Genomic DNA, 57,671 nt, shown 5'->3' with positions numbered 1-57,671 from the left:
TTGGCCTCCGACTCTTCGCGATGGGATTGCTATTCGGCATCGGTGGTTTATTCAGCACGATGTTCAACGCCATCTACTTGGGGGCCGCCTTCGGTCACATGACCACCATTCCGCAAGGGGATAACTTCTACGAGTTTGTCACCGCCCACGGACCCTTTGAACTAACGGCGATTGTGCTCTCAGCAGCGGCAGGGATGCGGCTCGGGTTTTCCATCGTGCATACCAAAGGCCTGGCACGCTTCGATTCACTTGCCCAAGCCGCACGCCACAGCCTTCCCTCCATGCTCGCGGCGGTAGTCTTGTTCTTCTTTGCAGCCGTGATCGAAGGCTTCCTTTCGCACTCTGCCGCCCCCTACGAGTTCAAAGCCGGCGTGGCGATGATCTCCATGCTGCTGATCATGACGTACTTGATCGTCCTGGGTTATTCCGACGATCCGCTCGACGATAAAGATGCCGATATCCTGTTCTAACACTCGACCCACCGTGCGTTTCACTCCCAACTCCTAACGTTATGCAGCTTGATCAAACCCGCATTGCGATTCGCGAACGCAGCTTCGGCGAAATCCTGGGGCTTGCGCTGCAGGTCACGCGCGCGGGGGCGGGTTGGATTGTGCTGCTGTGGCTGTTGGGGGTAACCGGCTTCGCGGTACTCAATTGGCTGCTGCTCGATGGCGTGCTCGTTGAAGAGATCGATACCGAAGAGCCCCCCGTGGGTTACTGGATGCTGATGATCTTGCTGGTAGCGATCGAAACCCCTTTCGCCACGGCTCCGATTACAATGTATTTGGGCAAGATGATGTTCAACGCCCCGTTTCACTTCCGGACCATGACGGTCGAATTTGTGCGCAGCCTGCCACAGCTTTTACTTTTCCAGGGCATCCTGCGGACGATCATGATGGCGATCCTGTTTCTGCCGTACTGGTTAATGCCCTACGTTGGCGAGTTGATTCTGCTGGAACGCAATCCGCTATTCAGCGGTAAGCACCGGCGACTCACGACGAATCGTCGTAGCCGGAACCTTCATTCCAATAGCGGGGGCGAGTTGTTCGGACGCTGGCTACTGGCAACCGGCGTGGGAGCGGTGCTGACTGTGGCCATCGGTTATGGCATCGAAGAGCTGTTGATGCAGATTGGGGGTGTCGAGATCACCGAGTTACTTCGCCACCGATTCATCTATCCATTCGCTTTATGGCTGGTCGTCGGGTGGATGGCCGTGGTACGCTTTCTGGCGTATCTCGACCTTCGCATCCGCCGCGAAGGTTGGGAAGTCGAACTCCTGATGCGTGCCGAGGCCGCGCGGCTGCGGCGTGGTTCATCCCTAGTAAATGCATGAGCTTAGACACCGCACAACACGAAGCTTCGAAGCTCGCCCGCGCGATCGCGGCGATGGCGTGGCTCGTGGTGTTCGCGTGCGGATCTGCACTGGCGGCAAGCGACCTATCGAACCCCGAGGCGGCTGTCGAATCGGCCAAGAAACCACTCGCCGGCTCCCCCGAGATCCCTTGGTACGACCCCAAGACCGACGACTTCCGCGCCGCAAAGGTCGAACCGCCGCCGCCTCCTCGCAACACGAGCACCAGCTCGGGCAACATGTCTTGGTTGGTGTGGCTGGGATGGGGGCTGCTCGCGCTATTGCTCGGGTACATGATCTTCCTTCTGGTGCGCACGTTTCTCAATCGCGAGGTCCAGTTCCGCACCGAGGTCGTCCATGCGAACGTCGGAGGCGATATCATCTCGCGCGTCGAAGAGCTGCCGGTGGCGCTCAAGAAATCTCCGGCCGACTATCTCGATGAAGCGCAGCGACTTTATCGCAATGGCGACTACGCGCAGGCCATCATCTACTTGTTCAGCCATCAGCTCTTGCAGCTCGATCGCCGACATTGGCTACGGCTGGTGAAGGGCAAAACGAATCGGCAGTACCTACGCGAAGTCCGCCGCAGTGCCTCGCCTCATGCCGGTGTGCTCGCCGACATGTTCGAGGGGACGGTATTGCTGTTCGAAGAGGTATTCTTCGGCAAGCGGTTGCCGCCTAAAGAGAATATCGACGCGGTGTGGCAGAAGATCGGGCAGTTCGAATCGCTCGTCATCGCGGTGGAGGAGCGCGCCGCATGACCATTCGCCACCCTCGCATCGCATGGACGCTCGCCGCGTGCACCCTGCTTTTCCTAGCGGGCTGTTCCGAGGACGTGCATTCCATTTACGGCCACCGGCAGAGCTACGCCGGTACCAGCCTCAACGGCACGCGGGTGCTTGGCGGCATGTTCGAGGCCGCGGGGCACAAGGTGCGAAGCTGGTCGTACCTGTCGCCCGCACTCGACAAGGCCGACGTGATCGTGTGGTTTCCCAACGACTTCGAGGCCCCCACCGCCGAGGTGGAAGACTGGCTAACGCAGTGGTTGGTGGAGGGCAACTCCGCAAATCCACGCGTGCTGGTCTACGTCGGTCGCGACTTCGATGCGGCTCCCGACTACTGGCAATCGATGCAGGGGAAAGCCCCACCCAATTTGACCAAGGAATACGCGCGCCGGTTGAGCGAGGCAAAGCTCGACGAGCAGCTGCACCGCCCCTCGACGCTGACGCACCCCGAAACCCAAGAATGGTTCGACCTCGACAACGCACCACCACGCGGAGTCGAGGTGAAGAAGCTCAAAGGCTCCTGGGCGAAGGGCATTGATGTGGCGAAGACCGACATCGTTCGCAATACCCACCTCATTCCCGACGACTACTCGCTCAATCCGCTTCTGATGGACGAGAACGACCAGCCCCTTGTGAGCGAGTATGAGTACTCAGGCTACTACGACTCCGCGACCGCCGGCCGGTTGGTGATGATCGAGAATGGCTCGTGGCTGCTAAACGCCCGACTCGTGAATCACGAACACCGCAAATTGGCAGGCAAGTTGGTCGAAAGTATCGGCTCCGGGCCGCGGACGGTTTACTTTCTCGAATCGGGACCGGATGGCCCGTCGATTAGTGACGAGGATCCCACCGTTCAGAATCCGACAGGCCTTGCACTGTTTCGCGTCTGGCCCATCGGAGCGGTGCTTACGCAGCTTGCCGCGCTTGGTATCGTCTTCGCCTTCATCAAATGGCCCATCTTTGGCATCCCGAAACGGATTGCGCGGGCGTCGACTACCGACTTCAACAGCCACGTCGCCGCGCTCGGTCGACTGCTCGCTGGTGGAAGAAATCGCGCCTACGCTATCGGGCTCCTGATGCTGTACCGACAATCGCTCCGCCGCGAGCCGACTACCAAAATCATCGCAACCAACATACCGCTACCACCGCCTAACCCCACTGACTCGGCATGAACGATCCGCTCACGGGCAAGCCCGATTTTCCTACCGGCTCCGCGCCACTTGAATTTGACAACGAGGCTACCTTCGCTGGCGACGCCGAGCCCGCGCCCGCGGCCACCTCGCCGACGGTCCGCCCACCATCGAGCCGCATGGCCGGTGTCGAGCGGCTCTACAAGCGGCTGTCCGAAGAAGTGGGCAAAGTGTACGTCGGCCAGGAAGAACTGGTGCTGTCGACGCTGGTCGCCCTGTTCTCCGGCGGGCACGTGCTGATCGAGAGCGTGCCAGGGCTGGGCAAAACGCTGTTCGTGCGAACGCTCGCCAAGGCGCTCGGTGCGAAGTTCGGCCGCATCCAGTTCACCGCCGACCTGATGCCCTCGGACATCACCGGCGCGCCGATCTTCAACATGAAGACGCAGGAATTCACGTTCCGTCCCGGTCCTGTCTTTACGCAACTGCTGCTGGCGGACGAAATCAATCGCTCGCCCGCCAAGACGCACGCCGCGCTCCTCGAAATCATGCAAGAAAAACGGGTGACCGTCGAGCGAACCACCCACCAGCTCGAACCACCGTTCCTCGTGATGGCAACGCAGAACCCCATCGAGAGCGAGGGAACTTACAACCTGCCCGAGGCGCAGCTCGACCGCTTCATGTTCAAAGTGATGGTCGAGTACCCAACGGCGGCCGAGGAAGCCCGCGTGCTTAAGGAGCACAGCCGCCAGGTAACTGTGGAGAAGAGGCTGGAAGAAGACGTTGCCACGATAAGCAGCCCCGCGCAAATCATGGAGGCGACCCAGCGGTGCAGCGAGGTGCTGGTGGCCGACGAGCTGTTCCACTACATCAACAACATCGTCCGCCAGACGCGAGCTTGGCCGCAGTTCCACCTGGGTGCGTCGCCTCGTGCTGGTATTTCGCTGGTGCAGGGTGCGCGGACGCTCGCGGCGTTCAATGGCCGTGATTTCGCGATCCCCGACGACGTGAACGAGATCGTCCTCCCCGCGCTCCGTCACCGCGTGGTGCTCACGGCCGAGGCCGAAGTCGAGGGGCATCAAGTCGACCAGGCGCTACGAGAGATGATCCGCACGGTCGAAGTGCCGCGAATGTAACCAACGTCCCTTCCACCTCTCACCTTCCAACTCCCCACACCTTCCTAATGTCCTTCGTCGTCTACCTCCTGATTGTGCTGCTGGCCCTCTTGGTAGGGCTCGCGTATTGGGGTGGGACCTTTCCGCATCGGCCCCTGTTGGTGCTGATGCTGGCGCCGACGTTCATGGCGGCTTGGATCGTGTTCCTGCCCGACATTTGGCCGATGGTCGCCATCGTCGACGTGGTAATCGCGATCGTGGCGATTACGGATCTGTTTAGCCTTCGAGCTGCAAGCAAATTAACCGTCGAACGGAACGTCGGCCTCATCGCTTCGCTCGGCCAGCCTCAGAAGGTGACGCTCACCATCACCAATCGCTCGAAGCAGGATTGGCCCGTCTGGATTCGCGATGGGGTCGAGGAATACCTCCACGCCGAACCGGCCGAGTTCAACGTCGTGCTGCCGGGCGAACGACGCGCGTCGCTTGAATACCAACTGCACCCCAAGCGACGGGGTGCGTTTGAGCTCGCGGAAACGTACCTGCGAGTTCGCAGCCGGTGGGGCTTTTGGAATCGCTACCTCACGGTCCCCTGCCACTCGACGCTCAAAGTCTATCCCGACATGAAGCAGCTCGGCGAATACGCGCTGCTCGCGCGCACCAACCGCCTGAGTTTGATGGGACTTCGCCGCACCCGTCGCGTCGGCCAGGACAACGAATTCGAGCGGCTTCGCGACTACACGATCGACGATAACTATCGCCACATCGAGTGGCGGAGCACCGCCCGACGGAACAAGCTGACGGTCAAGGACTTCCAGGCCAACCAAAGCCAGCGCGTGGTGTTCATGGTTGACTGCGGCCGGATGATGACCGGCACCAGCGGCGGCGTCAGCCTGCTCGACCACGCCCTGAACGCGATGCTGATGCTCAGCTACGTCGCACTGGGTCGCAAGGACCAAGTGGGACTGATGTGCTTTTCGAACGAGGTGCATACGTTCGTCCCGCCCAAGGGTGGCGGCGGGCAGATGAACCGCTTGCTCCACGCCGCCTACGACCGTTTTCCGCAAATGGTCGAGTCGCGGTACGACGACGCGTTCTTGCACCTCGCCAAGCACGTTCGCAAGCGTACGCTCGTGGTGTTGATCACCAACGTGATCGACGACGTCAACGCCCACCAGATCGAAAAGCACCTAACCACCTTCAGCGGCCGGCACCTGCCGATGGCGGTGCTGCTTCGCGACCACTCGGTGTACGACGCCGTGGATGCCGTGGATAACGAACTGCAACTCGTCGAGAAGCTACAAACTTCGCCCGGTGCAAAGCCCGATACCACACCGTTCGATAACGTCTCGGACCAAAAACTCTACGAAGCCGCCGGTGCTGCCGACATCCTCACGTGGCGTCGTCACGTTCTCGCGGATTTGGAGATGAAGGGCGTGCTGCTGGTCGATGCATTTCCCGAGAACTTAACGGGGCAGCTCGTGAATCGGTATCTGGAAGTGAAGGCAAGGCACCTGTTGTAAGCAACAGGTCACCCCCTAGCCGACGACCTACGCGTCGTCGGAAAAAGCATCGGAACTTCACAGCTTCCGACTCATCGCAATCTCAGAAAGTCCGACGACACGTAGGTCGTCGGCTATGGTCGGATGAGTTTGCGAACGGCGCATGGTTACGCCAGCGGATCTTCCAGCGACTCGATACCCAGCTCTTCAAGGCTGCGATTCAAGAGGTCGTCGGGCTTGGTCGTCCCGGGACGAAGGCCTTCGGGGGCGAGGCGAACCACCACGCGGTTCGCGCGGACTTCGATCACTTGCACGTTCTGGCCTGGGTCGATGGCTTGGCCTTTCGACACGGCGTCGAGCATCTGGCCATCGATCTCTACCGAGCCACTGGGTAGCATCTTCGACCGTGCGACGCCGACCTTGCCGATCAACTGGCGGCGCGGATCTTCCAGCAGCACGTCCTCGTCCTTGGGAGCTTCACCCAACAGCGCGCGGCCGACCGGCGTGTAAGGCAAGTAGCGAAACGCCGCGGTGAGCACCGCCGGTGCGAGCACGACCACGATCGTGATGAACGTAAAACCGGTGGTCGGACCGCCGGCACTAAACGCCAGGATGATCGCCCCCACCAGCGAAGCGGCGGAAACCACGCCCAGCACACCCCCCGTGGGGAGCAGGACTTCCATCACCAGAATTGCGAAGCCAGCCACCACCAACAGGCTGGCCCAGACCAGAGGATCCACGTTGTTCATAGCTGTTGTTTACTCCCATTCCGCACGTAACACCTCCGCCTTGTGTCCACATTATAGCGAGCGTTTCCGCAATGGCTTGGTTCGCTCCGCAAATCTCCGCCGGCGGGGCGGGGAGAACGCACCGGTTTTTCGCAACTTGCGTGCTGCCCCCGCGTTACTTCGTATTGGACAGTCCGATTCTTGCCATCGGGAGAGGACGGGCAGCACCCAGTGCAAGCACTGACGGCTCCATACTCTACCCCAATTGTCTCCCCTTCGAGGCGAGACCTAGAATGCGGGAGAATCGAACCACGGGGTCCCCTCTGGGTCGGCGGGACTCGCTTGCGGCACACGCTCCTTGATCGGAGCCCCTTCTAAGGAGAGAGCCATGCAATCGTCCATCACTGGCATTCAGTTCCAAGTCTCGGACGTGACGCCTGCGACCACACCGATGGCTACGGTGCCCTACAGCCAAGCGGTTGCCGAGTTCCTCGGCGGTCCGATCGAGAGCTGCAGCCGCTACGCGGGACAACTTACGACCGCCCCGCGGACGCACCCGCTGCTGTCGGCGGTGCATCGCGCTTTCACCGACCATTATCCATTGGTTCTTACGCCGGATGCCATTTGGTTGACCTTAGTACAAGGTTTCGCGATTCATGTGAACGAACACGCCGAGACGCTGCGTTATCGTTTCGTCGAACACGCCGATAAGAAACTAATCCAGATACGCCGGGACGATTTCGTCAAAGGGACACCAGAGAATCCGTGGACTGAAGTGTTCGATGAGTTCTCACAACAAATACGGCCTCTAATCTCCGGTGCCTACGAACTCGTCGTCGCTGACTTTTCGACCACCGGCCTTGTTGAACGAGCCGCGTTCGAGATCGCGCTATTGGACGCCATGCAACGATATTTTTCGTACAGTCTCGTTACGCTGTGCGGTATCCCCAGCATTCGACTTGAGGGAACCGCAGACGACTGGAAGCAACTGCGTCAGCGTGCCGAGGCGCTCGGGCAGTATCAACTTCGCTGGTGGACCGATGCGTTAGATCCTGTCCTCGCGCAATTCGAGGCGGCATCCTTGGGCGACGTGGACCAGCCCTTCTGGGATTCCATCTATAAGCTGCGTGGTCCGCGTGGCAGTGGCAATCCTTACACAACGGGCTGGATTCAGAAGCTCTACCCCTACTTGCAAGAATCTCCGGACAAGTTCGAGATCAATCCTTGGCTAAGCGACGAGGTCCCCGGTGGCCCTGAACCGGCCATGTATCCGGTGCTGGCGCCCAAGGCTCCCTTCGAATGGGACTACATCGGGACCAAGTTTGAGATGGAGATGATCGGCGGGTTGTTGGGGGTTGCTCAAGACCCAACGACTTTGGAGATTCGTCCCGAGATGGGTTGGGCCGTGCGCGACGTAGCGCGAGCAAAATAGGAGGCTAGCGTCTCGCTCGCGGCTACCCCTGCACTTCCCGTACTTCGACGCGGCTGCCGCGGGCGCTGACTACTTCGACCGTGGCACCCCGTTCGATCACTTGGCCCGCTGCAATCACATCGACCAGTTCGCCATCGAAGTCTGCCCGGCCTGACGGCATGAGCAGCGTGGTGGTCACGCCGCGCTGGCCAACCAAGTGCGAGTACTCGGCGAGGCTTTCGCGGTAGCTCAGCGCCGCTAGCTCTTCGCCTTCGGGGCCCGCGAGCATCATCTCCTTGAGAATGGGAATGTGCGGAAGGTACCGGCGCAGGATGAGCGCGACCCCCACCATGAGCCCTCCCGCCGTCGCCACCACGGCCAGCGACGACTGCAGTTCGGCGAAATCCTCGGCGCTGCGGGGAATCCAGTTACGCTGGCCTGCGAGCACGAGCGATGCCATGACCATCAGCGAGCCACCCAGGCCGAAGATGCCGACACCAGGTAGTACGAAGATCTCCACGAGGATGGCGACCACGCCACCGACAAACAAGAGCACTTCGAGCCAAGCCACGGTGCCATGCAATGCCTTGCTCCAAAAGAACAGCAGCATCGCAAGCGCCGCGACGAATCCACCGATGCCAAGACCAGGCGTGTGCAGTTCGAAGTAAATGCCCGCGAACGCAATGACGAGCAGCAGCACCGTGATGCCGGGCGACGACAGGGCGTCGGCGACTTCGAGCGTCCAGTTCGAGGTCACCTCGTGCGGCGAGTCTTTGAAGCCGTAAATTTGCTTGATCTCCTCGACGTTGTCGACCACGTGCGTCGCCAGACCGAGCGCGGCGGCTTTGTCGCTGGTCAGCTCCAAAACTTCGCCCGGCACCGTTATCGCCTCGCCCTGACGCCAATCACCCGCGTTGGGCTGCGCGGCGGCTTCCTCTTCGCTGAAGAGCCGCTCGGCACCGGTTTGGCGGTTGGTGTAGCGGAACACTTCGAGTTCGGGATCCACTGTCGCCACGAGCAGCGACCAAGTGTGCGGCGACTCGGGGGCGAGCGATAGTTTGATCGACTCGCGTAACGAGAGGAGCGTCCCTTCATCGAAGGCCACGTCGTTGGGTCCACCCAGCGTGGCGTTTCGATTCATGATCAATTGGTCGGCCGCCAGCGCCGTGAGCGCCGCCATGCCGCCAGCACGTTCGGGAACGTACGCCACGGTTCGCGTATCCGCGTCGCCAATCGATGCGATGTATGCCGCGAGGTCTTGGCCAAAGGCCGGATTGCCGCCGGTGCTGTCGAGTCGAATACCAATCCAATTGGCGCGCCCGCTTCCAATCTCGGGATCGAGGAGCCCCGTCGCTCGATCGACCGTCTTGGCGGTGATGGGACCTTCGATGGTGTAGAAAATGGGCCGCCAGTCGGCGACGAGGCCCGAGTCTTCGGCCAGCGAGTCGGGGTTGATGCGCAGCCAGCCCGCGAGTTCGTCGAGGTTCTCGACGACGTACTTCACCGCGCCGTACTCGCGTCCCTCGCGCGCCGTGAAGATACCCATCGTCCCCGCCGGGAAGAGGGGCGAGGTGCGGACCACGGTTTGATTCTGTTCGAGCGCTTCGAGATCGCCGCGCTCGACGTACTCGATGCTGGCCTCGGTTTCGACTTCGAGCACTTCCAGCGCGGGGTCCACCAGCCCAATCGCAATCGCCTCGGGGGCGGTCCGCCTGGCCCGGGCGATCTGGCGGTAGCCTTCGAGCACGGCCGGCTCGATGGGCCGCGCGGGGTCTTCGTCGATGCCCGCCTCGCCAATCTCCGCAGTCGGCGCCATCGCGAGTTCTTCGCACGCCAGCGCCACCAGCACGCCATGGCCTTTGATCGTCTGCGGCACGTAAGCCACGGTCTTCACGCCGGCCATGTTGTCGCTCGTGAGATAGCGAGCCAGCGACAGCGCGCGGGCAAAGTCGGTCCCTTGGCCAAAGCCTTCGCCCTCGGCCAGCGGCACGAACTCGATCACCAGCACGGGGCGATCGTCGCCTTTGGATTCGGCGAGCAGGCTGTTCTTGGTCCGCTCGACGATGCTCCGGAAGGCCGCATCGGCGTTGCCGGTGATGGGAAGTCGCAACCGCAGCAGCCGCCCTGGCTTGAGGGCTTCCCGCTGATCCGGGTCGCCGACGACATCGGGATCCTGAGCCGCTTCGTTCGCTTCGTTGGCAGCCTCGGCAGCTGGCTCGGCCCCTTGGTCCTGGGCTTGCGATGTGGGTGCTCCGCTGATGGCGAGCAGCCCGATGAACAGGCTCCATGCGATTGCCGTAAACCAAAGGAAGGTCGGCGGGCGGGAGCCCGACGGAGCGGCGACGAGCTGAGGCATGGATGGCGTCCTTGAGATCAACGGAAGAACCTGCGGCCGAATTATAGTTTTCCACCGGGCCGGGGGCAAAGCGTGCGGGTTGCGGCGAGGTGCCCACCCGGAGCGATCGTCCGGACGGATGCTTAGTTTTCGGTAAGGGAGGGCAAATATCGCCTGCCCGAAAGGTGGCTATTTGCCGCCCATTTTGGTACCATAGAGAGGATGGACGCCTGCCCGCCCAAGGCCTAGGGTGCGTGCAGGCCCGCTCCACACGACTTCTTCAGCGAGCCACCGGAACATGGCTAAAGCCCCCAGTTCGTCGGACCTACCAAACATCGACACGAGTGTCGCCGTGGTCGATACGCCCACGAACGGCAAGCCTGCGGCGAAGGTTGCAGCAAAAGCCAAAGCCGACCGCAAAGACAAACGTGGGGCGAAAGCAGCGAAGCCTGCTCCTGCCGCGGACGAGGAAGACGACTTCCTCGACGATCGCGGTAACTTCATCACCCGCTTTCTGAACAACAGCGCGGGCTGGATGCTGAGCCTAATCGTTCACATGGTGCTGATCATCGTCCTCGCGCTGTGGGTGTTTCCGATCCCCAAGTCCTTCGACACATTGCTGGCTGCCGTGAAAGGCGAGGACATCTCGGACGAGATCGTCGATGTGCCCGAGGTCGATTTCAGCGATGTCCAGGTGGAAGTCGATCCCGAGCAACTCGACATCCAGCCCGATACCGAAGTGATCGAAGAAGAGGTCAGCTTCTCACCGTTCAACGAAGAGATGGCCGCGGCCGCTCCGGTTGAACTATCCGACTTTGGCCTTTCCGCCGCGCCCGATGCGTTAACCGCAAACATCAACGCGTTTGATGGTAATCAATTTGAAGGGCGCGGTCACGCGTCGCGCGCAGCGCTTGTGCGGGCCAAGGGTGGTAGTGGCGAAAGCGAAGAGGCGGTGGAAGCCGCGCTCGCGTGGCTTGCCGCGCATCAGAATCGCGATGGCACTTGGCACATCGACCACACCGGGGGCGAATGCCAGGGCCAGTGCGGCAATCCAGGCGACATCGAAAACAGCCTGAAGAGCGCCACAGCGCTCGCGCTGCTACCGTTCCTTGGCGCGGGGCAAACTCGCTACGACGGCAAGTACAAGGACGTGGTCGGCCGTGGGCTCGATGCCCTTGTGCGACTCGGCGAGAAGCCGCGTCAGGGTGCGGGCGCTTCTTGGGCCGATGGTGGTACGATGTACGCTCACGGCCTTGCGTCGATTGCACTCTGCGAGGCGTACGGCATGACAGGCGAAAGTCAGTTAGCCCTACCCGCGCAGGCGGCGATCGATTACATCGTGTCGTCTCAAAATCCCAACGATGGTGGCTGGCGTTATAGTTTCCAACAGGCCGGCGACACATCGGTAGTGGGCTGGCAGATCATGGCTCTCAAGAGCGCGCACCTCGCGAAGCTCAATGTGCCGTTCTCGACCGTCGAAGGCTCGTCGCGATTCCTCGACTTCGCCCAAATCGACGACTACGGCACCGGCTACGCCTACACGCCCGACGCCAAGGCCAACTACCGCCCTAGCACCAGCGCGGTCGGGCTCTTATGCCGAATGTACCTAGGTTGGAAGAAGGATAACCAAGGCCTGATCGATGGCACCGCAAGGATCGCCGAGCGAGGCCCCTCGGCCAACGACTTCTACTACAACTACTACGCCGCCCAACTCATCTTCCAGATGACCAACGGCACCGGCCCGATGTGGCGGGAGTGGAACACAAAGCTACGCGACTACTTGGTACAAAAGCAGGATAAGCAGGGACACCAAAAAGGTAGTTGGTACGTCGACCACGGCCACGACACCGATAAAGGAGGCCGCCTGTACTGCACGGCGCTCGCCTGCATGACGCTCGAGGTCTACTACCGCCACATGCCGCTCTACCAGACCGACGCGGTGGACATGGAGTTTCCGGAGTAGCGACCGGCCATCCCTAGTCCTGATAGTTGGCCGTCATTTCCATCTTCAGCTTGCCACGCACGAACGTCGTTTCGGCCGAACTGTAGCTCCCCACGGTGCTCGCCATGCCCATCGGCCCGCTGAACGAAAGCCGCCGAGTGCGACACGTGTCGGCCTCGACATCTAGCACGCCATGGACCATCAGTCGCATCTGAGTTGTCTGCGCGCCAATCGATTCGAGTTCGATGTCGAACGAAGCCACTCGTGTTGTTAAGTCGTACGCGCGGAGCGTGATAGTGAACTTCGACACTTGGCCAAAGGCGCCGTCGCTCGATAGCAGTGTCGCACCTATTTCGAGCGGCACTTCGAGCTTGTCGCCCACCCGGACTTGCTTCCCCGCAAGGAACTCAGCCAGCGGTTTATCGTGCCCCAGCGAGTGCATGCTCTCGGTGACGATAGCGAACTCGTCGGGCGAGACGAACGTTCCGTCGGCCGCCACGATGTTCAGAGCATCGTCAGGTAGCCGCTGGCAATCGTAGGTCTTGCCTACGACCGGACCCTCGCTGGTCTCGCCTTCGGCCGTGCGGGTGTACTTGGTGAATCGGACCTGTGCCCCGGTGGCGCGGCCGTCGGTGATCTGGCTCACGACGAGTGTCCGCTCTTGCTCGCGGGCAATAGAGGTGCTGGATTTCTCAATCTCGCCATTCGCGTGGCGGATGGTCGAGTCCAGCTCCAAAGAAACTTGAATTGTCTGGTCGGCGCGATCTCCTTTTGCCGCGGCGCGGCGCTCGAAAATGATGGGCTGGGCGTTCGTGGGCACGCCGAGCGTCTGGTAAGCCGCGAGTCGTGTTTCGTCGTCGGCACTCGCAACGCACGCAAATGACAGGAGCACCAGCGTGCAAAGTGAGCGAACCATCATCGCAAGAGCCTTATGGCTTGAGGTATTGAGAAAGCGGAAGCAATCGCGGCGGATGATGCTGGCTTCGCCGGGCGGGGTCAATAGCGATGACCGATGGCTACCCGCCCAACATCGCTTCGAGCGCGGCCACCGCGGCGGGCCACGTGATGTCGGTGTCGAGGTAAGTCTCCCACCAGTTGGCAAGCTGCTCGGCGAGCGAATTGGCCTCCGCATCGCTGCTAGCAACGCGCCACATAACGAGTGCTTGTGCGAGCAGTTCGGGGGAGTACTGCGTCACTTCGACCGCATCCCCCGCGGCAAGCACCGGGGGCAACATCGCAAGCTGGGCGATGCGGGCCACGTTCCCTGGTTTCACCGCTTCGGCGATAACGGGCAGGTCGAACTGCAACTGCGCGACGAGCCACACCAGTCGCGACACTTCGGGCAAGCGGTCGTCGGCGTTGGTGAGTACTGCTTCGAACGTCACGAGGTTGCGGGCAAGGTGCGCCGAGCCATCGCCCCCGACGGCTGGCAGCACCATCACCATCTGAGCCTCGGGCGCGATAAGCCATGGCTCGGTAAGCCTCGCGAGTTCGACGATTAGCCCTGGACCTCGCGTCTGCCACTGATCCTTGATGGGCCCGGTTCGCGTAACGATCTCGTCCACGAGCGCGGTCTTCGAACGCCCACGGTGCCAGTCGTAATACTGGCGCTCGAGGCTACTTACCCACGCGGCGAGCCCCGAGACTTCCACTTCACGTACGCCACCTGCACCCCACCGCCGTGCGAGCGTCCGCTCGGCGAGCTCACGATTGTGCTCGATTCCCGCCGCCGCGTGCTCGACGAGCCCCGCCAGCAGTGCCGGCAAATCTCCCCGAGCCGCGATAGGCGGCTCGGCCACCAGGGGGCCGATCGCCTCGGTTAGCCCGGGAGGTACCATCGCGAATCCTCGCGACAACGCATGGGCCGCGTGTAACGCGCTTGCCGATTCGGAGGCTTTCCAGGTGAGTTGCATGCGATGAACCGACAATTCGGATTAGGAAAAAGATGCCGAGGGTCGATAGAAAGGGAGGAGTGCTAGCTTACTTCAGCGAGCGGGGCCCGTCAGGGCCGTCGTGATTTAGCGAGACAGCGTTCTCTACTTCAATTTCACCACGGCCCTAACGGGCCCCGCTCGCCTTAGGATGTTCGTCCACAATCGCTCTAGGAGGGGTTGGTAGTGGTTGCTACACTCCCGGCCCGCTACTACGCCCCCCGCCCAACTTACGCCACTTCGTGTCCGAGAGAAACGGTCCATGCCTCGCACGCTTGTTGCTTTAATCGTTCTTGGTTTCTCGTCGGTCGCCGCTGCGCAGCAACCCGCCGCTCAGCCGCAGGCTCAACCAACAGCCGTGCAGCCCGCGGGCGCCGTGCCTCCGCAGCAAATGGCCCCCGCTGGTCCTCCCGTATCGCCGTTCCAGGTGGCACCCGAGCACCAAGCGTGGCTCGAGCAAGTACTGCTCAAGTGGGAGAAGGACAGCAAGACGGTAAACAACTTCTACTGCGACTTTAAACGCAAGACGTTCAACATCGCGGGCCCCGCCGATGGTGGCCCCTTCGCGCAAGAAGATGGCAAGCTCGCCTACCACAAACCAGACCGAGGCAGCTTCGAAATTGTGAACTCCGTGGTTTGGACGCCCAAGTCGCAAGCCACTGTGCCTAATCAATTGCCGGAACAAAACCAGCCAGCGGCGGAGGGAGATTACCTTCCTCGCAAAGACGTCGATGGCAACGTCGAGCCGGGCGAACACTGGGTGTGCGATGGTAAGAGCGTGTACGAGTACCGCCGCCACGATAAGACGCTGGTGGTGAACCCACTTCCTCCCAACATGCAGGGCCAACAGATCGTCGATGGTCCGCTGCCATTTTTGTTCGGTGCGGATGCGGCGAAACTCAAGGAGCGTTTCTGGATGCAGCCCGCCCCCGAACTATGCCGCGGCAACTTCATTGGCATTCACGCCAAACCCAAGCTTCAGGCGGGCGCGGCTGAGTACTCCGACGTGTACGTGGTCTTACGCAACGAGCAGGGCAAGCCACTGATGCCCGCCGGCCTTCGCGTGGTGCACCCCAACAAGAGCTGGGACCAGTACGAGTTCAAGCTGGACAATGCCCAAGTAAATCCTGTGATCGCCGGCTGGTTCGCCGAGTTGTTCCAGGAGCCACGCACCCCGATTGGCTGGAAGCGCGTGGTCCAGCCGCTGCAGCCGCAGATTCAGCAGGCGCAGCAGCCGCAACAGCCGGTTAAGTAACGCGAAGCTGCCCCAGGTGCGCGTTTCCGCCGCCTGTGCGACGACTCTTCTCTAAAAATACCGCCGAGAAAACGGCGTTTGCTAGCGATTTCTCCGCTAGGGATTGTTAGACTATCGGCCTGGATCGAACCCATGCGCGACGTGCGCCGGGCCGATCTTCCTGCCCTCAATCCCACCCCACAGCGAGCTTCGGTCGTTTGCAAAAACGAACCAAGGCCTCGCCCGCGAAACGACAAGCATTCCGCCCCGCGCTTTTCGAGTGCACGTCGGCTTCGACAACTTGGTGCGTGCCATGCAGCATCGACGCCCTTCAGCGATCGCCCTAGCGACACGATGGTGTTTGACCGCCGCGATGGTTGTTGTTTGTCTCGCCGCGAACCTCGCTCGCGGCAACGAGCTCGCCACCGCGGCTAGCGCCGAGGTCGAGAAGTTTCAGAGCGAGATTCGTCCACTGCTGGAGCAGTACTGCTTCCACTGTCACGGCGAGGATACGCAAGAGGCGAGCGTGCGACTCGATACGCTCGACCCCAACATGGTCACGGGCCCGGATGCCGAGAAGTGGCATGCCGCGCTCGACATGATCAACTCGGCGTCGATGCCCCCCGACTACGACTCGCAGCCCGAGGACGACGAGCGGCGGGCGATGGTCGAATGGATGACGGCGTCGATCGACCTGGCGACCAAAGCCCGCCAACAACAAGCCGGCACCACGCTCAGGCGTTTGACCAAGGCCCAGTACTCGCGTTCGCTCGCCGAATTGTTGGGCGTGCCGATTGACTTCGGTCGCAACCTGCCGGACGAGGCGAAGTCGAAGATGGGCTTCACGGCGAGTGAGTCGGCACTCAGCACGTCGTCGCTGCATGTCGAGTACTTCGAATCAATCGCCCGGCAAGCACTTGATCGCGCGGTTCCCACGGGCGAGCGCCCAGCGGCGCACCACTATCGCGTGACAATTGGCACCAACGTCGGCCAGGGTCGCCATGCCGCGATGATCGATGGCTTCCAGACCGCGCCGATCCACCGCGATCATCTGCGAGTGGAGATTCTCGACGACGCCGGCAACGTCCGCACTGCCAGCACGCCCGAAGAGGAAGCGGCACTTCGCGCCATTGAAGAAAACATTGGCATCTGCATGCGAGGTTCGTCGAGCGATCGCTACCGCGTGGTCGACGACGGGCTGCTGATGTTCTCCGCGCTACCGCACAAGGAAGAAGCCCCGCAGTCGTGGCAGGGTCCTTCGCCCCATATGGGCCTGCTGCTTCGGCGATGCTTCCCCGAGTCCGGGCCGTTCGCTCTTCGTGTCGCTGCCTCACGAGCACGCTACGCCGACTGCAATCCAGTCGATGGACTGACCTCTCTTCGCGGCAAAGAGACTTCGGTCACGCTGGCCAATCCCAACGCCGAGCCCACCATCGCCGAGAACGCGACGACGCTCTTGGCTAGCAAATGCGAGCAGCAAGAAGAGATGCGGCGCGAGGGCGAGATGCTCGTACCGGTCGACATCACCAAGACGTCGAAGGCGCAGTTCGAATTCGAACTGGCGCACGAAGGTTACTACCAGATTGATCTCGTGCATCCGCTTGCCGCGGCGGATGCGATGCCGTCGGTGTCGTTGAGTGTCGACGGATCGGACCAACATTTGCGACTCTCGCCCGAGGGTTGGCCCGCGTCGGGCCGCGTCGTGACACCGCTCGCGCACGCGAAGCTCTCACCAGGTAAGCATCGACTCGAAGTGGGCGGGCGGTTCTTCGTCGGCTTCAGCCACGTGGTGCTCACGCCACTCGCCGCCGACCACCCAACTGCTGTCGCGCTTGCCAACGAACTTGAACAAAACGCCGCCAACTTCCAAGGCGAAGAGGCCTCGCTTCGAGCCTTTCTCGGCAATCGTACCGACGATGGCATGGAGTACGAGGAGTTTGACACTTCGCGCGTGGTAAGTGCCGGGCCTGAGAAGCCGGAGGTATTTGAGTTTCATGGCGAGCTCGAAAACCTCCCCGCGCCGGTGATGGACGAAACCGAACTGACCGACCTCGCCAACATCATGGTCGTCGGCGTGTGGAACGATGCGTTGGTGAAGCGGGCCGCGGACTGTGGTGTGCCGATTGTGGTGCGTTCGATCGAGTTCCACGGGCCGCACTACCCTGAGTGGCCGCCTGCGAGTCATCGCCAGGTGTTCTTCGACTCGCCAACGAAGGATCAGGATCTCGATGGCTATACGCGTGAAGTCCTCGAGCGTTTCATGACACGAGCGTTTCGCCGCGAGGTGACCACCGAAGAGGTTGATCGCTACTTCCAATTCTGGCAGTCGATTCGCAGCGACCACGACGACTATCATCAGGGCGTGAAGGAAGTGCTGGTCGCGGTGCTCTGCTCGCCCAGTTTCCTGTACGTCTCGCCCACCGCCACGCCCGAGACTGCCGACGCCGCACTCGCCGAGCGATTGGCGTATTTCCTATGGAACGCCCCACCGGACGAGCGACTTTCGGAGCTCGCCTCGAAAGGCAAGCTCTCTGCCGAACTGTCCGGCGAAGTCGAGCGGATGATCGCCGACCCGCGCGTCGATGGCATGATCGAGACCTTCGCCGACGAGTGGCTGCGGCTCGATCGTCATCAGTCGATGAGCGTCAACATTCACAAGTACCCCGACTACACGCGGTTCGTCCGGCGTGACATGCGGCTCGAAACGCTACACTTCTTGAAGCACGTTTTGCAGCAAGATCTGAGCGTGCTGACGATGATCGACTCCGACTTCGCGATGCTCAATCAAAACCTCGCCGAATTCTATGGCATCGCGGGGGTCGAGGGTTCCGAGTTCCGTCCCGTGCCAGTCGCCGCGGAACTTCACCGCGGGGGTCTGTTATCTCAAGGGGCATTCCTCACCGGCCACTCCGATGGCACGCAGGCGCATCCGATTAAGCGAGCGGTGTGGCTTCGTTCGAAGATCCTCGGCTCCACGCCACCCCCTCCGCCACCGAACGTCCCGGAGCTCGACCCCGAGACGCCCGGCTTCGAGAAACTAACGCTTAAGGAGCAACTCGAACTGCACCGCAGCAAAGCGTCGTGCGTCGATTGCCACGCGAAGATCGATCCGTGGGGCGTCGTGTTCGAGAACTACGACGCGGTGGGACGATTCCAGCAGCAAGCCAAAGGCCGACCGATCGACGCAAGCACCGAGCTGCCCGATGGCACGGCGATCAATGGCGTCGATGAGTTGAAGACGTACTTACTCGACCAATCGCGGGATGAGTTCGTTCACTCACTGGCGAGTCACCTGTTCGCCTACGCCTTGGGTCGCGACGTGACGTTCGCCGACCAGAAGGAACTAGACACCATCGTCGCCCGTACTCGCGAAGACGACTATCGCTTTCAAACCTTGATCACGGCCCTCGTCGAAAGTCCTTCGTTCCGGGGCCCGATCGTCGACACCAACTCCGACACGCCGGAGGCCCATGAATGAGCAAACGAACCTGGCAACTCGATCGTCGCACGTGGCTGCGTGGTGTCGGTGTGGCGTGCGCGCTGCCGTACCTCGAAGCGATGGCCGGCTCCGCGCTGGCGAGCAATGCGAACGAAACCGACGCCCCCGCGCGGATGTGCTTCGTCTACTTCCCCAACGGCGTGGGCCTTCCTCCCACAGAGAATCCCGCCCACGCCGACTGGAGCTGGTTCCCGCTCGGCGAAGGTGCCGACTATCGCACGACCAAGGTACTTGAGTCGCTCAATCCTTTGCGGGAGCGCGTCACGGTGCTCGGCGGACTGAGCCATCCTAACAGCCGCAACGTACTCGGCCATCTGGCCGGCGATACGTGGCTCACGGGCGGCGACCTCCGCGGTTCGAGCTACCAGAATCAAATCTCCGTCGATCAGCTTGCCGCGCGCGAACTTGGTCGCGATACGCGCTACCAGTCGCTCGTCTTATCTACCGATGGCGGTATCGGTTACAAGTCGCGGGTTGCCACGCTCTCGTTCGCCGAGGGGGGCAGGCCGATTCCGTCCGAGAATCGCCAGCGACAAATCTTTGAGCGTTACTTCTCCCCCGGTGGTGGCGAGTCGACCGACGAGCGGAAGCGAAGCATCGCCCAGCGAAAGAAAGTCGTCGACTTGGTGATGGAAGACACCGCAAGTCTCGCGCGGCGCCTCGGCACGCACGACCGCGACAAGATCGACGAGTACATGACGTCGCTCAATTCGGTGGAGGAGCAAATCCGCCGCAACGAGCAATGGCTCGATATGCCGCTGCCCGAGTTCGACGCTTCGGCAATCGACTTCGACTCGAATCCGGCCGTCGACCCCACGGCCTACCTGCGGACGATGTTCGACCTGATGGTGCTGGCGTTCCAGACCGACCTGACGCGGGTGATGACCTACATGATGGCCCGCGAAGACGGCATGGGCTTTGGCGAGAACTTCCCGAAGCTGGCCCTAGGAATCAACAAAGGCCATCACGCGATTAGCCACGATCTAGTGGACGGTCACTGGGAAGAGTGGGGCCGGTACGATCGCTGGCTCGCCGAGCAGTACGCTTACTTCGTAACACGGCTCAGCGAGACGCGAGACGCTCGCGGATCGCTGCTCGACACCACGATGGTCCTCTACGGAAGCGCGTGCAGCACGACACACAACGCCATCAACTACCCGCTCGTGCTCGCGGGGGGCGAGAAGCTCGGCCTCGCGCACGGTCACTACTTGAAGACCCACGAAGAGAAGCCTCTCTCCAACCTGTTCGTCAGCATGCTCACTGCCGCGGGGATCGAAACCACACAGTTCGCCGACAGCACGGGGCCACTGGAATTCGAATCGCACCGACTCTTCGGCGAGCGAACAGAGGCTTAGATCACTTGACTACCCTCTCCCCGACCCTCACCCGGGTCGGGGAGAGGGGAATCTCAACGTCGGCTTATCTCCGCCGCACGAGCGCCATTCCCGCTGGCTCGGCTCCGCCCGAACGCATGGCGTCGGCGAACAGTCGCAGCGCCCGTTTACCGGGAAGCATCCGTAGCTCGGCGGCCGAGGGTTCTCGAAGCTTGCACGCGAGACGCCCGTTGAACCGTGCGACAGGAGGAACTTCGTTGGTGGTGGCGAGCACCAAGCGTTCGCGAACCATCAGTTCCACGTAGCGAGATGCGTAGTTGGTGTTTTCACACCAGCCCATTGCCGGGCAGGTGGTGGCGGTCCAGTCGCTGCTCGATCCGCTCCACATGGCGAAGCCCGCGTTGCCGGCTAGGGCCACCGTGGCGTGCGTGCCATCGGCCGCGAGCATCGCGACGGCCATCGACAACCCTTCGCCCCCCGGCGAAGCGAGCCACAGCGTGTGATTGGCGGCCGAGAGCAACTCGCCCGCTTCGCCCGCGTGCTGCGCGTGCGAACGCAGGGCGATCCGGGCCGCTTCGAGCAGGCCATCGGTCAACTGTTCGTTGGTATTCATCGAACCCGCGACGACCAGCGTGCGTCCATCGGCGAGGGTCTGCCAATCGTAGAACGATTGCACTCGCTCGCCCGTAAACGCGAGGCCCGCAAGTTCCCAGTCGTCGAGTTGTGGATGGCTCATGGGGCGAGCGATACGCGAGCTCGCGGGTTGCTTGACGACAATCGGCGTCGCTGTTGGCTCCGCGGCAGGTGTGGCGATGTTCGCGGACGCTCCGCTTCGCCACTTATTGAGTTCCAACTCCACGGCCAGTCGACCGGCGACAATCTCGACGAGTTCCACTTCGGCATTGGTGAAAGAGCGTGGCTCGCGGCAGTAGATCCACAGCGTGCCGTAGATCGTTTCGTCGCTCGCCACGGGCAGGCAAATCGCCGCGCCGCACCAAACCGGCACCGCCCACGTGGCGACGTCGAGATCATCTTCGAGCACCAGCGCGTTGCCAGCGAGCGCCGCGACATCGGCCGAGGACCCCATCAAGGTCCGCCGCTTATCGCCTGGTTCTCGTCCGTCCTCTTGATGATGGGCACGAAGCACGAGTTCGTTCGTTGCATCGTTGAGCACGTAGAAGTCGGCACCATCGCAAGCGAGACCTCGCACCATCCCACGCAACACGGCGGTGAGCCGCTGGTCGAGGTTCGCTTGCCGCGCGTGATCGCGGGCTTCGTTGATGGCGGCTCGTGGAGCTGTTACCACGGCCGGTATGGTGAATTGGTCCCCTGCGAGACCTAAAGGGAGACCTGGCATGGTCATCGGTTGGTCGAATCCTGGCTGCATGATGACGAAACTCCGCAAACTCAAAAGTCAGCTAGCGGCAGCTCCAACAGCTGCGCATACTCTGTGCTCCACGCAAATCAACATCGGCTGGATAAAATGCGCGGATTGAGTAATTTCTCCCACCTGCGGAGAATGCGACGCCGGTGAACAACGATGTTTGCAACTTCGCCTGCCAGCAACGTGGTGCATCCGTTAGCCTGGTAGCACACAACCCCACCATCCCTCACAATCCAATCGAAAGCCCCCGATGAAGCTCGCCCTGCACTGGAAGATTTTGATTGGCATGGTCCTGGGCGTGGTGGCGGGGCTCGTGGCGCTGAAGCTCGGCACGATCAAAGAAGTGGACGGCATCGAGATCCACACCGGCCGGCAATTTGTCGCCGATTGGATCAAACCGCTCGGCACGATCTTCATTAACGCCTTGAAGGTGATCGCGGTGCCCCTGATCATCGCATCGCTGATCAAAGGGGTGTCGGATCTCAAAGACCTCTCGCGGCTCTCGTCCATTGGCGGACGGACTGTCGCGCTGTTCCTCTTCACGACAACCGTGGCGGTAACCACCGGCCTGACGCTCGCGACACTGGTTGGACCAGGCAGCGGAATCAACGAGAAGACGCGTGACGCCTTGGTCGCCGCGGCGAGCAACGATGTGGCAGGGAAGATCGAACAAGCCAATCAGACCAAGGGAACTGGCCCCCTTCAGCCTCTCGTCGATCTGGTGCCCGACAACATCTTCGCGGCCGCCAGCAACAATGGCGACATGTTGAAAGTGATTGTGTTCGTGCTGTTCTTCGGCGTCGGTTTGCTGCTGGTTCCCGCTGAGACTGCAAAGCCAGTGAAAGACGTATTCGATGGCCTGAACGAGGTGATCCTCAAACTGATCGACCTGATCATGCTTGCCGCTCCGATCGGTGTGTTCGCGCTGCTGGCCGCTCTCGTGGCAGAGACGCCATCGTGGGACGTTTTCTTCGCGCTGCTGCTTTACTGTGGATGCGTGGTCGTGGGACTCGCGATCTTGCTCTTCGCGTTCTATCCATCGTTGATCATGGCCTTCACGGGGCGAGGCTACGTCTGGTTCTTCCGTGGCCTCGCGCCCGCGCAGATGCTCGCATTTTCGACCAGCAGCAGCGCCGCGACGCTGCCCGTGACCATGGAACGTGTGGAAGAGCACCTGGGAGTCGACGAAGAGGTCGCTAGCTTCGTGCTACCCATTGGGGCCACGGTGAACATGGACGGGACGAGCCTTTACCAAGCCGTGGCCGCGGTGTTTATCTGCCAGGCGTATGGCGTAACACTATCGCTGACGCAACTTTTCGCGGTGGGCGTCACGTGTATCCTCGCCTCGATCGGAACCGCCGCGGTGCCGAGCGCCGGCATCGTGATGCTGGTGATCGTGCTGGGGCAAATCGACGCCAAGCTGGTGCCCGGCATCGCCCTAATCTTCGCCGTCGACCGCGTGCTCGACATGCTGCGAACCGTGATCAACGTCACCAGCGACGCCACGGTCGCGATGCTGGTTGCCAAAAGCGTCGGGAAGCTGGGCGAGCCGAAGCCGAAGGAGTGGGATGAGGATTATCATCACCACTCCGAAGAGCCCACGAGCAACTAGCTCGCAAAGCCAATCAACAGCCGGAGGGCCACGCCCTCCGCGAAGAGGTTTGCAGTTCTCCTGAAGCTTCGCACGCGCTGAGCTGAATCTTTCGCGGCCCGCGTGGCGGCCCGGCTATTGAATGAGGTTTATCTTCGCGATTCTTTTGCGCTACCACCCATGAAGCACCGCGCAATGCCATATGCCACGCCGCAGGTGATGAGCACGAACACCAGGAACACCGTGATGCCTTGCATCGTCGTGAAGAGCTGAGAGAACGCGTGCGGTAGGACGTTCGACTGGACGATGGCGAAGTCGTCGAGGCGGACCGTAGAGGTGGTTTTGTTGTTCCAGGTGACGAGAACGTGCTCTGAATTTGGGTCGATGACGCAGGTATCCATGTAAGGAAAGCCCTTGCCAGCTGCGCCATACAGAGCCCAAGCTGGGTAGCCAATGATTTCGAAGTCACGAAGAGCTCTCGCCGTTCTCGATGGTTCCGTCACTTCCATCGTAAACATGTAGTCGTATTCGAAAAGATCCACCAGATACCGCCCGTCCGAAGTGGGCGTTCCAGCATACACTTTCTCGTTCGTGGTCCAAATTGGCGTATTGGAACCGTTATTTAGATACATTCCCGTGCAGGGGTACGTCTTATGCAATCGCTCGACCTGGGCAATTGCGCTCGCGCGTGTGAAGTATGGAGGATCGTCTTCGAGAGACTTTATGTGTGCGACCTGATCTTTCACAGGCGTGGGGAATAAGCTTACAAATACGTACTGACCGTTATCAGATGCCTCGGACCACGACCAACCGTGACCGTGGCCGTTAAGCCCCGCGTAGCACTGCGAACCCGCCATCGCGGCGAAGAGGCAAAGCACGGGCAACAGTCGCTGTTTGAGGTGCGTCACTGATTTAACCTCGCAAGCATTACCACCCACGCCTCGTCGAGTCCCAGCTCGTTGATTCCTGCTTCCAAATACTCGCGATCGATTCGCTCGCCACTTCGCTTCCAGATCCCGGCGATGTCGCGGAGGTGTTTTTCGGAGCCACCGTCCTGATAGTAGAGAAGCTTGCCGAGAATGATGTCTTCGGGAGCTGCTACATAACACTCGGCCACGTCGAGCACTTGGCGGCGTTCGCGCCGTTTGAGTTGACGCCGCGACCAGTCGGTGCTTCCCACTACCATGAAGTCGATCTTATTTGATGACGAAGGATGCAAGATGTTGAACTGGCCGCCTCGCTCTACTTCTTCGAGAATCGCAGGCTTATAGAGCGCAAATTCGTCTCCCGCGAATGCATCACAAAGGCGTGCCGCATCAAACACGTCGAGTCGCACCACGATGTCAATGTCGTTGGTGAAGCGTACTTCGCCCAGGGTACTGCTGGCGAGCGAACCGACCAGCGCGTACTGGATGCCCAGGCGTTCAAGCGTCTCGATGGCGAACTGCAAGAGCTGCGACTGCGTCACCGTGCATCCTCCGAATGATCTCGATCTGCACTTCGTCGTCGGACCAATCGGCATGGTCACCTCGCACGCCTGATTCAACGAGTCGACGGCCGAGTTCGTGCGATTCGAGCGACTGTCGCAGCGATTCCCGCCCCGACATCTTGCGCAAGGCTTCAATCACCGCCGGTTCGGGAACTTCGATATTACGAGGGTCGATAGTCCGCATAGTTCAGTGAACGAAATCACTTCCCACAATAGTCAATCGTCCGCGCGATCTCGCTCTTCATGTCCGAGCGTTTTACGATGCGGTCGATGTAGCCGTGTTCGAGGAGGAACTCGCTGGTCTGGAAACCTTCGGGCAGTTCCAAACGGATGGTGGCTTTGATGGTTCGGGGGCCGGCGAAGCCGATCAGGGCTTTGGGCTCCGCGAACACCAGATCGCCCAGCGACGCGAAGCTCGCGGCCACGCCACCCATCGTGGGGTTGGTGAGCACCGAGATAAAGAGACCGCCGGCTTGGTCGTACCGCGCGAGGGCGGCCGACACTTTGGCCATCTGCATCAGCGACAGGATACCTTCGTGCATACGAGCACCACCGCCCGATGCGCTGACGATCACAAGCGGCAGGTTTTGTTCGGTGGCACGTTCGATGAGCCGGGTGAGTCGTTCGCCCACAACCGAGCCCATGCTCCCCATGATGAACGCCGAGTCGGTCACACCAACGGCGACGCGGCGAGCGCGAATCATGCCGGTGCCCGTGAGCGCGGCGTCGCGAAGGCCGGTCCGCTTTTGCTCGCCCACCACGCGTTCGGCGTAGGCCTTCTTGTCGAAGAACTCCAGCGGGTCGGCCGGCATGAGGTTGCCGTCCCACTCTTCGAAGGTTCCTTCGTCGAGCAGGTAGCGAATGCGATCGGCCGCGCTCAGGTACATGTGGTACCCGCACACGGGGCAGACGCTCATGTGCTCGGCGACCGTTTTGCGGAAGACGGTCTCGCCGCAATCGGTGCAGCGGAGCCATAGCCCACTCGGGACGCCCCGCTTGGGGCGGGGCTTCTTGGGCTCGTCGCCCATCAAGGGATCGTCCGAGTCTTCAGGCTGTTCGCGTTGGTCTTTCAATTCGCCGGTGGCCATGCGAGGAGTTGGATCGTTGGAGGAAGTCAATCGTTCCGGGAGTCTATGATACCAATTCGTCCGGAACGTTGGGAGGCGGAAGATCGGGAGCAAAATGCCGATTCGCGGGCTAACTCTTGGCCTCGACCGCCACAACGGCGGGTTTGTCGAGCTCAATCGTCTCCCACCGGCCGGCCTGCGTCCCACAGTGCCACAGGTCGCCAAACTCGGCACCCGACAGCACGTGGCGGATGACACACGCCAGCGGATCGGGGGCCACCAGCACGGCGACCGCGTCGGGCTTCAGTTTCTTGGCGAGCTTCGCCATCACTTCGGACACCCGCTCCCGGGCCTTCGAAATGCTCTCGCCCTCAGGGGGGCAGATCATCTCGGGGTGCTCGAGCCATTGCCGAAACACCTTGGGCTGCTTGGTCTTCACGTCGTCGACCAGCAGTCCCTGCCACAGACCCTGGTTGACGTTCGTCAGTTTGTCGAGCGTGCGTAGCTTCAGACTAAAACGGTCGGAGATCACCTGACCGGTTTGCTGCGATGCCTGCCCCGGAGCTGAGTAGAGGATCGTCGGCTTAAGTTCGGCGAGCGCGGTCGCCACGTTCTCCGCCTGGCGCTTGCCATCTTCGCTCAGCGGCACATCAAGGGTTCCCTGGATACGGCCTTGCTTGGCGTATTCCGTGGCACCGGCGTGAACGAGCACAATCTGTCTCATGGTGGTTGTTTTCATCCTGGCGAGTGTCGCATGCGTGCGTCGTCGCCCCTTGCTTGTTTTCTCTGTTACTTGATGCGCTTACTTGATTCGAGTGGCGAGTTCCGCGAAGCGTTCGCGGTAACTATTGCCACTCGAAATGGCCGAGCCAACTACTAGCAAATCCGCCCCTGCCGCGGTGCATTCGCCGATGGTTTCGAGGTTCACACCGCCATCGACTTCCAAAAAAGCATCGACATCCGGCCGGTCGCGGAGCGTGCTCAATTTCTCCAGCGCCACTCGATCAAACGACTGGCCACCGAATCCCGGCATCACGCTCATGCACAAAATCAAATCGCAATTGCTCGCCACCTGGTCGATCTTCTCCAGCGGCGTCGGCGGGTTGATTGCGATGCCGGCCAGCGCGTCGAGATCGCGAATCGTCGCCACCAAGTCCGCCAGTTCCGATTGATCCCGGCAAACTTCTTCGTGCACGGTGATCACGTCGGCGCCCGCTTCGCGAAACTGCCGAACGTACTTGTCGGGACGTTCCATCATCAAGTGGACGTCCAACGGCAGTTCGGTGCACCGACGCGCCGCTTCGACGATGGTCATGCCAAACGTAAAGTTCGGTACGAAGTGGCCATCCATCACGTCGAGATGCAACAACCGCGCACCCGCCTCTTCCAGTCGCTCGATCTCTTGCGCGAGATGCGCGTAGTCGCACAGCAGGATCGACGGAGCGATCGCCGGCGCGGCGGCCCGCAGTCGGGCTCTCGTCTGTTCGCGATGATTGGGCGCAGTCACCAACAAATACTTCTCTATAGCGTGGGAGTCGGAACCAGGTGGATTAGCGGGCGGAGGGGGGAAGGTCGCGTTGGATCGTGCGTCGGCCCTGCGGAGGGGTGTTGCCTACGGGGGTGGCGAAAGCCATTGGTTCTATGCACCGTAGGCAAAACCCGAATTCTACCCCCAGTCCCCCAAGGCCCGCTACCGCTAATCATCCTCAATTCGGCCGTCCGCCATTCCTGCAAAACCAGGCATCCACTGCGCAAACGACTGCTAGCACTGCACTTGCGCCGAGACCTAGGCCGCCTCGAACTCAGCGGCCTGGGGCAGTTGGTCGATGCTCGACAGCCCAAAAACCTGCAAGAACCGGGGGCTAGTCACGTAGCGAACCTGCCGGGGATTGGCGGCCGAGCGTTCCACATTCACCAGTCCACGCCGGACTAACAGGGCCACCAGCGACTGGCACTTCTGCTTCCGCAGGGTGTCGATGGTCTTCAAATCCACCGGCTGGCGGTAGGCGATGACGCTCAGCACTTCCATTGCCGCGGGGGTGAGCGTCGCCTGTTGCACCTTGCCGACAAAGCGATCGCGGACCCGCTCCATCTCCTCTCGCAGGACCATCCGGTAGCCTGCCGCCGACTCGACGATAGTCATGGCGGTGCCGTCGGCCGCGTACTCGGCGTTGAGCTCCGCTACCGCCTCGACCACTTCCTCGGGGGTGATGTCCCGCATGGTCGACGCCATCGCCTCGGCCGACAACGGCTGATTATCGGGACGACCGACGAACAGCAGCGCCTCGGTGATGCTCCGCGTGTTGACCTGCACCTCGGCCGGCGCGGCTTCGGTCGCGGCCACTTTGCTCGTCTTGCGTCCCAGCATCGCGGCAAACGCGCTGGTGAGTCGCTTGATCGACAGCGGCGAATCGCTTTCGGCGTTGGCGGAGTTCTCGCTCATGGTGGGGATAGTAAACCTCGCGAAGCACCGCCAGCAAGAGCAACGAGTGCTAGCATCACCACCGCCCTTCGGCGTCAGGAACCTCCCCATCGTGTCGATTGGCCATCTGGCGGAACGATCGCACACTGACATCTTCCGTGATCATACTCACCGCGCCGTCGCCAAAGCCAAAAATTCCTCCGCCCGGATGATTACCACCAAACCCTCCGACGCGGAGCGGCAACGAAGAGTTGCCCCCTTCGAGACTGCGAACATAGAAGCCTGGCTTCGCGATGGCGTTGGGATCCCCCACGCCCAACTCTGCATCCCAAGCCTGAATTTCTCCTCCAATCTCAGCGGCACTTTCCTGCTCTAGCGGGTCGGTCTCGCCCGCCACATCGTCATTCGCTTCAGCCGACTCTTCGGATGCGGGCTCTTCGGTTTCGGCGTCGGTGCTCTCTTCGGTGCTCTCTTCGCTGCCTTCTTCCGTGTTCGAATCCTCGGCTTGCGACTCCTCACTTGCGGCCGCTTCTTCGACCACCTCCTCCTCTTCGAAGTCCACTTCATCGTCCCAGTACACATCGCTTGCAACTTCGGCGAGCGGATCCTCATCCCACTCTAACTGGCCCTCCTCTGCCACCGTTTCGCCGACGTACCAGGGAAACGTTTGGAAGCTGCCATTGTTCTTCGTAGTTGTGTTGATCGCGAACCCTGCATTGCGAAGCGTGGCGGGTGTACCGCTCAACCAGCCGAGGTCGTACTCGTCGATCTGCTTCTCTCCGACGAAGATCGTGTAACTGGCTCCGTCTTTGATGTCGTCGAGCGTCAGTTTTCGATTGAGGATGAACGATCCATTGTTGTCCTCGTTGATCGGTGCCTCGCGGTCGTTGTGACACGCTGCGTAGATCGACACCGGCAGGTCCTCGCCAGGATAGCTGGGACACATTATCAGCGAAAACGATGTCTGTCGCACCGGATCGTTCCGCGTGTGATAGGCACTGAGCTTCATGTCGAGCGCCGCCGCACGGTTCTGCTCGCCAAGGTACGGCAGCACGCGGGCGAGCCAGCTCATATGGTGGCCTGGCGGTTTGTTCTCGATCGGCCCCGTGTCGTTGGTAGTTCCCACGGGCAGGTGGTCGTACGCCAGTTCGTAGTTGTGAATGCCGAGCACGATTTGGCGGACATTATTGATGCACTGCGACCGCCGCGCCGCCTCGCGCGCCGCTTGCACGGCCGGCAAGAGCAGCGCCACGAGAATGCCAATGATGGCGATCACCACCAACAGCTCGACCAGCGTGAAGGCTCGTTGTTTCGTGTTCATGGGAAGTCCTCTGACGACTACAGTTAAAGTTAGTGTTCGGGTGCCTGGGGTCGAGTTCTACGAGCCCCCAGCATTTCGTGTTCATAAGGGAATCGGATGGCAAAGTAGATCCTTCAGTCGCTTGGGCTCCTTCAGGATGACATGCTTCTGGTCGTTGTGCTTACTAATCTCGACGTTCCGTGTGCGTCACTCTTGGCGTTCCGGTGGCCGGGATCGTTGCGGTCGCCACGACTTCCGTGGCTCCGCCCTCTTCGTTTCGTTCGACCTTGATCTCCACTCGGGCGTCATCGCGATAACCCGTTTCGTCCTTGGCGAGTGACCACGTCTCGCCTTGGTACTCGGTGTCCGCTTCCAACAGCGCCGCGGCTCGCGCGAGGCCCGCGTCGGCCAGCAGTCGGCACTGGCGGTGTTCGTGTTGCAACCGTGTTTGGCGATGATGGGTGACGATCGACTTCATCACGCCGGCGAGCAACAGCGCGCTCACCGCCACCAGGGCAATGACGATCAGCATCGCGAGCCCGCTTCGATCTCGTCGTTTCATGGCGACCCTCCTTCCAATCGCGGGGCACGCTCGGTGATTCGTAGCACCTCACGTTTCGGTTCGCCGATGGACCAGATCGAGATCGTCACCATCGCGTTCCCTTGCTCTTCTTGCCACTCGTCGCCATTGCCAAGCTCGAATCGCTCGCGGCGAATCTCGTCGCCAGCGGTGCGAGTCATCACGCACGCGTCCCCTTCGAGCATCCATTCGCTCGTCGCCTCAGCCATGGCGATGGTCATGCGCTCGCCAGCAACCGTGACGCTGGTTGCCTCGTGCAGATCACGACGAAGCTGCTCCTCTAGCCGATGCGTCGCCAACGCGTGATGCGCCGCGTCTTCGGTGCGACTACTCCACAACGAAAGTCCGTGAATCAGGTTCACGGCTAGCGTCATCAGCACTGCCATCGTCGTGACCACCACCAGTAGCTCGACAAGCGCAAAACCAGTGCGACGTTCGCCTCGCATTATCATGGCTCACCCTCCTCGTTGTCGTCCGGTGGCTCACTCTCTGCGTCGCTTTCTCCCGGCACATCGTCCTCGCCAGCCGGCTCGAACACCCAGGTGGTCAGCACCAGAGGCGCGGGCTTCGAGGGGAGCGTGAGCCGCACCGTGATTCGCTTGGCGTTTGGATTCTCCACGGGCTCGACGGAAGTTTCGACTCTCGCTCCTGGAAGCTGCGCGGTCACTTCTTCTGTCAGCTGCCATTCATTCGCGGTTTCCGTTGTCAGTTCGTCCCAAGGTCGGGCGGCGTACAACTTCAGGCTGTTCTCCAGTTCGCGGCTCGCCACGTCGAGGTTGTCGGTCGCCTTTCGCGCGCGGTCCAGCGACACCATCGCCTGGGCGATCATCACCAGCACCATGCCGAGCGCCGCAGCAGCGAGCGCAACTTCGAAGATCGAAGCCCCTCGACGGCGGGCATTGGAGATGCTCCAAAGGTTCATGATAGCCCCCTCACAAGGTCGATTATCGGAACGAACAGCGCGATCACGATGAACGCCACCACGAGCCCGATGCCAAGCACGATCAACGGATAGGCCACCCGCGACGCCACGGTCATCCGCGCGGCCATCTGCGATTCTTTTCTTGCCGCGATCTGCCGCAGAGCCCACGGCACGTTGCCCACCTTCATGGCCGTTTCCACCAGCCCCATCTCGCTTTGAGTCACCAGCCCATGCACTTCCATGAGTGCCGGCAGCGACCGCCCGATCTCGGCATCCGTGTAGCACGCGGTCAGCCGATTGCGAATCGACGCCACGGGATAGGTCACCGACAAAGCGTAGAACAACCGCGGCAGCTCGACACGATGCTCGACTCCCATCGCCACCATCCGCAGCACATGGGCAAGATGCCCCTGGCGAAACACGCGGTCGGTTAGGCTTGAGAGAAATTGCAGGTCAAACAGATACATGATGCCCAGCGCGAACAGGCTGAGCAGAAGACCGAGAAGCAACAGTATCATGAGCCACCCAACGCCGATCCCCAGCCTGGCTAGCGAGAGGAGCAGCCGCGTCATGCTGGGCAGCTCCAAGTCGAACTCTATAAAGATCTGATGGAACTGTGGGATGATGAACACCAGGAAAAAGGTCAGCAGGATGCTCATCGCCAATGTCATCGCGACGCCATAAGCGAGATAGTCACCCCAGTTTCGCCAAGCAGACGCCAGTGCCGGATCGTCGGGTCGACTCGCTTCGTCGAGAGCTTGGGGTTCGGCGTGCGCGAGTGTTCCGACTGCCGCGCAGGCCGGGGCGATTCGTGGCAGGGCCCCACGATGCCGGGCAATCGACTCGTACAGCGGCGTCCCGCGAGCTAAATCGTACGACAATCCGGATGCCGCTTCGCTGACAAACCAGCCGCTACGCATCTCGCGGAGCAGTTCTCCGGCGTTTGCCAATTGCCCCGCGCGCTCGGCGATGGCCAGCAGCTTCGCGTTGGTGCGCCGATGCATCTCGCGCGACGAACGAATCGTGTCGACAACAGCAAAGCCGATGATCACCCAAAGCAATAGGCATATGGGAAGGGCAGCCATCGGCATCACGGTCCAAATCAACAGCCCAACAACGATGCCTACCCAACTGACAATGCGAAGAATTGAATAGGTCGAATCCCCCGGAGCAGGCCCGCGCACGCCGTACACCAGCGACGTTGCAATCTGAAGTGCAACGCCGGCGACGATCAGGCCAAGGGGAACGAGGAAAATCATAAGAATCTAAATGAACGGTTTAGGATCTAGCCACGGATGAGTAGGAACAAAAGCAGAGGGAACGCGACGCTAAGCTTTGCTAACGGGAAACTCGTCAACTCAGCCCCTCCACCAACTTGACTAAAGGCAAAAACAACGAAGCCGCCAGCACAACCGTAGTACTCGCCACCGCCACTAGCACCAATGGCGGGACGATGCGGCGGAGTAGCACTAATCGCTGCTGTCGGCGATCGGCGTAGAGTTCGGCGGCCATCCCGAGTGTGCTTTCCAAGCGAGAGCGATCGACGCCCCACTTCACGAGTGCCGTCAAGCTGCGATCAAAAGCCCGCGAGCCGGCCATCGCCTCGGCGGGCGAGGTCCCCTGCTCTACCAGCTTCGCGATGCGATGCGTTTCGCGGGCAAGCTGCCGATCGTCGACCAGATCGCCCGTGTAGCGGAGCGCCCCGGCGAGTGGCATCCGCATGGCCACGAAGTTGGCGAGCGTCGCCGACCACTGCTCGTGCGAAATGCTGCTAAACAGCTTTCCCACCAGCGGCAGCGCGTTCCGCAGCGGATAGCCAATGCCAATCAGCCCCGGTGCCACGGTCAACAACACCCACGCGAGCGTAATGGCGATCAACACCCATGGCAGGACGTGCCCCAAGGCCAACGCCCCTTCGGTCATCATGGGTAGCTCGAGTTCAAACTCGGTGAAGATATCCTCGAACTGCGGCATCATCACGTAACCCAAGAGCAGCGCCACTCCCGTCAGCGCAAGCAGCATCGCGAGCGGATAGAACACGAGCCCACGCAGCGTTCGCCAAGCCCGGTCGGACGAATCGCGAAGCCGCGCAAAGCTATCGCACACCGTGGCGAGCTCGTCGGAAGTCGTCGCCGCTCGGAGCATCGCGATCAAATAGCCGGGGGCGGTCTTCTCGACTCCAGCGAGCGCTTCGTCGAGCGATAAACCCTTGGCCAGCGACGCCTTGATTCGCTCCACCGCCCGGTCGAGTCGCGGATCCCCCACGTCGGTCGCCAGCGCGTCGAGCACCACCGGCAGCGGCAAACGCTCGCTGCTCGCCACGGCCGAGGAGGCCGGGTGGTCATTCGAGTTGAAGGGGTGCTCGTCCACGTTCCTACTTCCACATTGCGTCGGCCATGGTGTGCAGCATGGTCACGTACGACCACATCAGCCCAATCGAATACACGGCCACCACCGTTCCCGCGACTCCCACTGTCATCGCCGCGGGTACAAACTCCGTGAGCGCCTCGTGCTGCATGTCGGCCCGCGCGGCGTACGACTTCGCTGCGCGATCGAGCGTCGCAACGACCATCCCCCGATGTCCTTCGTGCCGCAGCGCCACTTGCACCAGCGGCGGCAATCGTTCAACCAGAGTATTGGTCCGAGCATCGAGTGTTCCGGCGAGCGACACGCCCGACGCGACTTTATCCGCAAGGGCGAGCGAGGCTTGGCGATAGGTGCGATTGCCGACCGATCCCGCGGCCAGTCGCATCGATTCGTCGAGTGGCAAGCCCGCTTTGGTCGCCATGCGAAGTAGCTCGCTCATGGTTGCCGCGGCGTTGAGTCGCTGAAGCTCACGCGCACCGGGAATCCAACCCATTTGCCACCACCGCGATGTCGACTGCGATTTCACTCGCGACGATGCAAGCCACCAGACGATCGGCACCACAATCGCCAGCACCGGAATCACCACACCCAGCAGCCACCCCACCCACGGGGCGTCGATCCAGTCCTGAAACGGAGCGAGCCTCTTAGGCGAAATCCACTCCATGTCGCCGAACGTCAACCGCAGCAGGAGCAGCAAGAACAAACTCGCCAGCACCACCACCGCGATTGGCACCAACAGCGCCATGCCGGTCGTGCGGCGAAGCGAAGCCACGCGGCGGGCGCTCGCCACCACGTCTTCGAGTGCCCCCGCCGGATCGCCACTCGCCAATCCCGCCACGACCACCGCGCGATAGACCTCGGGCAAGTTGTCTCCCTCGGCTCGCATCGCCTCGGCGAGCGAAGCCCCGCCCTCCATCCGCGACGCCAAACGATCGGCGAGCGCACCAGCACCTTGAGGCAACTGACTCGCCAGCCGCCGAAGCTCCGGCTCCAGCGGAATCCGCGCCCGAACGAGTGCCGCGAGCTCGGCATTGAGCGCGGCGAAGTCTTCGAGATTGGTGGAAGAGGAGCTGGCCATCAAGATCAAGCCGCGGTGTCGATGCATCGAATGGAGAAAAGTAATCTAAGCGAATTGTCGCTCGGCGTCTTCAGCAATACCATGTCTTCAGCAATAAATAAGTCTCCCCAATAAACGGGAGCTCACGTCGTTCTCGCTCGCCAACCCAGCGTCCGCACGATCTCCGCCGGGCTGGTGGCACCCGTTTCGACCAAGTCTCGGGCCGCCGCAGCGAAGGGTACTAGGGTATTCGTCTGATGCGGCACGATCTTGGTGGTCGCTTCGGCGAGCAGCACTCGCCCGCGATAACCGGTCCCGGCACACTTCTCGCACCCCGCCGGGCCCATGCACTGCGACACATCGAGCCCCAGCGGCAACGCGTCGTGGCTCACCTCGCCTTCGAGCGCACAGTCGCAAAGCCGCCGCACCAGACGCTGAGCCACTACCAACCGCACGGCGTGCGACACGGCGTAAGCGGGAATGCCCATGTCCACGAGCCGATCAATCGCCTCGTGGCAACTGCCCGCATGGAACGTGGTGATCACCAGGCTTCCCGTGAGCGCCGCCTCGAGCGTTGTCTCGGCCGTCGCACGATCACGCATCTCGCCCAGCAGCAACACTTCGGGATCTTGCCGCACCAAGGACTTGAGGGCCGTGCTCATGGTGAAGCCCGACGACGCGCTGACCTGCGACTGCGCGACACCAGGCACCACGACTTCCACGGGGTCTTCGAGCGAGTGAATCGCTCGCCCGCCGCGCGAACGCTGCACCACTTCGCGAACCGCGGCGTAGGCGGTTGTTGTCTTGCCACTTCCGGCGGGACCCACGATGAGGATCGCGCCGGTGGTCATCGCCAGCGCGTCGCGGAGGGGTTCGAGCACGTTCTTCGCCAGGCCCAACTGCGCGAGCGTCTCGAGTCCCGAGGTACTCGCGCCGAGACTACGCAGCACCGCCCGCTCGCCGAACAGCGTAGGAAACGTGCTAACGCGAAACTCGGCCCCCGACGCCTCGCTCACCAGCCGCCCTTCCTGAGGTAGCGCCGTCTCATAAGTTAGTAGTCCACTGAGCACCTTGAGCCGCCCCACCACGTTCGTTGCCAGCGACTTGGGCACGGTACCAAGCGGAGCAAGCACGCCATCGAGTCGCCAGCGGAGCTGAAGGTCGGTCTCGGTGGGATCGAGATGGACATCGCTCGCCGGGGATTGCTCTACGAGTGCGAGCAGCCGATCGACGAACTCCACCGCCGAGCCGCCGCCATCGGCCATCGAATCGAGATACGCCTGCCAACGCGTGTGCGCATCGTCGGTGGTGGTTTGCGTGTCCATGGCCCTAAAAGCTCCCGCCCGCTCGACTGAAATTTGGTAGCCCGAGTCGCAAGACTTCGGGCTGCACTCGCTGGCCGCCAGAACTCTGGCGAGTCCCGCTACGGTTTGGACCCCATGATACCCGGTCGCAAGTTGCGGATGAATCTCGACCCAGGGTCCTTTCGCTTTCACCTCGTCCACTTATTGCACGTCGGCCCACCGCCGAGCCTGCAAGCCCCCTCACCCGGCAATCTTGGACCTTCTCGCCCGTTGCTCTACACTTAGCCGGATGGAATCGATCACTATTCGTAAGGCGAGGTACTCGTTCACCGCCCAGCGGGACGAGGCGGGCGTGCCGCACGTGAAGGCCGAGGACTGGCGGGCGGCGATTTACGCGCTGGGGTACCTGCATGCGCTCGACCGCCCGACGCAAATCTACTTTGCACGTTGCATTGCCGCTGGCCGCGCCGCCGAGCGCATCGCCGCCAAGCCCGAACTCGTGGAGATGGACACCTTTCTCCGCCGGGCGAACCTCGGCAAGAACCTCGACGACGAAGTGGCCGCGCTCGAACCTCGCATCCTCGAGCAACTGCTGTGGTACTGCGAAGGGGTCAACGATGGCCTCGCCGATGGCAAACGGTCGCTGCCGATGTGGGTCGCTGGTTTCGATCCGCATCCGTGGGAACCCTCCGCGATCTTGCTGCTGGGCAACTTGCTGTCGTTCGCGGGCCTTGCCGTCGGCGAGCAAGAGGCCGAGCAAACGCTGCTCGAGCTCATCCAGCTGGGGGTCGAGGACGAACGGATCCGCGAACTGTTCGCGCCGTACCTCGACGGCATCGACTTCGCCCCGCTCCGCGACATCCATATTACCAAGCGACTCTCCGACGAAGCGCTCGAACTGCTCGCCGACCTCCCGCGTCTCGCCGGCAGCAACGCCTGGGCGGTAAGCCCCGCGCGAAGTGCGACCGGTAGCGCGCTTTTGGCGAGCGATCCGCATCTCGAAGTCAATCGCCTCCCTGCCATTTGGTACGAGGCGGTTCTCAATTGGTCCACCGACGCGGGCGAGTCGCGCTACGCCATGGGAGCGACGCTCCCCGGATGTCCCCTGATGGCGGTTGGCCGGACGCAGGATTTGTCGTGGGGCGTCACTTACATGGCCGCGGACACCAGCGACTTCTTCATCGAAGACTGTCGCCCCGGCGGCGCCACCGGTTGGCAGTATCGCCGCGACGAGGTGTGGCACGACTTCGAACTCCGCCGCGAGCAAATTGGGCGCAAAGGACAGGAGCCGCTGGAGATCGAAATCCTTGAGAACGATCTCGCCACGCTGACTCGCACGCCCGAACAGCCTGGCAGTTACATGAGCGTCGCGTGGATTGGCAGTCACGTCGGCAGCGGGCGAGCCGTCGCGACGTGGCTCGACCTGTTCTCGATGCCGAGTGCGAAAGCCGCGATGGAGCACGTCCGCGAGTCGCCCCACCCGTCGCTGGTGTGGGTGTTCGCCGATCGCGAAGGGCACATCGGGTTGCAAGCAAGCGGTTGGCTGCCTCAACGGGCGCCGCACGCCTCGGGCATCACACCACTCGCAGCGTGGGACGTTTCGAATCATTGGCGAGGCGTAGTTCCCGCGCATCTCTTGCCTCACGCTTACGATCCGCCGATTGGCTTTGTCGCCACGGCGAACGAGGAACAGTACCGCATTGATGGCCCGCCGCTCCACGCGAGTCATCTTTCCGACTATCGCCTCCGCAGGATCGTCGAACTGCTGACGGCCATGCCCAAGGCGACGATCGCCGACATGCAGTCGATTCAGTACGACGTGCTGAGCACCCACGCCCGCGACCTGCTCCCCGTGTTGCTCGCCCATGTCGACGACTGCCCGCTCAAGCAAAGGCTGCTCGCGTGGGACTGCCGGTACAATCCCGAGAGCACCGACGCCTCGCTGTTCAACAGCTTCTATCGCCACATCCTGCTCGAAATCTTCGGGCAAGAAGCGGGCATCGGCTGGCGTCGTATGCTGTACCTGTCGACGCGCATGGGTTACTCGAAGTTCCTGCTCACGGCGTGCGACCGCGCGCTGCGGAAGGTCACCAGCAGTTGGTGGCGCAATCGCGACAAGGGCGAAATGATCCGCCGCGCTGCCGAGCGTGCCCAGTCCGAACCCGACCGCCCGTGGTCGAAGGTCAACGAGTTCCACTTCGTCAATCGCTTCATCAATCTCGGCAGCGTGGGACGATTGCTCGGCCTCAAGTCGCCGCCGATCGCCATGCCCGGCTGCCACGCCACGCCGTTCCAAGGCCATTTGCTGACCACGAAAACGCGCGAGAGTACGTTCGCCCCCAGCTATCACTTTGTGACCGACATGGGGACCGACCTCGCCTGGACCAACCTCCCCGGCGGACCGAGCGAGAGCGCGTTTAGTTGGTGGTACCAATCGGACCTCCAGCGCTGGCAAACCGGCGAGTACAAATGCCTGTCGGTCGACGGCGACTGCAAAGACGACGCGGAAGACGCGGACCTGTTGGGGTGAATGCACTAGGTTCGCGGGCATGGGGCGAATAAATTCGCGAACAAGCGTGCTTGTCGTCCCCGATTCTGATACACTGCCGCGGATCCACCGCCGCGTGGTATTTACCATGAGGCGGCCTCCTCCATTCGATCCCAGCGCAAGGAAGGTGACTCATGCCGGCCGTCCGCTTGCTTCTCGTCGTGTTGTTGATCGTCGCTGCTAGCCATGTTGCCGCCGAGGACACCGGCGACTCCCGCCCTTCTATCATGGGCAACGTCGTCGGAGCCGATGGCCAGCCGCTGGCGGGGGTTCGCGTCGATGTGACGATTGCCGCCCCGAAGATCGGTCGGGGCATCTTCTGCCCCAGTTGCTATCTCGACTGCGGCAAAGTGGGCACCACCGACGACCAGGGGAATTTCGTGATCCCCGAAGTGGATCCGATGCTGAAGTTTCAACTGATGTGCACGCTTCCCGGACACGAAGCCTCGCAAACCCAACTGATCGACCCCGACGAAGGTCCCGTTGCGATCACACTGACGCCGCTGCCCGACGACATCGACCCCGCACGACTCGTCACCGGCATCGTGACGCACAACGGTTCGCCAATCGCCGGGGCGCTCGTGGATCCTCACGGCGCGAAGACGGCGGATAAGCATTGGTGGGGACGCATCGATGGCGTTACCTCCACGGTCTCCGACGCCGAGGGCCACTTCGCGATGCAGCTGCCAGAGGACTTCTTGGGAATCCATTTGCAAGTCCGAGCCGATGGCTACTGCGGCGAACAGCTCGATCTCGTTCCACCGGGGGGCGATCCCATAACGATTGAAATGCGAACCGGTGCCAGCGTTACGGGTCGCCTGACGCACGAGGGACAACCCGTCGCTGGCATGAGCATCGCCGTCGCCCAGTTGGATCGCGGCGTTTCCGACGACATCTTCATCGCGGCCGTGGGGGACGTGACCGACGACGATGGGCGTTTTGAGTTTCATTACTTACCTCCTGATCAGCGATACTGCATCTACTCGCTCGCCGGCGACGCAAAGCGAACCGAGAGTCCCTACGTACTAACGACCAAGACCTTCACCGCCCCCGCCACCGACCAGTCGCGCGACCTGGGCGAACTGGAAGTGGCCGAGCCCCGTTCGATTCGCGGCCGCGTGGTCCGTGTCGATGGAGAACCGCTGCCAGAGAACTTGCGGCTGTCGTTTGGTCGCGAGCCGGCTTGGGACCTAGTGAGTGCGAAAGTTGCCGACGATGGGTCGTTCGAAATGCAGGGCCTTCCGCCGGAAACGTACGAGATTCGCGTCGGCGATCGCAATCTTGTGGTGGCCGCGAAAGAGGTTCGGTACCAGATGCTCAGCGACTCCTCGTTCGGCATACGCGTTCGCGAGTCGCTCGACGATCTTGTAGTCCCCGTCCAAGCGAAGGGAGAATCCAAATGATCGCACCTCGACTTGCAGTATTCACATTGATCGCGGCTGGCCTGTGCGTGTCGCTCGCCGCGGCCAAATCCGCCGAACTCATGCCGGTGACCGTCACCTGCGAACCCGCCAGCGGAACGCCGGCGATCACCACCCGTGGCGTCATCACCGACGCCGCCGGCAAGCCACTCACCGGGGCCACGGTCGTGCTGCGAGCAAACCTTGGTGGAATCCAGTACGCCGGCGGCATGGAACACTGCCGCGACGTCCTCGCACGCACCACAACGAACCAACTGGGCGAGTTCGCACTGGAGAACATCGCCATTCCCCCAAGACTTGTCGAATCGATCGCGCAACTTCGTAAGGGCGAGCCGGGCGCGCAGGTGCTCGCGTGGGCCCCGGGCTTGGGTCTCGCTTGGCAAGACATCGATCAACTGGAGGACACCCAAGTCGAACTTCAACTGCAAAAGCAGGTCGAAGTAACCGGCGTGGCCGTCGACGCGGACGGAACCCCGATCGCCGACGGCGAGTTGAAGGTCAGCGGTTTCACCAAGTCCAAGGACAGCATGGATGGCTTCCTCCGAGCACCGGGCGACATGAATCTTATTCGTTCCGAGATTGAGTTTGCCGCCCCGATTCGTGACGGGGAATTCGCTCTTCCAAACCTTCCCGAGGACTATCGAGTTTCGGTTCGATTGCAGAGTCCCACCGGCCATCGCAGCTTCTTCGTCGTCGACACCGCCAAAGACGGTGCGGACGTCATGCGCACCACCTCCGGCGGGCGCGAAACGGTGGCCATCCATCGCTCGCCGATCCGTCTCACCGTTTCTCGCCAGCCGTACATCACGGCCAAAGTACTCGACGCCGACGGCAAACCTGTTGTACACGGTGGCCTTCAAGCCATAGACCCCGAGCAGCACTACGGCGGTTCGAGTGCGGTGAACTCCGAAGGCCTCGCCACGCTGATCGTCAACAAGCCGGGCGTGCATACTGTGTACTTCGGCAGCGATCCGCTGCACCCCGCGATCGGGTTCGCCCAGGAAATCGATATCCAGCCCGGCGACGGACAGGTCGTTGAATTTCGACTGCCCGCCTCGCGAAGCATCCAAGGTCGCGTCGTCGACAGCGACACGGGCGAACCCGTGCCGGGCGTCTACGTTGCGACGAGACATCAGAGCAAAGACAGTGTTGAAGACAAGAGCCTGCCTCGCGCAACAGGTTCGGCAGGCGTATCCGGAAAGGATGGACGCTTCGAGCTGCCAGTGACCGATGGTGAGTATACTTTCGCGATTCGCCATGAAGTTCATGGTTATCTCGCCCCGACGTTCTCGATGCTCCGTGGTACGGAGATCGAGGTCGAGTTCCCCACGGTCACCGTCGGTCCCGATAGCCCAACGGAAGAGGTGGTGCTGAAGCTCGGGCGTGGTCTTGTGGTGGAAGGGACCGTGGTCGACCAGCAGGGTACCCCTATCGCCGCAGCCCATGTCGTCGCGATGCAGCAAAGAGGTTATCACCAATGGGAGACCACCACGGATGAGGAAGGTCGCTACCGCGTCGCAGGAATTCCGCCGTTCGGCCCCATCATCATTTCGACTTGGTCCCAGGCTGGAGGCAGCGAGCAAGTCGTCCCCGCATCCGAAGATCAGCCGTGGAACGAAACGCTCACCAAGACCGTCGATCTCACGATCACTTCTGCCACGTCGCTCAAGGGACGCGTGGTTCAAGCAGGCGAGCCGGTGGCGGGGGTGAAGATCGAACTGCATCGTTCTCCTCCCGCCGTAGAAGGAGAAGAGGGAGTTCGTTTTCGATTGGCGGGCGAGACGAAATCCGACGCCGAGGGCAAGTTTCAATTCAACGGCCTTGAAAAAGGCGATCGCTACTATCTGACCATCGAGCCCCGAGCCGACGCCGAGGTCCGCGATTGGCAATACTCGATGCCTTACAGCCGCACGGTCGAAGTCGAGAATGGCAGCACCATCGAGCTCCCCGACGCCGAATTTAAACGCAATGGACAGACTCTCGCTGGAGTCGTGGTCGACCCCGATGGCAATCCTGTTGAGGGCATCACGGTGAGTGCACAACTGGCCTCGGGGCGCCATCTTCCAAGTCGCCAAAACGGAGCAAGCTCTTGGGTCACAACCGATGCCCACGGCCGATTTCGGTTGATTCAATTGCCCGACGAACCGCTGTCGCTCATGGCCTACAAGTCGAATCCCGCCGGTGGGACCATTCCGTATCCGGCCCGCGTCAAAACCGAGATGAACGATGATGCGATTCGCATCGTTCTCGACCCCACGCTCACGGAAGAACCCGAGGATCTCGACAAACCCGCGAACTAAGCCCCGCGATTCGCTCGCCATTTGACATGACCTATTTCCACACTGCTCGCACGTTCGTCTTGATTGCACCGAGCGGGGCGCCCCTCTAGAATCACGGCATCGGCTCTTCATTCCTGCATCGAGGAGGGTGGCGTGATGGCGGCGAGACTCGTTGGCTGCGTGTTGTTGGTGCTCGGGCTTCTGGCAACGTCTCTGGTTCAGGCGGAGGAGTCGAGCGAGCATTTGCTCTGCGGCACCGTGGTCGACGAGAACGACAAACCGGTCGCCGATGCGATGCTGGTTCTCTCGCTGCGACTTGGTCTGGGCGACGACGCTTGGAAGGTCGAAGGGACGACCAACGACCGGGGAGAATTCGAGCTCGCTGTTCCCACCAAGTGGTTGGAGCGAGGAGCGTTCTACGCCGATCGCACGCTGTGGGTACACGCTCCCAAGCTCGCGGTGGGGAGCGTCTGGGCCTACGAGCAATTGGACAAGGGAACCGGCGAACCGCTGCGAGTGAAGCTCGCGCCCGAGCAGCCCTGCAAGTTTAAAGTGACCAACGTGGCCGGTACGCCCATCGCGGAGTGTCGCGTGCGGCCTCATCATTGGCAATCGGGCCACATTCCGCCCGACGCCATTCTCGATCGCATCGCCGGCACTACGGATGCTTCGGGAGTTGCGACGGTTCATGGACTCACACCAAAGCTGGCGCGGAATTACGAAGTGCTGTCGCCATCGCTCGGCACGCAGGTGTTCGCCGTTGCCGCGGAGCAATTCACAGGCGACTTGCCCGTCCAACTCGCGATGCTCGACGCAGGAACTTTGGAGGGCCAACTGGAGTGCGACGATAAGTCGGCGGTCGCCAACACCCGAGTCAGCGTGTACACAACAGGTCACCACGGACCTGGTTCCGCTGAAGGAACGGGCGTGGGGACGACGGACAGCGAGGGCCGCTTCCGCATCGACCACTTGGCCGAAGGCCTCTATGCCTTGCACGCCCGAGTGCCCGAAGGAGCGACGCTCCGACCGCAGTTGCCCGACGAAGTGGTGATCCGCGCCAACGAAACGACCACTCTCAACGTGCCCTACTCGCCAACGGCGATCGTCCGCGGACAAGTGGTGGCGCGCGGAGCGGACAAACCGGTTGGCGGTGCGTTTGTAATAGTCAGTCATGGAACTTGGCGTCAAAGCGAAAGCGTGACAACCGATGAAGAAGGGAAGTTCGAAGCCCGGGTGCTGCCGGGTCGTGTTCGTCAGCAGTTGGTTTCGATGCCGAAGCAGTTCGAGTCGTGGATTCGTGTGCCCGGGTCTAACGAGATGGTAGAAGTTGCACTGGATTCGTCGCCGGTCGAGCTTCCGCCCCTCGAACTTCGCCAAGCACAGTTTGTGGAAGGCCAGTTGGTCGATGCCGAGGGCGAGCCTGTCGTCGAGGGGATAATTGGCGCGATGGATGGCGAGATGCAAGTTGGGTATGGTCGCACGGAAAAGGATGGCAAGTTCAAATTGCAGGTTGCGGAAAATCAGTCCATTACCAAGTTTGTACTATCGGTAGGAAGGATGTATCAGCTCCCTGCGGAAGTGGTTTCTGAAAGGCCGCTCGTCCTGCGGATGCCGGACGTAAATAAACTCGCGAACATCACGGAAACCAAATCCCCGACGCCCGAAGACAAACGTCGTCCGCCCAAATCGCCCGACCAGACGGAGTCGCAACTGATCGTTGCAAAGAACGTCCTCATCTTCGAAGGTCGCGCCATGGACTGGGCGCAGCTCGCCGAGGAGCTCGAAAAGCGAGCCGGCTCCAAGGGTGGCGACATTGGTTCGGTGGCGTACTCGCGGACGCACGCCGTGTATGACGATGAGTTGCGGACCGAGGAGGCGCGCAATTGGAGCAAGATGCTCACCGACATGACCACCGTTCCCGTTCAGGAGCAAGGGCTGATCCTGAACCAAGCCGCGGAGCGTTATGACTCGCTGCAGGTTGGCGATCCGTGGCCGCCGGGGGCGGAGAAGCCCGTGCGTGGTCGTGTGGTGGATGCCGACGGCAAGCCCGTGGCAGATGCTCAAGTGGTGTTGTTCATTCCCGCTCCTTCCAGTTCACGTTTTGGTGGTCATCAATCGATCTATCTGACGGAAGGCGAAATCCAAAGCCCCGAAGAGCACATCGTCAAACGAACGGACAAGGAGGGCAATTTCCAGTTCGACTTCCCCGCCACGCGAGCCAACGTTCTTGCCCTCGCCCCCGAGGGTTCGGCACTCGCCGCGGCGATGACCGACGGCAGTGATCTCCGCCTGGCACCGTGGTCGCGAGTGACCGCCGAGATCGTCCAGAACAAAAAGCTCGGGGAGATAACCGTGTCGCTCGACATCAACGTCACTCCCACCGGTGGTACGCCAGCGTACTTCCATCTCTCGATGGGTTCGCCGGGCGAGGCCAGCGCCAAGGCCGAACGCCTCGCGGTGCCTTCGGGAATGAAGGTCACCGCGCGACGGACGATTTGGAAGGAGCACGAAACCGGCGGCATGATGGGCGAGTCGCACCCTTTCCCCTTCGAGTTCACTACCGAACCGGGGAGGACGCATCATCTGAAGTTCGGCCCGATCCAGGAGTGACGGGTAGCGCCCGTCATCGATGCTTAGTCTTTCTTGACGCGACGCATGTCGCCCTTCATGAATTCGATCCACTTACCGTCTTCGCCCTGCATTTCGGAGCGGGCGATGATGTGGTCGGGGCCGTCGAATTCGTAGGAGTCACGGAACATGGCGGTTCCCTTGCCGGTCATGAAGTTCGGCCCCTCGGCTTCGAGCGAAATCTTGTTGCCCGACTTGTCGACCGAGCCCTTGTACTTCCACATAAGGCCCGTAATCGAGTCGACCCAGGTGCCGACGTAGGCTTTCTGCTCAGGGTCGTAGCCGATGGTCTGGACCGCGTCCATGTTCATGCCCCCCGCGTCGCCCTTCATCTCGCCGATCACCCAAAAGCCACCGAGCATGCGATAAGTAGCCGTGCCCGAGCACTCCATCTCTTCGCCCCCAGGCATGGCGGGTGCGTTGCTGCTGCTTTCCCATTCGCCAACGAACTTGGCGAGCCACTCGTGCTCCTTGGTTGGCTTAGGAAAATCTTGGGCCTGGACCGAAGGGATGGCGAGCGTGGCCACGAGACCCAAGGCGAGAAGCAGAGTACGTTGTTTGCGAGTGATCATGTGAGGTTCCCCGACTGTTGAAAAGTGAGTTAGTTGAAAAGTGAGTTAAAGGAGCATCGATTCGTTATATGCACGCGTGTCCACGCATTAGAACGTGCCCGCGGCTACTTTCAAGACACCTTGGGAAAGATTTTCGAAATTCTTTCCGCTGCCAGAGAGTAGCCGTTCGAGATGTCGCGATTTCGACAAGATTTCATTGGGTGCGACATTATTCTTTTCGCGGCCGTGGGTCCGATAGCCCCAAGTCGTTGCCCCCAGTGACTTTGCGACGAGGGCGGGAGAAGAGCGGGAAAAAATAAAGTCGCAGGGAGAAACCGCAGGTGCGACATTACGCGTTTTTGATGGGGTGGGAGGGGTTTGTAGTTAGTGGTTTTTGAGGAGTTTGCACGAGGGGCATCGACAGTTGGGGAGAGCCGGGAGGGAGTGATTTAGGGTTGTAGTTTAAGTACCTCGGGGAGGTGGTGGGAGTTTCAGGGGGAGGGAAAAAATTGGCGATACAACCGCACCCGGAATCGGCTCGCCATGTTGTTAAGTAAGTTGGAGGCGACGCGTCGAGCTGCCGGGACGGCCGCGGTTCTCGATTCGTGGCTTGCGGGTCCCGATGATTGAGTGATCGTAAGCAGCAGACTCCGGCCATTCTTGCCGACGAACGCCATCCAGCAGTCCGTCCTCCTTCGGCACCCCCGAGTCGTCTTGATAGTACTGCTTGAAAAAGTGAGGAACACCGGCAGAAACGCACTGGTTGTCGATGTCTCGAACCCAATCGAGTTCCATGAGGCGGCGAACGCCTTTTTTTGCACGCTCGCACCCAGTGATCACCCAATCGATATTTTGGAGATTCTGCCGGAGATCCAGCCTCTCGAGCAACGGTTCTGCCGAGATGAAACGGACGGCGGCCGGTACCGAACTCAGAACCTCTACCCGCTGGAGTGATTTTTTACATCCTGCCGTTACTCCTAGCCAAACGTTTGGATAGCCAGTCCCCCAATCCTCGGGCAGTCGTTCTAGAATTAGCTCGGGTCGCTTGGTAAGTATTAGCCAGTCCAGACTGGTGCAACCCCGAATAACTCTCCACGCGTCGGGTCGCCACTGATCAGCTTCGGGGTGGAAGAAGTCGGACATAGAGCATGTAAACACCCTGAATCGCTTACCTAGGCGATCGGCCTCCCTTTGCCATCGGGTCGGATTATTCCAGTTCTTGGTTCTCATCGGCCCGTGAAATGGTTCGTAACCGCCCCGGCGCATGATGCCCGCGATGTAGCAGTGACGGCACTCTTCACTGACTTTGTGACACCCCCACCAGAAGTTGTGCGTGTGATCCGTCCAGCCAATTTTTGAATCCTGGGCCATGCTCGATGTTCCTCATTTAAAAAAGCCGCATCCCTGGGCCACATACCCGCACGCTGGAATTATACTATCCGTACGTCCATACTGACTATAACAATTTTCGTCAGTTAAACGAGCACCATTGGACCGGCGGGACTGCTCGATTCAACTTACACAAGCTCAGGGGGAGTTTCCGTGGATTCGCAGTTTTTTGACCGAAAGCGTTTATGGTCTCGCTACAAGGACGCGATCCTGGAGTACTACCTTCATCCTTACATCCCCAAAGTATCACAACTTCGCAGGCAGGTGAGGATCGTTGACTGTATTGCCGGACGAGGTCGGTTTGGTGATGGGGAGCCTGGTTCTCCCGTCATCATAAGTGAAGCAATACGACATTGGCGAAATGACGGATGCCAAGTTGTGGGGGAATTCATCGAGGCTGATAAGAGTAACTTCGATGTACTGGCCGAGGTTTTGGTTTCTTCGAATGAGTTTGCAACGCTTAAGCATGGCCGATTTGAAGAGCACGTCCGGGATCTGGCTGATCGAGCAAAGACTGAGACGTTGTTTCTCTACCTTGATCCATACACAGTGAAGGCACTCGTCTATGATGACCTAAAGGCCGTCTACGAGGAAATTCAGCGTTCGCGGGCAAGCGTCGAAGTGTTGATGAACTTCAACGTGGCAACGTTCATGCGATGGGCTCTGGCAGCATTGAAACGCATAGATCCGCTGCCATCCGACGCGATAGGCGAAGAATCTGATTATCAAGCAGACGACCCAGAGGAACGCGTAGAGATTGCAATCCTAAACTCTATTGCCGGAGGTACCTACTGGAGAGGGATAGCCGATGATAACACGCTGTCATTTGCTGAGAAGCTAGATAGATTCATCACCGAATACACGCGGTTGATGCAAGCCTCGTTTAAGTACGTCTGCTACTATCCCGTTAAATCCAAGTACACGCATCAAACCCCCAAGTACATGCTTATCTTCGGAACGCGTAACGCAGATGGCCTTGAGTTGATGAATGAGGCGATGTGTAAAGCGAGGCTGGAGTTTCTCGAGTCGCAATTTCAAAGTGGCACGCTGTTTGATATGACTCCTGCGGCGGAAGTGGTCGACGCTCCGTGGCTGCGTAAGACCCTGCTGGAGATTGTAGAAGACCAAGGACTTATTCGAAGGAAAGATTTGCGAATCCAGTTCCTGAGTAGCTACTTCTGCAAATACAACACAAAACAGATCAACGGGGCGATTGCCGATCTGCTTCGGTCGGCTAAGCTCGAAAGCGCGACAGGCAAGACTCGAATAAATGATGAAACGGAACTGCGCATTCCTAGTTGACCCTACGCAAAATCATATGCGGCTTCCATTGCGGTCTCAGCTGCGCTCCGGCTAATAGCTCATCGCTCCTCGACCGCATTTAGGATGACATCCCAAACCCAGGGCGGCGCTTTGCTCGTTCCTCGCGGCGCTTGCCCTGGGCTGTCGTATTGCGCCCCTTCGGGGCTAGGCGTGACGCGGGAGGATGTGGTCATGGTTTAGGGGGAGGCGGTGGCGCTGGTGGTGCGAGGCGTTGGGGGGTGACGACTACCTAGGGTAGCCCCGCTGCTCGTGGACCTCGCATGGGGGCAACCCTAGGCTGACGGACGGAACCCCTTCGGGGTAAATGGACGCGGCCCCGTTGCGGTCTCGGTCGCGCTCCGGCTGATGGGGTATCGCTCCTCGACCGCATTTAGGATGACATCCCAAACCCAGGGTGGCGCTTTGCTCGTGCATCGCTTTGCTTGCCCTGGGCTGTCGTATTGGACCCCTATGGGGCTGGTTCTCCTTTCGCTTGATCTGAACTTCGTCGGGTCGGTAAACTGTGGCGAAGTGCTGTGGGTTCTTTTCTCGTTGGGGGTGCTACGGTGTCGATTGCCTTTTGTATGGTGCCGCTCGCGGGTGGGGCGAAGTTGTCGCGGTCGAAGCTCGCCGCGCACTTTGCGACTTGGGACAACGTGATGGGGGAGCCCGAGATTGAGAAGAAGGATGGGTCGCTGGCGTTCGATCACGACGGCTACTTCGTGGTGATCGGACTGATGCCGGCGCCCATTCCGCGGGGCGATCTCGAAGGGCCGATCTCGACGAGTTATTTGTGGCCTGAGTCGCGAAGCGAGCTGACGACGATGAAGGGGCACTTGATCGTCACGGTTGGCCAATCTGGTGACGACTCGGGACCGATTGAGGTTCGAAAGCTTCTGACGCAGGTCACGGCGTCGGTGCTCGCCACGACCGAGGGGTCGCTCGGCGTGTACTGGGGAGACGCGGGGATGCTGATTCGTCGCGAATTGTTCGTCGACATGGCGAAAGGCATGCTGCCCCACGAGACCCCCTTCCTGTTGTGGGTCGATTTCCGCGTGGGGCCGGTGGATCACGACAGCGGGCTATCGTTCGGCTTTACCCAAGGGCTCCATAAGCTCGGACCGATGGAATTGATCACCGAAAACGCGACCGATCCGCCGGGCGACCTTCGCGAACGGCTGATGAGCATTGCGGACTACCTGATCACGAATGGCCCCGTGATTGAAGATGGTCACACGGTGGGCGAAGACGCGAACGAACGCATCACGGTGATCTTCGGTCCTTCTCCATTTGGGCACGAAGGGCAAGTGATGCGGCTGGATTATTCGAGTAAGAAAAAGAAGAGGGGTTGGTTTGGGCGGGGGTAGGCGGTGAAGTTGTTAGCCACGGATGGGCACGGATGAAACACGGATGCGAGACATGAGGAGAAAGCAATTTCAAAACCGGGGGCTAGCGCCCTGCGGCTGATGGTTCAGTAGGCCCATACCCTCGTTAGTAGCTCGACGAGTTGTCCGCGCGAATCTAGTTGAATCCGTGTCGTCCGCGTCCTATTCGTTCCGTGGGCTAAGCGAATTGCGAGTTGCGTACGCTGCTAGGGTTTGTCCGACGAGGCGTAGCTCGTCGGCTATTAGAGAAGCGAGCTCGTCTTCTTAGATGGCCGCATTACTCTGCTTGGGGAGTGACTTCTGTCTTCTTCGCTTGCCAGGGCCAGCGGCCTTCGAGTTCGACTTCGAGGGCCATGCTCAGGAACGTTCGAATGAGGACGATGAGGCCAAGGATCAGCACGCCTTGCAGGGTCGGCGTGACGGCGACCGTGCGGATGATGTCGGCGGCGACCAGGAACTCGAGCCCAAGCAAAATCCCGCGGCCCAGGTCGAGGCGGAGTTGGCGGTAGCCGTTGGGCGAACGCCAGCCGAGCATGGCGTAACGCGTCACCGCGACGATCAGGCCGACGAGGATCACCACGACGCCAGCCGCGTCGATGGTCATGCCAACGGTTTCGACGACGTCCTTGAAGGTTGGCATCATGAGTGCGGGTGGGTTGGAGGGCTGGAGAATGCAACTCTGCGAGGGGCCATCGGGCTCTCCAGAGCCCTCCCACAGTGGTTCTATATTGGAGGGCGGTAAAGTGTAGCTCGCACTGGGGCGGGCGCGAGGGGCAATTTTTTGCTGGGGAATTGCGCGATTTCAAGGCGGATTCGGCACAGATGGATGCCGTGAAGCGCCGGATCGGCGCGGAGCTTGATCGCGGCCTACGTGCGCGCGGCCTACGGATAACGCGCTACAAGATGGCGGTGATCAACTCGCCGTGGACGTCGGTGAGGCGCATGTCGCGGCCGCCGAAGCGGTAGGTGAGCTTCGTGTGGTCGATGCCGAGTTGGTGGAGCATCGTGGCGTGCAGGTCGTGAATGGTGACGCGGCCGTCGACCACGCGGTAGCCGAAGTCGTCGGTCGCGCCGTAGATGGTGCCACCACGCACGCCGCCCCCCGCCATCCAGACGGTGTAGCCAAACGGGTTGTGGTCGCGACCTTCGGTGCCTTGCGCGAACGGCGTGCGGCCGAACTCGCCGGCCCAGACCACCAGCGTGTCGTCGAGCATGCCACGGGCGTCGAGGTCCTGGAGGAGCGCGCCGATCGGTTGGTCGGTGGCCAGCGCGTTCTTCGAATGGTTCTCGACCAAGTTGCTGTGGGCGTCCCAGCGATCGCAGCCATCGATGTTGGGGCAGGTCATCTCGATGAACCGCACACCACGTTCGATGAGTCGGCGAGCGAGCAAGCACTCGCGTGCGAAAACGCGAGTGGCTTCGAACGGATGGTCGACGCCGTAGAGCCTCTGAATGTACTCGGGCTCGTCGTCGATCGAGGCGACGTCGGGCACCGCGAGCTGCATGCGGTAGGCGAGTTCGTAGTTGGAGATCGCGCTCTCGATGGCGTCGTCGTGGGCGTAGCGCTCGGCGACACCGGCATCGAGCGAAGCCAGTAGCGAACGCATCTTGTGGGTTCGCTCGGGGGAGATGCCCGCGGGGCCGTCGAGGTTGGCAACTGGGAGCGCCTGCGGCTTGAACATCGTCGCTTGGTGTAGCGCAGGAAGGAACCCGGCGGCGAAGTTGTCGGCACCACCACTCGGAACAAGACCGCCGTTGAGGACGACGAATGTGGGGAGTTCGTTCGATTCGCAGCCCAGCCCGTAGCTGAGCCACGCCCCCATGCTGGGCCGGCCGGCTTGGCCGAAGCCGGTGTGGAGAAAGTAGTTGGCCGTGTTGTGCTCGGAGAAGTCGCTGACGACGCCGCGCATGACGGCGAGCTTGTCGGCGTTGCGTCCGATGTGGGGAAACAAATCGCTGACTTCGAGGCCGCACTCGCCGTATCGGCGGAACTTCCAGGGCGAGGCGAGCGTGGTGCCGACGTTGTCGAACTGCGTCGGTTCGATCTTCGCGTTAAAAGGCTGGCCATCGTAGCGAGCGAGTGCGGGCTTGGGGTCGAAGCTATCGACCTGCGACACGCCGCCGTCCATGTAGAGGAAGATGACGCTCTTGGCCTTCGCGCGGTAACCGGGTGACTGCGGCGCGGTGGCCTGGGCGAGGCCAGCCAGGGCGACGCTGCCAAATCCACAGGCGCAGCGGGCGAGCATCTCGCGGCGTGTGAGCGGACGACTTTGAAAGCGGTTGCAATGCATAGGGAAAGACTCGGAGTATCTGATGAACTTGTGGGAGACCTCTCCGAGGTCGATGTCTCTGGGAATCGGGCTCGGAGAGCCCTCCCACCGTTTTGTGTGTCTGTTACTTGAGGTAGACGAACTCTTTGCTGTTCACGAGCGCCAGACACAAGTCTTGCCACGCCTGTTGACGACTCGCGCCGGCGGTAGTTCGCTCGTTGAGGAAGGCGAGCAATTGCTGCTGTTCGGTATCCGTGGCGGGGCGCGTGAACGCAGCGAGGTAGGCTCGTTCGATTGCCTCGCTATCGTCTGCGAACTCGCCAGTGAGCTTGGTCGACCACACGGCGATCAGTTGATGCACTAGCGGATCGTTGAGCAGCATCAAAGGCTGGGCGGCCGAGTTGCTTTGGTTGCGCACGCCCACGGTGGTGAACGGCGCGGGCTTGTCGAACGCGGCGAGGAAATGGTTGAACGCGTTGCGGCGGACCTCGACGTAAACGCTCCGCCGGCGATCGCCGTCCATCGGACCGCTCCACTCGGGGCTGCGATTGTGGCGCATGAAGTCGGTGATGTGGATCGGCACGCTTCGGCCGTAGGACGTGGCGTTGAGTTCGCCGGTGATGGCGAGCAACGAGTCGCGAATCGCCTCGGCGGGGATGCGACGCACGCGGCCTTTGTGCAACAGGTGGTTCGCGGGGTCGGCCGTTTCGACGAGCTTGGCGTCGACCGACGCCCTGCGCACGGTCGACTGCGCGTAAGTGCTGGAGAGTACCAACCGGCGGATCATTTGTTTGGTGTCCCAACCATTGGCGACGAACTCACTCGCCAAGTAGTCGAGCAACTCGGGGTGCGTTGGCGGCTGACCGAGCACGCCGAGGTTGTCGACCGTGGCGACGATGCCGCGCCCCATGAGGTGCGACCACAATCGATTGACCATCACGCGGGCGACCAGCGGATTGGATGGATCGACCAATCGCTGGGCGAGTTCCATCCGACCACTGCCAACGCCGGTGGGCTGGTGGCCGCCGAGTGCCGACAGGTTGCGTCGGGGCGTGGGCTCGGGGGCAAGCCGCTTGTGGCTGCCTCGCAGGTGGACATACTCGTTCTCGCTGGTGCCATCCATCAAGGCGAGGGCGAACTCGGGCGTGGGGATTTGCGATTCGAGCGCCTGCCGCTGTTCGACGTAAGTGGCGTGGAGCTTGGCGAGTTCGGCGCGGTGCTCCGCGCTGGCCGGGGGTAAGTAGTTGTCGTTCGCCACGAGCCAGTTCACTCGCACGGCGTCGCAAGCGGATGCATTGCCACTCGCGATGGCGTCGAGGGCGTGAAGGAACACTTGCACTGCGTCGCGGAGCGGCGCCGATGCGTCGGGCGCTGCGGTCGAGACGGGGAACACCTCGACCGGCGCGGCAGGGGTGTCTTGCGGGCACTCGTCCGAGCACCACACGCCGGCGAGTTCGAACTCGCCGGTGGGCTTGAAGTCGACGTGCACGCGATGCTCCGCGTAGTCGCTCACGTCGTGGGCGAACCACTGCCACTCACCGGGCGACTCGATGGTTTGCTGGCAAATCTCGTGCAGCGGGCCGGCGACCGTACGGTGCGAGTCGACATCAAGGAACACCCGCGCCGAGCCGCGATAGCGATACCACATCGTCTTGCCGGTGACCTTAACCGTGCGCGTGCGATAGAGACCGGTGAGGGCGGAGCTGGTCGAGCGATTACTCGCAGCGGTGCGTTCGGCGATGGTGAAGAGCGGGCCCTCGGCCTTGTCGCTGAGTACGATGCTGCCAAGTGCAAGCGGCCGCGGGCCGTAGGCCACGCCGCTGGTGAGCCAGTCGTCGCGAGAGGGTTCGCCTTGCGAGAAATCGACGACCACCGCCCCTTCGGCGGCCTGCGGCGTGGTGCTGCCGCGAAGCTTTGAGCCATGAATGATCGGGTCGACGTTCGCAGGCTGCGGCGTTTGGCCTTCGCTGAGCATTTGCCCAAGGCGCTCGCGGGTCGCGGCGGCGTACTTGGCGAAGAGCTCTCGCCCGGCGGTGTCGTTGAGGTTTGCAAGCTTCCCGGAAAGCTCGGATTGCTTCACTGGATCCGCGACGTCAGCAACCTGATAGCTGCTGCTCTGAAGGAATCCGCACAGAGCGTAGTAATCGTCGGCGGAGATGGCGTCGAACTTGTGATCGTGACACCGTGCACAGGCCACGGTCATGCCGAGCAACGTCTTGCCGAACACGTCGATCTGATTGTCGATGCGATCGGACTCCTCGCCACGAATGTCGACGGGGGCGTGCGTTGCTTCGCCCAGGTGCCACCAACCGGTGGCTTGGATCGATTGGTTGGTTCGCGTGTCGGGATCGATACGGGGCGCGGGCATCAGGTCGCCAGCGATGTGCTCGATGACCAGTTGGTCGTACGGCACGTTGGCGTTGAAAGCGCGAATGATGTAGTCGCGGTACCGCCACGCGAACGGAATGTCGTAGTCCTGCTCGTGCCCTTTGCTTTCGGCGTAGCGGACGAGGTCGAGCCAGTGCTGCCCCCAGTGCTCGCCGAACGCCTGGCTTGCAAGCAGTCGATCGACCACTCGCTCGCGAGCTTCTGGCGACTCGTCGGCTTCGAAGGCCTTGAGTTCTTCGGTGGTCGGGGGCAAGCCCGTGAGGTCGAACGTTACGCGGCGGAGCCACGTTGCGCGGTCGGTCGTAGAAGCCGGTGCGAGGCCCGCGGCTTCGAGCTTCGCCAGGACGAAGCGATCGGCGTCGTCGCGAGGCCAGTCGGTTTGCTTGACTTCTGGAACCGCGGGGCGAGTCACTGGTTGCCACGCCCAGTGCGACGCGCGACGAGCTTCGAGGTCGAACTCTTTCACGCCACCATTGGCTGAGGAGCTTTCCTCGGGGCCGGCGGCTCCCGCGGCGATCCACTTTCGCAGCAGCTCGATCTCGCGCTCAGGAAGCTTACCGCGCGGCGGCATCTGCAAATCGGGATCGTCGTACAGGATGGCCTTGACCAGCAGGCTGGCGTCGGGATCGTCGACATTCACTACCGGTCCGCTGTCGCCACCTTCCATCCAGCCGGTGCGATGGTCGAGTCGAAGGTTCGCCGCGTCGGCCCCGGTTTCGGCGTCGTGGCATTCGTAGCAACGATTGACCAAGATGGGCCGAATCTCGCGCTCGAAGAATTCCAGCGACGCCGCATCGTCCGCGTAAGAACGATGGCTACAGAAGAACGTCGCGACGATCGCGATGAGCAGCAAACAACGCACGGCGGGACCCTCGGAACGTGGGCGGCATCGAGGCAGGCCCACTGGTTATAACCGCGCTGTGTCGCAAACACCAAGCTTTCTCTTGCGAAAAAGATTTGCCGCAAGAGATTGGTTTTTACGATACCACACGCGGCATCCGAGGAACACTTGACGTTTTTGCGCACGGCCTACGCCGCGGGCGCTACCACAGTAGCTCTAAACCGCCCGAACCAACGTGCAGCACCTGATGTTCGTTGGCCTGGAGGTCGTAGCCGGCGAACCAGCGAGCGTGGCTATTGGCCTGCAGGTTCAGGCCACCGCCGAACAGCACCCAGTCGCGTCCCAGGTCGACACCCCGCACGGCAAACGCGCCGCTGGTGCCAGCGAAGCTCGAGCTGATCACCTGGTTGGTATCGAGGAACTCGTGCATCCACGCCGTACGCAGTTCGGGCGTGAGCACCTGCCCGCTGCGAGTGGTGCGAGCCGATGCGATTCGTCCACCAAGCAAGCTGCGAAGCGAGTGCGCGTCGACGTCACCCACGTTGAGATTGAGTGGGCCCGCGCCCCCTTCTACGAGATCACCCTGGCCGATGTAGACGTATTGCAGCGCCCCGTAAGGTTGCACTTGCCAGCCGTAGTAGTCGATGGAGCGACCGCGTTCGAGGTAGGTATTGGCTTGCCAGCCGTCGACGTTGCCCTCGGCCGTCGCGGTGGCTCCTTGTGTAATCGAGCGGCGCACTTCGGCCCCGTTGTAGCCCGCGCCGGCGAGTGCGATCCAGTAGTCGCAACCATCGAAACCAACGAGCTGGCCACCGAAGTGGTAGTTCTCGAGCGTGGCGGTTTCGTTGAGCGTGTTGCCCTCGATCTGGCCCCACGACAGGTTGCCCCAGTAGCCGCCCGACCAATCGCGAGCGATGGGCCGATCAACGGCGAACTGCGTACCACCCAGCCCGAAGTGGAAACCATCGGCGTTGCCATCGCCTTGCGCTTCGCCCCCAAGCCCATAGCCCGAGATCCATCCACGCGTTGCGGGTGTGCACTGCGAAGTGCGAACCACGTAGTCCGACTCCTCGTAGCTCACCAGCTGGTACTTCGTGAACGGCGAGGTCTCGGTGTAGCCAGAGCTCGCGCTCGGATCGTTCGGCGTCATCTGCGCCCGGCAACGACCGGCGAGCTGTGACATGTAGTAGGAAGTCTGCTGCAAGTTGGCCGTGGCGATGGAGCCGTAAACCGCGCCGCCGTACTGATTGAGCGCGAGTTGCACCTGCTGGTTGGTCATCAACTCGAGGTTGTTGATGATCGGCTGGAACCCTGTTGGCGGGCTGGAGCTGAAAGAATCGATGAACGCGCCGACCGCTTTCTCGTTGGGCGTGTTGCCGATCGATTCGAAATCGGCGGCCGCGGCGACCAGCGTGAAGTACACCACGTCTTCGCCAAAGGCACCCCAGCCGTAGGCGTATCCTAATTCTGCATCGAAGAACGCAAGGTCGTCGGTGATGCTGTCGAAGGTGCCATTGAGTCCGTTGGCCATTAAAAACGTGTACTGGGTGCCGACCGTGTAGGTGCCTGGAGCGGAGACGACGTCGACATTACCGGCAAGGTTGGCCGCGCCGCCGACGTACAGCAGGTCGCTATTGCCAGCGGCGTCGATCTCGACCTCCATGGTGGCGGAGCTCGATTGTTGGTAGTTGCCATTCACCGACAGGGCACCGATCGAATTGCCCGGTGCGACGCGGCCGTTGTTGATCAAGCTGCTGATGGTGCCGGTACCACCCACGGTGCCATTGGTGCCTGCGGTGACTTGGCTGGCGGAGACGCTATTGATGACTAACCGCCCCGCGTCGACCGAGGTGGCCCCGGTGTAGCTGTTGTTGGCGTTGAGGATCAAGGTGCCGGTGCCCGTCTTCTGCAAACCACCCGCGCCGGAGATCTGATCGGCATAGGTCACGCTGTTGGTGCCGGTGACTTGGACGTTCGCGTTGACGCCCGTGTGCAGGTAGATGCCCGCGCCAGCGGTGGTGCCAGCGGTGCCGTTGCCACTGCTTCCCGCTCCGCCTGCACCTGCGGCAACGGAACTATTCGCGAGTTGCGAATTGATGATGGTCAGTGTGCCACCTTGGCGGACGAATACCGCGCCGCCGTAGCCATTGCCGCCAGAGCCACCTCGGCCATCTGCACCACCGCTGCCGGCACCAAATCCGCCGGTGCCACCGGGCACAGTCGACGAACTGCTACCACCACCGCCACCGCCAAACCCACCGTCGCCACCATCTCCCTGGCTAAAATCACCTAGACTGGCGCCACCGCCACCGCCAAAATCACCACCATTGCCCCCGGCAGCATTGCCTGAACTGCCAATGCCGCCACCGCCACCGCCACCATATAGTCCGCCGTTGCCGCCAGCGCCGCCCGCGGTGTTGCTGATTCCGAAATTAGAGCCACGCGAGCCACCGCCACCGCCACCACCACCGACCCCGCCATTGCCACCATCGCCGCCATCGCCTCCTTCGCCGATGTCGGAATTGAATCCGCCAACCCCACCACCGCCACCTCCACCAAGCAGGGGTGATTGACCGTCGCCACCATCCCCTGCGGGGGCAGAAGTGTTACTGGATGTCCCCGATGCTCCACCTGCTGCCCCGGAACTTCCATTACCGCCGGCGCTGCCTGCGTTGCCACCGTTCGTTTCGCCACCGCCACCGGCACCGCCATTGGACGCTGCGCCACCGTTGCCCGTGATGCCACCGCCGCCGCCGCCGCCGTTGCTACCGTTGGAGCCGTTACCGAATAAGCCGCCGCCGCCACCACCGCCGTTGGAACCACTACCGCCGTTGGCGCTAAAGCCGCCACCACCGCCGCCGCCGTTGGCCGTTCCTCCGTTACCGCCGTTGCCAC

Annotated in this window: 44 protein-coding genes (2 of these 44 running past the window's edge); 18 read left to right on the top strand and 26 right to left on the bottom strand. The window is 61.4% G+C overall.

The features are described 5' to 3' along the window. The 6 genes in view from SH292x_RS01125 to SH292x_RS01100 are tightly spaced (at most 47 nt apart) and all read left to right on the top strand, a layout consistent with a single transcriptional unit that may run on beyond the window. Positions 1-470 carry the end of a stage II sporulation protein M gene (locus SH292x_RS01125; protein WP_442483732.1) on the top strand. It extends 538 nt beyond the left edge of the window, so the window shows 470 of its 1,008 coding nt (coding positions 539-1,008); its start codon lies beyond the left edge, outside the window; its stop codon occupies positions 468-470. Between the two features lie 41 nt (positions 471-511). Next, on the top strand, positions 512-1,333 hold the full coding sequence (locus SH292x_RS01120) for a hypothetical protein (protein ID WP_442483731.1): 822 nt from the start codon (positions 512-514) through the stop codon (positions 1,331-1,333). After that, positions 1,330-2,112 (top strand): hypothetical protein, encoded by a 783-nt coding sequence (locus SH292x_RS01115; protein ID WP_442483730.1) that lies wholly within the window; start codon positions 1,330-1,332, stop codon positions 2,110-2,112. The genes SH292x_RS01120 and SH292x_RS01115 overlap by 4 nt, the downstream gene beginning before the upstream one ends. After that, positions 2,109-3,308 (top strand): DUF4350 domain-containing protein, encoded by a 1,200-nt coding sequence (locus SH292x_RS01110; protein ID WP_442483729.1) that lies wholly within the window; start codon positions 2,109-2,111, stop codon positions 3,306-3,308. The genes SH292x_RS01115 and SH292x_RS01110 overlap by 4 nt, the downstream gene beginning before the upstream one ends. Next, on the top strand, positions 3,305-4,399 hold the full coding sequence (locus SH292x_RS01105; RefSeq protein WP_442483728.1) for an AAA family ATPase: 1,095 nt from the start codon (positions 3,305-3,307) through the stop codon (positions 4,397-4,399). Before SH292x_RS01110 ends, SH292x_RS01105 begins: the two co-directional genes overlap by 4 nt. A gap of 47 nt (positions 4,400-4,446) precedes the next feature. Next, a complete protein-coding gene (locus SH292x_RS01100) occupies positions 4,447-5,898 on the top strand; it encodes a DUF58 domain-containing protein (RefSeq protein WP_442483727.1) in 1,452 nt (483 codons plus the stop codon). Between the two features lie 146 nt (positions 5,899-6,044). Here SH292x_RS01100 and SH292x_RS01095 read toward each other — a convergent pair whose 3' ends face one another. Next, positions 6,045-6,617, bottom strand: a complete 573-nt coding sequence (locus SH292x_RS01095) for an NfeD family protein (protein ID WP_442483726.1) — start codon at positions 6,615-6,617, stop codon at positions 6,045-6,047. A gap of 376 nt (positions 6,618-6,993) precedes the next feature. On the opposite strand from SH292x_RS01095, the gene SH292x_RS01090 reads away from it, so the two are divergent. Beyond that, positions 6,994-8,037 carry a DUF4419 domain-containing protein gene (locus SH292x_RS01090; RefSeq protein WP_442483725.1) on the top strand — a complete coding sequence of 348 codons (1,044 nt, stop codon included), beginning with the start codon at positions 6,994-6,996 and terminating at the stop codon, positions 8,035-8,037. A 22-nt stretch (positions 8,038-8,059) separates the two neighbouring features. Here SH292x_RS01090 and SH292x_RS01085 read toward each other — a convergent pair whose 3' ends face one another. Next, positions 8,060-10,372, bottom strand: coding sequence for an NfeD family protein (locus SH292x_RS01085; protein WP_442483724.1), 2,313 nt, complete (start codon positions 10,370-10,372; stop codon positions 8,060-8,062). A gap of 277 nt (positions 10,373-10,649) precedes the next feature. Between SH292x_RS01085 and SH292x_RS01080 the strand changes: the two genes are divergently transcribed. Then, positions 10,650-12,314 (top strand): prenyltransferase/squalene oxidase repeat-containing protein, encoded by a 1,665-nt coding sequence (locus tag SH292x_RS01080; protein WP_442483723.1) that lies wholly within the window; start codon positions 10,650-10,652, stop codon positions 12,312-12,314. Positions 12,315-12,327: 13 nt separating this feature from the next. Here SH292x_RS01080 and SH292x_RS01075 read toward each other — a convergent pair whose 3' ends face one another. Both SH292x_RS01075 and SH292x_RS01070 read right to left on the bottom strand, forming a co-directional pair. Continuing rightward, complete coding sequence (locus SH292x_RS01075) at positions 12,328-13,212, bottom strand: hypothetical protein (RefSeq protein WP_442483722.1); 885 nt, start codon at positions 13,210-13,212, stop codon at positions 12,328-12,330. Between the two features lie 97 nt (positions 13,213-13,309). Then, positions 13,310-14,131 (bottom strand): hypothetical protein, encoded by an 822-nt coding sequence (locus SH292x_RS01070; RefSeq protein WP_442483721.1) that lies wholly within the window; start codon positions 14,129-14,131, stop codon positions 13,310-13,312. Between the two features lie 355 nt (positions 14,132-14,486). Between SH292x_RS01070 and SH292x_RS01065 the strand changes: the two genes are divergently transcribed. From SH292x_RS01065 to SH292x_RS01055, 3 genes are all read left to right on the top strand, one after another. Then, complete coding sequence (locus SH292x_RS01065; protein ID WP_442483720.1) at positions 14,487-15,479, top strand: TIGR03009 domain-containing protein; 993 nt, start codon at positions 14,487-14,489, stop codon at positions 15,477-15,479. A gap of 292 nt (positions 15,480-15,771) precedes the next feature. After that, positions 15,772-18,936, top strand: coding sequence for a DUF1592 domain-containing protein (locus SH292x_RS01060; protein WP_442483719.1), 3,165 nt, complete (start codon positions 15,772-15,774; stop codon positions 18,934-18,936). After that, entirely contained in the window at positions 18,933-20,312 is a 1,380-nt protein-coding gene (locus tag SH292x_RS01055) for a DUF1552 domain-containing protein (protein ID WP_442483718.1), read from the top strand. The genes SH292x_RS01060 and SH292x_RS01055 overlap by 4 nt, the downstream gene beginning before the upstream one ends. A gap of 64 nt (positions 20,313-20,376) precedes the next feature. On the opposite strand, the gene SH292x_RS01050 is transcribed toward SH292x_RS01055, so the two are convergent. Beyond that, a complete protein-coding gene (locus tag SH292x_RS01050; RefSeq protein ID WP_442483717.1) occupies positions 20,377-21,678 on the bottom strand; it encodes a GAF domain-containing protein in 1,302 nt (433 codons plus the stop codon). Between the two features lie 247 nt (positions 21,679-21,925). On the opposite strand from SH292x_RS01050, the gene SH292x_RS01045 reads away from it, so the two are divergent. Beyond that, complete coding sequence (locus SH292x_RS01045; RefSeq protein ID WP_442483716.1) at positions 21,926-23,287, top strand: dicarboxylate/amino acid:cation symporter; 1,362 nt, start codon at positions 21,926-21,928, stop codon at positions 23,285-23,287. A gap of 128 nt (positions 23,288-23,415) precedes the next feature. Here SH292x_RS01045 and SH292x_RS01040 read toward each other — a convergent pair whose 3' ends face one another. From SH292x_RS01040 to SH292x_RS00970, 15 genes are all read right to left on the bottom strand, one after another. Then, on the bottom strand, positions 23,416-24,174 hold the full coding sequence (locus SH292x_RS01040) for a hypothetical protein (RefSeq protein WP_442483715.1): 759 nt from the start codon (positions 24,172-24,174) through the stop codon (positions 23,416-23,418). After that, on the bottom strand, positions 24,171-24,734 hold the full coding sequence (locus SH292x_RS01035; RefSeq protein WP_442483714.1) for a hypothetical protein: 564 nt from the start codon (positions 24,732-24,734) through the stop codon (positions 24,171-24,173). Before SH292x_RS01035 ends, SH292x_RS01040 begins: the two co-directional genes overlap by 4 nt. After that, positions 24,691-24,939, bottom strand: a complete 249-nt coding sequence (locus tag SH292x_RS01030) for a hypothetical protein (protein WP_442483713.1) — start codon at positions 24,937-24,939, stop codon at positions 24,691-24,693. Before SH292x_RS01030 ends, SH292x_RS01035 begins: the two co-directional genes overlap by 44 nt. A gap of 16 nt (positions 24,940-24,955) precedes the next feature. Then, the gene (gene accD, locus SH292x_RS01025; RefSeq protein WP_442485884.1) at positions 24,956-25,783 is read right to left on the bottom strand and encodes an acetyl-CoA carboxylase, carboxyltransferase subunit beta; all 828 of its coding nucleotides are present in this window, start codon (positions 25,781-25,783) and stop codon (positions 24,956-24,958) included. A 169-nt stretch (positions 25,784-25,952) separates the two neighbouring features. Beyond that, the gene (locus SH292x_RS01020) at positions 25,953-26,546 is read right to left on the bottom strand and encodes a histidine phosphatase family protein (RefSeq protein WP_442483712.1); all 594 of its coding nucleotides are present in this window, start codon (positions 26,544-26,546) and stop codon (positions 25,953-25,955) included. A gap of 78 nt (positions 26,547-26,624) precedes the next feature. Next, positions 26,625-27,329, bottom strand: a complete 705-nt coding sequence (gene rpe, locus SH292x_RS01015; RefSeq protein WP_442483711.1) for a ribulose-phosphate 3-epimerase — start codon at positions 27,327-27,329, stop codon at positions 26,625-26,627. 279 nt (positions 27,330-27,608) lie between these two features. Then, positions 27,609-28,265, bottom strand: coding sequence for an SMC-Scp complex subunit ScpB (gene scpB, locus SH292x_RS01010; RefSeq protein ID WP_442483710.1), 657 nt, complete (start codon positions 28,263-28,265; stop codon positions 27,609-27,611). A gap of 55 nt (positions 28,266-28,320) precedes the next feature. Then, the gene (locus SH292x_RS01005) at positions 28,321-29,565 is read right to left on the bottom strand and encodes a DUF1559 family PulG-like putative transporter (protein ID WP_442483709.1); all 1,245 of its coding nucleotides are present in this window, start codon (positions 29,563-29,565) and stop codon (positions 28,321-28,323) included. A gap of 163 nt (positions 29,566-29,728) precedes the next feature. Continuing rightward, positions 29,729-30,106, bottom strand: a complete 378-nt coding sequence (locus SH292x_RS01000) for a hypothetical protein (RefSeq protein ID WP_442483708.1) — start codon at positions 30,104-30,106, stop codon at positions 29,729-29,731. Then, a complete protein-coding gene (locus SH292x_RS00995) occupies positions 30,103-30,576 on the bottom strand; it encodes a PulJ/GspJ family protein (protein WP_442483707.1) in 474 nt (157 codons plus the stop codon). Before SH292x_RS00995 ends, SH292x_RS01000 begins: the two co-directional genes overlap by 4 nt. Next, a complete protein-coding gene (locus tag SH292x_RS00990) occupies positions 30,573-31,046 on the bottom strand; it encodes a hypothetical protein (protein WP_442483706.1) in 474 nt (157 codons plus the stop codon). Before SH292x_RS00990 ends, SH292x_RS00995 begins: the two co-directional genes overlap by 4 nt. Continuing rightward, positions 31,043-32,305: a type II secretion system F family protein gene (locus tag SH292x_RS00985; RefSeq protein ID WP_442483705.1), complete on the bottom strand. Its 1,263-nt coding sequence runs from the start codon at positions 32,303-32,305 to the stop codon at positions 31,043-31,045. Before SH292x_RS00985 ends, SH292x_RS00990 begins: the two co-directional genes overlap by 4 nt. Positions 32,306-32,399: 94 nt before the next feature. Next, the gene (locus SH292x_RS00980; RefSeq protein WP_442483704.1) at positions 32,400-33,416 is read right to left on the bottom strand and encodes a type II secretion system F family protein; all 1,017 of its coding nucleotides are present in this window, start codon (positions 33,414-33,416) and stop codon (positions 32,400-32,402) included. 4 nt (positions 33,417-33,420) lie between these two features. After that, the gene (locus tag SH292x_RS00975; protein WP_442483703.1) at positions 33,421-34,518 is read right to left on the bottom strand and encodes a type II secretion system F family protein; all 1,098 of its coding nucleotides are present in this window, start codon (positions 34,516-34,518) and stop codon (positions 33,421-33,423) included. Between the two features lie 95 nt (positions 34,519-34,613). After that, complete coding sequence (locus SH292x_RS00970) at positions 34,614-35,795, bottom strand: GspE/PulE family protein (RefSeq protein WP_442483702.1); 1,182 nt, start codon at positions 35,793-35,795, stop codon at positions 34,614-34,616. A gap of 268 nt (positions 35,796-36,063) precedes the next feature. On the opposite strand from SH292x_RS00970, the gene SH292x_RS00965 reads away from it, so the two are divergent. The 4 genes from SH292x_RS00965 to SH292x_RS00950 all read left to right on the top strand — a co-directional run bounded on the left by SH292x_RS00965 (position 36,064) and on the right by SH292x_RS00950 (position 44,632). Further along, on the top strand, positions 36,064-38,304 hold the full coding sequence (locus SH292x_RS00965; protein WP_442483701.1) for a penicillin acylase family protein: 2,241 nt from the start codon (positions 36,064-36,066) through the stop codon (positions 38,302-38,304). 152 nt (positions 38,305-38,456) lie between these two features. Continuing rightward, entirely contained in the window at positions 38,457-39,725 is a 1,269-nt protein-coding gene (locus SH292x_RS00960) for a hypothetical protein (RefSeq protein ID WP_442483700.1), read from the top strand. Then, positions 39,722-42,043 carry a carboxypeptidase regulatory-like domain-containing protein gene (locus tag SH292x_RS00955; protein WP_442483699.1) on the top strand — a complete coding sequence of 774 codons (2,322 nt, stop codon included), beginning with the start codon at positions 39,722-39,724 and terminating at the stop codon, positions 42,041-42,043. The genes SH292x_RS00960 and SH292x_RS00955 overlap by 4 nt, the downstream gene beginning before the upstream one ends. Positions 42,044-42,178: 135 nt before the next feature. Beyond that, positions 42,179-44,632: a hypothetical protein gene (locus SH292x_RS00950; protein ID WP_442483698.1), complete on the top strand. Its 2,454-nt coding sequence runs from the start codon at positions 42,179-42,181 to the stop codon at positions 44,630-44,632. A 23-nt stretch (positions 44,633-44,655) separates the two neighbouring features. Here SH292x_RS00950 and SH292x_RS00945 read toward each other — a convergent pair whose 3' ends face one another. After that, positions 44,656-45,222 (bottom strand): DUF1579 domain-containing protein, encoded by a 567-nt coding sequence (locus tag SH292x_RS00945; protein ID WP_442483697.1) that lies wholly within the window; start codon positions 45,220-45,222, stop codon positions 44,656-44,658. A 528-nt stretch (positions 45,223-45,750) separates the two neighbouring features. Then, positions 45,751-46,572 carry a DUF5131 family protein gene (locus SH292x_RS00940; RefSeq protein WP_442483696.1) on the bottom strand — a complete coding sequence of 274 codons (822 nt, stop codon included), beginning with the start codon at positions 46,570-46,572 and terminating at the stop codon, positions 45,751-45,753. Between the two features lie 171 nt (positions 46,573-46,743). On the opposite strand from SH292x_RS00940, the gene tcmP reads away from it, so the two are divergent. Together tcmP and SH292x_RS00930 are read left to right on the top strand one after the other, a co-directional pair. Continuing rightward, entirely contained in the window at positions 46,744-47,892 is a 1,149-nt protein-coding gene (gene tcmP / locus SH292x_RS00935) for a three-Cys-motif partner protein TcmP (protein WP_442483695.1), read from the top strand. A gap of 566 nt (positions 47,893-48,458) precedes the next feature. After that, complete coding sequence (locus SH292x_RS00930) at positions 48,459-49,259, top strand: DUF4261 domain-containing protein (RefSeq protein ID WP_442483694.1); 801 nt, start codon at positions 48,459-48,461, stop codon at positions 49,257-49,259. Positions 49,260-49,554: 295 nt separating this feature from the next. On the opposite strand, the gene SH292x_RS00925 is transcribed toward SH292x_RS00930, so the two are convergent. The 4 genes from SH292x_RS00925 to SH292x_RS00910 all read right to left on the bottom strand — a co-directional run. Beyond that, the gene (locus SH292x_RS00925; RefSeq protein ID WP_442483693.1) at positions 49,555-49,920 is read right to left on the bottom strand and encodes a DUF1622 domain-containing protein; all 366 of its coding nucleotides are present in this window, start codon (positions 49,918-49,920) and stop codon (positions 49,555-49,557) included. A gap of 253 nt (positions 49,921-50,173) precedes the next feature. Continuing rightward, positions 50,174-51,568: a DUF1501 domain-containing protein gene (locus SH292x_RS00920; protein WP_442483692.1), complete on the bottom strand. Its 1,395-nt coding sequence runs from the start codon at positions 51,566-51,568 to the stop codon at positions 50,174-50,176. Positions 51,569-51,671: 103 nt separating this feature from the next. After that, positions 51,672-54,797, bottom strand: coding sequence for a PSD1 and planctomycete cytochrome C domain-containing protein (locus tag SH292x_RS00915; RefSeq protein WP_442483691.1), 3,126 nt, complete (start codon positions 54,795-54,797; stop codon positions 51,672-51,674). Between the two features lie 181 nt (positions 54,798-54,978). Further along, positions 54,979-57,671, bottom strand: the 3' portion of a protein-coding gene (locus SH292x_RS00910; protein WP_442483690.1) for an autotransporter domain-containing protein. 526 nt of this gene lie beyond the right edge of the window; the window shows 2,693 of its 3,219 coding nt (coding positions 527-3,219); the start codon falls outside the window, past its right edge — the gene reads right to left on this strand; its stop codon occupies positions 54,979-54,981.

The organism is Aeoliella fuhlenseeensis (genome assembly GCF_052161615.1).
Lineage (GTDB): Bacteria > Planctomycetota > Planctomycetia > Pirellulales > Lacipirellulaceae > Aeoliella.
The sequence above is the reverse complement of the archived record's forward strand: the minus strand, read 5'-3'. Positions and strand labels throughout refer to the sequence as shown.

Coding starts and splice junctions, on each gene's coding strand:
- SH292x_RS01120 (WP_442483731.1), top strand. CDS start 512: ATGCAGCTTGATCAAACCCGCATTGCGATTCGCGAACGCAGCTTCGGC.
- SH292x_RS01115 (WP_442483730.1), top strand. CDS start 1,330: ATGAGCTTAGACACCGCACAACACGAAGCTTCGAAGCTCGCCCGCGCG.
- SH292x_RS01110 (WP_442483729.1), top strand. CDS start 2,109: ATGACCATTCGCCACCCTCGCATCGCATGGACGCTCGCCGCGTGCACC.
- SH292x_RS01105 (WP_442483728.1), top strand. CDS start 3,305: ATGAACGATCCGCTCACGGGCAAGCCCGATTTTCCTACCGGCTCCGCG.
- SH292x_RS01100 (WP_442483727.1), top strand. CDS start 4,447: ATGTCCTTCGTCGTCTACCTCCTGATTGTGCTGCTGGCCCTCTTGGTA.
- SH292x_RS01090 (WP_442483725.1), top strand. CDS start 6,994: ATGCAATCGTCCATCACTGGCATTCAGTTCCAAGTCTCGGACGTGACG.
- SH292x_RS01085 (WP_442483724.1), bottom strand. CDS start 10,372: ATGCCTCAGCTCGTCGCCGCTCCGTCGGGCTCCCGCCCGCCGACCTTC.
- SH292x_RS01080 (WP_442483723.1), top strand. CDS start 10,650: ATGGCTAAAGCCCCCAGTTCGTCGGACCTACCAAACATCGACACGAGT.
- SH292x_RS01075 (WP_442483722.1), bottom strand. CDS start 13,212: ATGATGGTTCGCTCACTTTGCACGCTGGTGCTCCTGTCATTTGCGTGC.
- SH292x_RS01070 (WP_442483721.1), bottom strand. CDS start 14,131: ATGGTACCTCCCGGGCTAACCGAGGCGATCGGCCCCCTGGTGGCCGAG.
- SH292x_RS01065 (WP_442483720.1), top strand. CDS start 14,487: ATGCCTCGCACGCTTGTTGCTTTAATCGTTCTTGGTTTCTCGTCGGTC.
- SH292x_RS01060 (WP_442483719.1), top strand. CDS start 15,772: ATGCAGCATCGACGCCCTTCAGCGATCGCCCTAGCGACACGATGGTGT.
- SH292x_RS01055 (WP_442483718.1), top strand. CDS start 18,933: ATGAGCAAACGAACCTGGCAACTCGATCGTCGCACGTGGCTGCGTGGT.
- SH292x_RS01050 (WP_442483717.1), bottom strand. CDS start 21,678: ATGCAGCCAGGATTCGACCAACCGATGACCATGCCAGGTCTCCCTTTA.
- SH292x_RS01045 (WP_442483716.1), top strand. CDS start 21,926: ATGAAGCTCGCCCTGCACTGGAAGATTTTGATTGGCATGGTCCTGGGC.
- SH292x_RS01030 (WP_442483713.1), bottom strand. CDS start 24,939: ATGCGGACTATCGACCCTCGTAATATCGAAGTTCCCGAACCGGCGGTG.
- accD (WP_442485884.1), bottom strand. CDS start 25,783: ATGGGCGACGAGCCCAAGAAGCCCCGCCCCAAGCGGGGCGTCCCGAGT.
- SH292x_RS01020 (WP_442483712.1), bottom strand. CDS start 26,546: ATGAGACAGATTGTGCTCGTTCACGCCGGTGCCACGGAATACGCCAAG.
- scpB (WP_442483710.1), bottom strand. CDS start 28,265: ATGAGCGAGAACTCCGCCAACGCCGAAAGCGATTCGCCGCTGTCGATC.
- SH292x_RS01005 (WP_442483709.1), bottom strand. CDS start 29,565: ATGAACACGAAACAACGAGCCTTCACGCTGGTCGAGCTGTTGGTGGTG.
- SH292x_RS01000 (WP_442483708.1), bottom strand. CDS start 30,106: ATGAAACGACGAGATCGAAGCGGGCTCGCGATGCTGATCGTCATTGCC.
- SH292x_RS00995 (WP_442483707.1), bottom strand. CDS start 30,576: ATGATAATGCGAGGCGAACGTCGCACTGGTTTTGCGCTTGTCGAGCTA.
- SH292x_RS00990 (WP_442483706.1), bottom strand. CDS start 31,046: ATGAACCTTTGGAGCATCTCCAATGCCCGCCGTCGAGGGGCTTCGATC.
- SH292x_RS00985 (WP_442483705.1), bottom strand. CDS start 32,305: ATGATTTTCCTCGTTCCCCTTGGCCTGATCGTCGCCGGCGTTGCACTT.
- SH292x_RS00975 (WP_442483703.1), bottom strand. CDS start 34,518: ATGCATCGACACCGCGGCTTGATCTTGATGGCCAGCTCCTCTTCCACC.
- SH292x_RS00970 (WP_442483702.1), bottom strand. CDS start 35,795: ATGGACACGCAAACCACCACCGACGATGCGCACACGCGTTGGCAGGCG.
- SH292x_RS00965 (WP_442483701.1), top strand. CDS start 36,064: ATGGAATCGATCACTATTCGTAAGGCGAGGTACTCGTTCACCGCCCAG.
- SH292x_RS00960 (WP_442483700.1), top strand. CDS start 38,457: ATGCCGGCCGTCCGCTTGCTTCTCGTCGTGTTGTTGATCGTCGCTGCT.
- SH292x_RS00955 (WP_442483699.1), top strand. CDS start 39,722: ATGATCGCACCTCGACTTGCAGTATTCACATTGATCGCGGCTGGCCTG.
- SH292x_RS00950 (WP_442483698.1), top strand. CDS start 42,179: ATGGCGGCGAGACTCGTTGGCTGCGTGTTGTTGGTGCTCGGGCTTCTG.
- SH292x_RS00945 (WP_442483697.1), bottom strand. CDS start 45,222: ATGATCACTCGCAAACAACGTACTCTGCTTCTCGCCTTGGGTCTCGTG.
- SH292x_RS00940 (WP_442483696.1), bottom strand. CDS start 46,572: ATGGCCCAGGATTCAAAAATTGGCTGGACGGATCACACGCACAACTTC.
- SH292x_RS00925 (WP_442483693.1), bottom strand. CDS start 49,920: ATGATGCCAACCTTCAAGGACGTCGTCGAAACCGTTGGCATGACCATC.
- SH292x_RS00920 (WP_442483692.1), bottom strand. CDS start 51,568: ATGCATTGCAACCGCTTTCAAAGTCGTCCGCTCACACGCCGCGAGATG.